A 56,839-nucleotide genomic window follows, 5' to 3' on the forward strand; every position below is an offset into this window, starting at 1 on the left:
ACCTGTCGCTGGATGCCCTGCATCTGACGAACAGTAGCGTCCAATGGCGGGACGACCTGAAAGGCATGAGCGGATCCTTCCTGATCGGAACGATGGATCTCGCCGGCCTTCGTAGTCCCAGCCCATGGATTAACCTGCAAGGAAGCCATGGGCCAACGCCCTTCACGCTTCAGGGGCATGTAGGTGATCTGTCGCTGCTGCGCTCCGAGGCAAAGCCATGGACGTTCAGTCTTGGGTCGACGCTCGGCACGGATGCAAAGCGGGACTGGCTGAACGTGGATGGCCAGATTCATGACGTTCCCCATCTGCGCGGTTTGGCATTGACCGCTCAGGGCGAGTGGCCAAACCTGCAGGACGCGCATCGCCTGTTCCCACATGCAAATCTGCCGGATGTGCGCGGTCTGGGGGGCGAGTTTTCGGTTCAGGGCGATGCCGGAGAACTGACGGATGCGGACTGGGCGGATAAGGGGCAGGCTCTGCTCCAGAGCCTTGTTCCAGGGCGGATGCACCTTCATGCCGCTGGGCTGACTGTCCGAGGCGCCACACTTAGCAACCTGCATCTTGATGCTGATGCGCCCACAGCGCCGCTTTCAGTCGCAGCAGATGTGGTATGGCGCGACATGGGCTGGCGTCTGGCGGGGAAGGCTGGAACGCTGGAACAGGCGGTTCATGCCTGGCGCGATCATGGACAGACCACAGTTCCCGTTGAGGCTGAACTGCGCTCGCTTCCGCTGTCTCTGACTGCGGCTGTCAGTGGGACTGAAAAGGCGCTGCCGGTTAACGCGCAGGATGAAGCCCGGGTTACGATGTCCGGAACGCTTGGTGCGGAGGCAAGCCATTTTGGCGTGCAAGGTGGTGCCCGGACCCTGCATCTGCCCAAGGCAGTGCTGCATGATGTGTCTCTTCAGGGGACGCTGGACAGCAAGGGCCTGAGCGAAGCAACGCTGAACGGATTTGCGTTCAAGAGCCACGAAGTGGATGTGGATGGCACGCTGCATCTTCTGACAGGGGACGATACAACGCCCCTGCTGAATGGCCATCTCCATGCCACGCAGCTTGATCTGGATGCCATCCGTGGTCTCTGGATTGCCCAGACCCAGGCAGAGCAGGACCGAAAATCTGTTCCTGTGTCTCCGCAATCTCCTGCCGTCCCGTTACCGACAGAGGCGGCAAAGACTGTCGCCACCCATCCTGTACAGACACAGGACCAATCTGCCGTGCCTGCTGCGCCGGAGGCGTCCGCTGGCCCGGAGGCTGTGGTGCCAGCATGGGTCAAGCGTTTGCGGGCGCAGGATCTTGATCTGCACCTGACGCTGGACCGGGTTGTCTTCTACAGCCACGATTACACCAATCTTGCGACCCATCTGACAGTGTCCGACGGCCATCTGCGTCTTGACCCGATTTCGGGGCAGGGACAGGGGCTGACCTTGTCCGGTCAGGTTGATCTTGATGCCTCGAAGCTGCCGGTCACGGCACATTTCACGTTCCAACCTCTGGTGCTGCCTGTCGGATTGCTGGAGGACAGCTTGAAGTTGCCTCTGCTGCTTCAGGGGCCGGTTCAGGTCGCAGGGGATGTCAGGGGGCAGGGTGAAACGCTGGAGACACTCCGTCAGTCCCTGACCGGCCATCTGGGAGTTTCCATGGTAGACGGAAAGGTGGACAGCCAGATTCTGGGACGGATTGCCGGGTCAGGGGCAGGTTCTCTGCTAGGCAGCGGTGCGCGCCCACTCCGCTGTCTCGGGCTGCACATGACGTTTGCGGAAGATGTCGCCACGTTGGACACAATCGGTCTGCAATCAGGGCGCTTTTCGACGCAGGGACATGGCGAGGTTCATCTCGGCTCACAGGAGATGACGCTGCATCTGGTTCCAAGCCTTGATTTCGAAAGTGCTGGAGCCTCAACGCCGGTGATCGTCACGGGAACCATTTCTGAGCCTCAGGCCCAGCAGGATCGGGATGGAAACGGGCGGTTCCAGCTGTCGATCGGGGATGGCCCGGTCGCGGATCCCTGTACATCCGCGCTGGCTGCCGCCCGCGAAGGGCAGGCGGGCCCACCTGTTTCCGAACAGCCTCATCATCATAACAAGGCAGGCGACATCCTGCGTGCATTGGGAGTCCTCCATTGAGCAGTCGCAAGCGTTTCTGGAAAAGCGTGACACTCGGGGAGCAGGACGGCTTGTTCGGCCCGGAACTGGACGGTCGTCCAATCCGGTTGCCGAAAGGCACCGTATTGGCTGTCCCTTCACGGTCATTGGGGCAGGCGCTGGTCGCCGAATGGAGTCGTATCCCGGACAATGAGGCATTCACGCCAGAGCAACTGCCTCTGACCCGCATCGCAGGCACCATGATCGAACGGATTCGTCCCGATCTGGTCGAGGCCCGGGAGACCCTGCTCCGCCATGGACTCGATGATGGTCTCTGCTATCGCAAAGAGAAGCCCGACTCGACCGTAGAGCGTGTTTTGGAATGGCTCGCCAAGGAAGGCATCCGACCAATTGTTACAGACGGTCTTATGCCGATCACGCAATCAGGTGATTACATTACGGGGCTGGAGCGCCTTCTGGCTCAACAGAATGAGGCCGAACTGGCGGTGCTGGGCGTCCTGACGCAGAGTTTTGGAAGTCTTCTTCTGGCTCTGGCTCTTGTTTCGGGGACGATCAGCAGAGAGGCGACCATCTCCGTTGCTAACGCCGATGAGCGCCGACAGCTTGAAGTCTGGGGCCGGGACGATGAACTGTTCCGCGTCATGATGACACGGGAGCAGGATACGACTGAGGCTCTGACATTTCTTGGTTTTGCACGAGAGGGCTGAATTTTCCGTGTGAGGCATGATGTTGCCATATTCGGGGCGCATCTGGCGCTGTGACAGAACGAGATGATTAGTGACTGGCTTCTGAGGGAAGTTATGACGCAATTTCCGATCTGTCCTGTAACGTCAGAGTCGAGGAAGATATGTCGGTATCCGTCAGTCGCCCCATGCGCCACATGGGTACACGCCTTGTAGCGAAGTGTTCCATGGGAGCATGGCTACTTCTGGCAGCAACGCCGATTATTGTTGTTGTCTGCGCTATTCACGGCTGAGGCGCCCGTCGCCTCGCAGTTTATTTGCCTGACATGTCCTCCTGAGTGTGAAGGCATGAAAAAAGCCCACTTCCACGGAGAAGCGGGCTCTCTCTAAAAACAGAAATAGCTGAAGACGCTCAGGCGTCTCCGTTGTCCGGTACCATGATGCTGACAGCAGCCGTGGCCGCAATTCCTTCTTCACGGCCCGTGAAGCCCAGACGCTCGGATGTCGTGGCCTTCACGGAAATGCGGCTGACATTGACCTGAAGCAGTTCTGCCAGACGCTCCTGCATGGCCTGGGCATGCGGGCCGATCTTGGGGCGCTCGCAGATCAGCGTAATGTCTGCGTTCACGAGGAAGCCACCACGGGCACGAATGCGCTCACCGGCATGGACGAGGAAACGGGCCGAATCCATGTCCTTCCACTCGTTGTCTGTCGGCGGGAAGTGGCGGCCAATGTCACCCTCAGCCAGTGCACCATAAATGGCATCACAAAGCGTGTGGATGCCGACATCGGCGTCCGAATGGCCAGCGAGGCCCTTTGTGTGCGGAATTTCAATCCCGCAGAGGATCAGCTTGCGGCCTTCCTCGAATGCGTGAACGTCGTAGCCAAGCCCGACGCGGGGCAGCAGGTTGCCGTCGATTACACCTTCAAGACGCATCAGATCCTCCGCAACTGTCAGTTTGATATTGTTGTCCGATCCCTGAACGATCGCGACCGGATGGCCACCCTGTTCAAGCAGGGCTGCATCGTCGGTGCGGGCATCGCGGTGGGTGCGATGCAGCTCGAGCAGGGTCGGGAAATGGAAGCCCTGCGGCGTCTGTGCGCGCCACAGGTTTTCGCGCGGGACCGTATCGATGATGATGCCGTCCCGGACTTTTTTGATGGTATCGCTGACCGCAACGGCGGGAATCACGCCCGCATGGGTTTTCAGCGCCTCAATGACATTCTGAACTACTTCCGGTGGTACGCAGGGGCGCGCACCATCATGAACCAGCACAAGATCCGGCGGCTCTGGCAGGTTGGCGAGCGTTTCCAGCCCGTTCCGCACGCTGTCGTGACGTTCTGCACCGCCCGCAACGGGTGGCAGAACATTCAGTCCAGCAAGGCTTTCGGCCAGCAGGGGATCGTCTCCGACTGGCAGAAGAACATCTACATGCGGCAGGAGAGCTTCTGCAGCGCGGCGGATGACGGGTTTGCCCCGTAGCATCCGGAACTGCTTGCTGGAACCTTCACCCTCGGGTGAAGCGGCGGCAAATCGCCGACCACGACCGGCGGCGAGAAGAAGGGCGGCGATACGCATGGGCGCAGGAATGGGCCGCGGGGGGCTGAACGTCAAGCCCGCGCGTCAGGCCGCATCAGTGTAGAAGTCCCTCGCCATGGGGGCTGTCGAGGCTGAATGTGGGAATCTGCACGTCGAAACGTTGTCCGGAGACGGGTTCAAGCATGTGATACGTGCCCCGCATGAAGCCACCCGGCGTCGTGAGCATGGCGCCTGACGTGTAGTCGAACTGGTCTTTCGCGGGAATGATAGGCTGTTCTCCCACCACTCCATCGCCATGAACGTGTTCAATACGCCCAAGGCCATCCACGATTTCCCAACTGCGGGAAATGAGCTGGAAGGTCTCCTTCCGGCCATTTTCGATGCAAATATGGTAGGCCCACGCAAAGCGGTGGTCTTCCGGATGGGATTGGTCGTCCAGCCAGAACGTCCGAACCGTGACGGTCACGTCGTCTGTTATCTGGCTGAAACGGGGCGCATTATCCATGGCTTCGGCCAGCGCCGTTTCCGGGTCCGACAGGAGGTGAGGGTGGGATGACTTGTCAGGCATGAGGCCATTCTAATGTCATCCCGCATTTTTGTCAGGAAACTTATTTTGCAGCGTGAGCCGCGGCAGCACCGGCCGTGACGTCTGCAATCAGGTCGGCTGCGTCTTCAAGCCCGACGGACAGACGGATCACGCCATCCGTAATGCCCAGACGTGCGCGTTCTTCTTCACTGACGCGCATATGGGTCGTTGTGGCCGGATGGGTCGCGAGGCTGCGGGCATCACCAAGATTGTTGGAAATCGCAATCAGACCGAAAGCGTTGAGGCAGGCAAAGGCACCGGCTTTGCCGTTTTCGACCTCAAAGGCCACCAGAGAGCCACCGTTATTCATCTGCTTCTGAGCAAGGTCATGCTGCGGATGGTCGACACGACCCGGATAACGAACGTTTACGACGCCCGGAAGTGCTGCCAGCGCATCGGCAACGGCAGCCGCATTGCGCGCCATGGCTTCGGCCCGAAGCTTGAGAGTTTCGAGGCCCTTGAGAAGCACCCAGGCATTGAACGGAGACAGGGCGTTACCCGTGTTTCGGGTGAACGGCTGGAGCGTCTCCTTGATCCATGTGTCGTTGCCCAGAACGGCACCGCCCAGGACGCGTCCCTGACCGTCAATATGCTTCGTACAGGAGTACAGCACGACGTCTGCACCCAGCTTGAGCGGGGACTGACCGATCGGGGAAGCGAAGACGTTGTCCACCATCAGCAGGGCACCCGCCTTGTGGGCGAGGTCCGCAATACGCTGGATATCGAGAACATCCAGCATCGGGTTGGACGGGCTTTCGATCAGAACGGCGGCGGTTGGGCGCGAAAGTGCCTTTTCCCAGGCGTCGTAATCGTCGCCATCGACCAGTTCGGTCTCGATGCCGTAGCGCGGCAGAAGTACCGTGACGATCCAGTAGCAGGAGCCAAAGATCGCGCGGGACGCTACAACACGCTCCCCGGTTTTGACATGCGCCAGAAGGGCTGACGACACCGCGCCCATGCCTGTGGACGTGGCGATACAGGCTTCAGCGCCTTCCAGAAGGGCCAGACGCTCCTGAAGCGTGTCCACAGTTGGGTTGCCGAAACGCGAATACTGGAAATGCTCGACATCGCCTGTGAAAGTAGCAGCAGCTTGTTCAGCGCTATCATAAACGAAGCCGGATGTCAGAAAGAGCGCTTCGGACGTTTCACCGAATTCAGTGCGGTTGGGGGCGTCGTGCAGGAGACGCGTGGCTGTGCGCCAGTTTTCTGAAGACATAAGATCAGTCCCTCCAAAGGTTCTCACCGCTTAGGTGAAAAGCATGTGGCGGGCCGTGGAAGTCCTGGGGAAACCGTAGGTGGAAAACCGCAGGGCCTCTTTAGCGCAATTATTTATCCTCGCCGCAAGCCGGCCGCTCAAATCACGAGGGCCAAACGGTCTTTAAGGCCGCCTGACGGGCAGGACTATGAAACGAGGAGTGGTTTTGCGTCAACACCTCTCGGCGTGGATTGCAGAGGGGCGGAGGGGAGGATATAAGCGACGACATTGCGGGTGTAGTTCAATGGTAGAACGGCAGCTTCCCAAGCTGCATACGAGGGTTCGATTCCCTTCACCCGCTCCAGATTTCCCTGAAAAATTGTCAGTTCGGTCCGTTCATCTTGGGCATGGGCGGTGCACTCAGCGTGTCCTGATACTCGTTGCCATCCCAGATCCACTTGTCATTCTTGCCAACCAGAAGATCGTGCATGCCTTTATGGCGCGTCGGCAGAACGGAAATATCACCGTTCACTGAATCCAGAACCGTGTTCCAGCTATCGTTATGGCGCAGATAGACGGACGTGGTGCAGCCTGCAGACCCGCAGAGACGGGCTGACTGAAGCTGAACGAACAGGGCTTCGTCATTCTTGCCAGAAGAAAGGGGCGCAGAGCCGACCAGCACAACCGGGTGGTCGTGATGCTTGGCAGCATCTTCCAAATCATCGGAATTCAGCTTGCGGGCATCGATATCAAGCTGTGTGCCAGGATGGGCAGACAGAATGACGGGGGCTGCCCCCGCTGCCGCAGAAGAAGAATGCTGCGTATGGTGCTTTGCCCGATGATGCGTTGTCGCGGCGCTTACCGTGGCGGCAATCGCGAGGGAGGAGACTGCCAGCAGCGCCAGATGGCGAGGCCGGGTGCGGGAAAGAATCTGCTGGATCGTCATAATATGATTCTTAACACGGAATTACGCCGGACGATCCATGACAGATTCCCAGCTTTGAAAGATTCGAACGTTATTCGTGCCGAAGCGTGATGACCAGAACGTCCCGATAGGCTGGCTCGTTGGGGTTTTGGGGTGTGACAGCCGTGACGCCGTGATAAACGCGATGATCATCCACAATGGCGGCGTCGAGCGGTTTGGTCAGGGTGAAAGACCCCAGAAGGTCTTTCTGGTTGTCATGAATGGTCGTCACGCCCTGCTCTACATTGTGCCGTCCAATCATCAGAACCAGAACCCAGTCAACTCCATCGCGGTGCATCCCTTCCGGAGTTGGGCGCCCTTCGCTGTCAGGGTTGGCTTCGATGCGGAACTGGTGAACCTCCGTGTGCCAGGTCTCCGGCTTTTCCTGGGAAGGTGTCAGGGCATCGGCGAATCGGCTAATAGTCCGGATCGCGGCAAGCATTGCGGGGTGAGAAGCGATGTTGTCTTCAATTGCACCGAACCAGCGTTCGATCCCGCCATTCAGCAGATTGTGGTCCCGGCTCTGATAATGGGGCTGGTGCGTTTTGCGGGTAATGAGACCATTATTGACGGAAAACGTCGCATAACGTCGACGCCGGTAACGTCCCCCATCAGCCATGTAAAGATCAAGGCCAAGATCGTTCCAGCTTGAGGCAAACGTATCCCAGTCCGTCAGACCCTCATGTTCAAGAAGCGGACGCATCGTGTCCGCTTGCAGGAACTTGAAACCTTTTTCAGAAAGAATGGTTTCGACCCGCTGCACGGTCTGGTCGAAGGCTGAAGGCAGAGGTGTGTCGGTCATGTCTGCTCACTTGGTGATGCCATGCCCGACGCTCACATCTGTCGGGCAGTTCAGGCTCCGAGGTCTGGTTTGACGGGCGAGAGATGTTCCCGAACCGTCGTGGACGCTGTTTTTGCCAAGCCTACGATACCAGCCTGATGCTGGCGGTACAGTCCTTCATGGATCAGACGGGCAAAAAGACCGGAGAGCAAGCCACCGCCAAAGCTGCGGTTGGCATCCAGCATACCCCAGCCATTGTAATCACCCAGTGCCACGACAGCGCCGCGATCATTGTAAACGAACGGAGCAGGTGTCTGCCCGGCGATAACCTGTGGCAGTACACGACCGATATACTGGCCCTGCTGACGGGCTGCCTGTGCTGTAGGAGCGACAGGAGCCGCATCAATGCGGGCACAGTCCCCAATAGCAAAAATCTTGGGGTCTTCGGTGGTCTGGAGAGTCTGGGTCACGCCAAGCTGTCCTGCACGACCACGCTCAAGTCCATCGAACAGCGTTGTCGCATCAGAAGCGCGAACACCGGCTGCCCATATGCGGAGCGTTGCAGGAATCTGCTCGCCCGATTTTAGGTTGAAGCCGTTTTCATCCGCTCCAACGACCATCGCTCCCGTGCGAACGGAAATGCCCAGCTTTTCCAGTTGTGCCGCAGCCGCTTCGGAGACGGCTTCAGGAAAGGCCGGAAGAATACGCGGGCCGGTTTCGATCAGGACGGCATCCAGACCGTTTTTGCGAACCGATACACCCAGACCCGGTGCTTCATCGATGGCCTTGCAGAGTTCTGCGGCAAGCTGCACGCCTGTAGCGCCACCACCGACAATACCGAGGCTCAGCTTCTGACCGGCTGCGCGGGCCGTCTGGAGCGCCTTGCGGAACTCAGAATACAGTGTGTCCGCGTCATTGAGGTTGTCGATGAAACGGCAATGCTCGACAATTCCGGGAATACCAAAATCGTTGGCGCGCGATCCAAGGGCTACGACAAGATAATCGTATGGGAGAGTCGAGCCGTTCTCGAGCGTGACCGTCTGGGCTGTGCGATCAACGGCTGTGGGAACGCTCTGAACGAAGTTGAAACCGAATTTTGCGGCAGTTTCTGTAAAGGGAATGCAGTTGCCGTCGTGCTGCATCGTGCCGGCTGCAAATTCATGCAGGGATGGCTTCCAGTAGTGGACCGGGCTGCGATCAACGAGTGTCAGGGAAATGTTGCTGCGGCGACCAAGGGCCGTCGCGGCCTCCAGACCTCCGACTCCGCCACCGAGAACAACGACACGAGTTGCAGCAGACATGGACAGTTTCCTCTTACCGGGCGCCCGCCAATTGGGCCGATCACTGTGCTAACGGGAGCGGAAGGGCTGCACAAGCCCTGCTCCCGCTCTCGTGTTGAGCGTTTTAGCTGCGATAGGACCCGTTGATGTCGATGTAGCCATGCGTGAGGTCACAGGTCCACACGCGGGCCTGTCCGTCACCCAGTCCGAGATCGACGGTGATTTCGATGTCCTGACCCTTCATGTGGGCCACAACAGGGGCTTCGTCGTAGTTTTCGACAACGCCACCTTCACGCGCGATCCAGGTGCCGCCCATGGCGACAGAGAGGCGGTCCCGATCTGCGGGTTCGCCGCTTTTGCCTACAGCCATCACCACGCGGCCCCAATTTGCGTCTTCGCCAGCGATGGCCGTTTTGACCAGAGGCGAGTTGGCAATCGAAAGGGCGATGCGGTGGGCGGACACATCGGAATCAGCCCCTGTGACATCCACGCGGATCTGCTTCGTTGCGCCTTCGCCGTCACGGACGACGAGAATGGCAAGCTCCAGAAGCAGGTCGTTCAGGGCTTCGGTAAATTCGGCGAGAGCGGGATCATGCGGGCCGGTCACAGGTTCGTTGTCTGCAAGACCCGTGGCGAACAATACCAGCATGTCGGACGTGGACGTATCCGAATCGACCGTGATGGCGTTGAAGCTCTTGGCGCAACCGGCTGACAGCAGGGACTGGAGAATGTTCTGCGGAATTTTGGCGTCGGTCGCGACGTAAGCCAGCATCGTGGCCATGTCTGGGGCGACCATGCCGGAGCCCTTGGCGATGCCCTGAAGGCGAACGGGTGTTCCGTTGATGGTCACGTCACGGCGGGCAGCCTTCGGGAAGGTGTCCGTCGTCATAATGGCGCGGGCAGCCTGTTCCCAGTTGTTCTCGTCCAGTCCAGCCTGAGCGGCGGGAAGGGCGTCAATAATGCGCTGCTGGGGAAGTTTCTCGCCAATAACGCCTGTTGAGGCGAGGAACACATCCTGCGGTGGGCAATCGAACATGGCGCTGACAGCATCAGCACAGTCTTCGCACGCCTGAATGCCCGCACGTCCGGTGAAGACGTTGGCGTTTCCGGCATTGACCAGAAGAGCGCGGGCATAGGGGGTTGTCTGGGCCTGACGGCACCACAGGATGGGTGCGCCAGGGCAGGCGTTACGCGTGTAAACGCCTGCGACAACCGTGCCGGGGGCAAATTCCGCCAGCATCAGGTCCGTTCGGCCCTGATAGCGGACGCCCGCGGCAACGGCGGAAAGCCGTACGCCGGCAACCGTTGAAAGGTCCGGAAGGGGACGGGACAGCGGAGACACGGCGATCGGCTTTCCCATGGTCTTACTTCTTGGCTGGAGCTGCAGCCGGGGCATCAGCGACCGGCTTGCCCTGTGCGTCGAAGTGAACAACCTTCACCTGAGATTCAGCCTGCTGAACGATCTGGCGGACCTTATCACGGATCAGTTCCTGACGAACCTGATCGTGGATCTGGTCGAAGCTCGGGATCGGAGCGGTCCGTGTGCCCAGAACCTGGATCACATGGTAGCCGTACTGCGTGTGAACCGGTGTCTGGGAGATCGTGTTTGGCTTCATGGTGAAAGCGGCGTCAGAGAAAGCCGGCAGCATGTCACCCTTCTTGAACCAGCCAAGATCGCCACCGTTTGCACCAGCGGAACCCTTGTCCTTGGACAGCTGGCCAGCAAGCTTCGCGAAGTCAGCACCCTTGTTGAGCTGGGCAATGATGTCCTTGGCCTGTGCTTCCGTCTCCACGAGGATGTGGCGAGCGTGAACTTCCTGCTCAGGCTTCTGGTTGGCGTAGTGCGTCTGGTAGTAGTCGTGCAGAGCCGCATCGGTCACGAGCGGAGCGACCTTCTCTTCCAGATAGGCATTCTGCAGGGCGCTGTTGGCAGCGTTCTGCATGGCAGCCTTGACTTCCGGCTTGTTGGTCAGACCTTCCTTGCCAGCAGCGATCTGGATCGCCTTCTGATCGACGAGCTGGTTGACCAGCAGCGGGATCAGCATGGACGGCTGAAGCTGACGGGCCTGCGGCGGCAGGTTGCCAGCAGCCTGCTGAACATCACCGAGGGTAATCTTTTCGCCATTGACGGTTGCGATCACCATGTCCGGCTTCGGAGCGGGTGCAGCGGCCGGTGCTGGAGCAGCAGCCGGGGCAGCAGGAGCCGCGAAAGCGAGAGGAGCTGAAACCGACGTGCCAGCCAGAAGTGCTGCACAGGCGAGAGTGGAGCGGGAAAGCCGCATGAAAATACCTCGGACCATAAAGAAGGAGGAAAACGAATGGGCAGCACCATGACAAAGCGCGCTCAACCCTGCAAGAGCACGGCCCCTTACCATTCCGTCACACTCCGGAAATGGGCATTTTAGTGGACCTCCCGGGTGCCTCTCCATTGACCCGTGGGCACGCGGGTCCTATCTCCACGTGACGTGAAAATCGTGATTGCCCGGTTTGGGAGGTCTTTCCGCTGATGGAAAGAGCTTCTGATCGGGTGCTCGGCATCTCAAGGTTCAGCATGTTCGCACGCCTCGCACGCGCCCTCTTCGGTTCCGCCAATGATCGTTCGCTCAAGGCGTATCAGCGCCGTGTGCCCGAGATCAACGCTCTGGAGCCCACAGTTCAGGCGCTCAGTGACGAGCAGCTTCAGCATAAGACGGTAGAGTTCAAAGAACGTGTCGCCAAAGGCGAAACGCTGGATGCGATGCTGCCGGAAGCCTTTGCCGTCTGTCGTGAAGCGTCGAAGCGTGTGCTGGGTAAGCGCCATTTCGATGTGCAGTTGATTGGCGCAATGGTTCTGCATGATGGTCGGATTGCTGAAATGCGGACCGGTGAGGGCAAAACCCTTGTCGCGACGCTGGCCGTTTACCTGAACGCGCTGTCCGGCAAGGGCGTGCATGTCGTGACGGTGAACGACTATCTGGCCCGTCGTGATGCCGAGGAAATGTCGGTTCTTTACAGCTTCCTTGGTCTGACGACAGGCGTGATCATCCCCAATCTGGCGGATGAAGAGCGTCGCGAAGCCTATGCCGCAGACATTACCTATGGAACGAACAACGAGTTCGGCTTCGACTATCTGCGCGACAATATGAAATATTCGCTCGCCGATATGGTGCAGCGTCCGTTCAACCACGCCATCGTGGATGAGGTGGACAGCATCCTGATCGACGAAGCCCGGACCCCGCTGATCATTTCTGGTCCCGCCGACGACAGTTCAGAGCTTTACCGGACGGTTGATGCCGTTGTGGCCAAGCTGGTGCTGGAACCCGAAACCTTCGACAAGGATGAGAAGCAGCGCAGCGTGACGCTGACGGAAGCTGGCTCGCACCGGATTGAAGAGCTTCTGAATGAAGCCGGCGTTCTGCAGGAAGGCGGTCTGTACGATATTCACAACGTGGCTGTGGTGCATCACGTTCAGCAATCCCTGCGGGCCTATACGCTGTTCACGCGGGATGTTGATTACATCGTCCGTGACGGCAAGGTGATCATCATTGATGAATTCACCGGCCGTATGATGGATGGCCGCCGTTATTCTGATGGTCTGCATCAGGCGCTGGAAGCGAAAGAGCACGTTGAAATCCAGCAGGAAAACCAGACGCTCGCCTCCATCACGTTCCAGAACTACTTCCGTCTGTATCCGAAGCTGTCCGGCATGACCGGTACGGCTATGACCGAGGCTGATGAGTTTGCGGAAATCTACAATCTGACGGTTGTGGAAATCCCGACGAACCGTCAGGTGAAGCGGATTGATACGGATGATGAAGTTTATTTGACAGCGGGCGAGAAATTTAACGCCGTTGCCGATCTGATTCAGGAAATTACGGCCAAGGGTCAGCCGATTCTCGTGGGCACGACGTCCATTGAGAAGAGCGAGTATCTCTCCAGCATTCTGACTGGACGCGGCATCAAGCATAACGTGCTCAATGCGCGGCATCATGAGAAAGAAGCCAGCATCATTGCGCAGGCTGGTGCGCCGGGGGCCATCACGATCGCCACGAACATGGCCGGTCGTGGTACGGACATCAAACTTGGTGGCAACATCGAGATGCTCATCCATGCCTATACGGATGGTATCGAGGATGAAGCCGAGCGCGAGCGTATTGCCGAAGAAATCCGCAAGACGGTTGAAGTCAACCATGGCGCGGTTCATGAATCCGGTGGTCTGTATGTCATCGGGACGGAGCGTCATGAGAGCCGTCGTGTTGATAACCAGCTGCGTGGCCGTTCGGGCCGTCAGGGTGATCCGGGAAATTCCCGTTTCTTCCTGTCACTTGAAGACGATCTGATCCGCATTTTCTCTGGCGACCGTATGGGCGCTATGATGCAGAAGATGGGCCTGAAGGAAGGGGAGGCGATTGTTCACCCCTGGCTGAACAAGGCCGTCGAGAAGGCTCAGAAGCGCGTTGAAGCCCGCAACTTTGACATGCGCAAGAACACGCTGAAATATGACGACGTCATGAATGACCAGCGCAAGGAAGTCTATTCCCAGCGCAAGGAATACATGTCGTCGGAAGATCTGTCTGGCGTGATCGCGGAACTGCGTTTGCACACCATCGAGGATCTGGTTCATGCCCATATCCCCGAGAAGTCTTTTGCCGAAGCGTGGGATACGGCGGGCCTTTCCAAGAGCCTGACTGATATTCTGAACCTCGATCTTCCGATTGCCGAATGGGCAAAGGAAGATGGCATGGATGCAGAAGGCGTGATCGAGCGTGTGGAAGCCGAAGCCCAGAAGGCTCAGGCCGCCCGTACGGCGAACATGGGTCCTGAACTCATGCGCATGATCGAGAAGCAGGTTGTGCTCACGACGTTCGATGCTGTGTGGAAAGAGCATCTGCATGGACTGGACCAGCTTCGTCAGGGCATCGGCCTGCGTGCTTATGGTCAGCGTGATCCGCTGAATGAGTACAAGCAGGAAGCTTTCCAGATGTTCACGGCCATGCTGGATGACATGCGGATGCGCGTGACACAGACCATGTGCCGCATTCAGGCCGTGAGCGAGCCGCCGCCTTATCCGGCTGTGGATACATCCACTCAGCATGAGACATTCGAGGCTCCGCCTTCTCTTGAGCAGGCTTCACAGCCGGTCATGAGTTTTGCCGCGCCTCAGCCGCAGTTTGCAGCGCAAGGTTCAATAGAAGAGCCGGATGCAGCTACGTTTCAGCGGTGGTATGAAGAGACGCCGCGCAATGCGCTTTGCCCGTGTGGATCGGGCCAGAAGTTCAAACACTGTCATGGCAGGCTCGCCTGAGCCTCTGACACCCGTAGAGGAAGGAGCGACCGATGGCCGGTCATTCGCAATTTAAGAACATCATGCACCGCAAGGGCGCGCAGGACGCTAAACGCGCCAAGCAGTTCGCCAAGATCCTGCGCGAAATCACGGTTGCTGCACGGTCCGGTCTTCCCGATCCGGCATCGAACCCGCGCCTGCGTGCTGCTATTACGGCAGCACGTGAAGCAAACATGCCCAAGGACAACGTCGAGCGCGCCATCAAGAAGGCCTCCGGGGCTGCTGGCGGGGAAGACTATGTGGAAGTCCGTTACGAGGGTTACGGCCCGGCTGGCGTGGCGATCATTGTCGAAGGCCTGACGGACAACCGCAACCGTACGGCTGGCGAAGTCCGCGCTGCATTCTCCAAGCATGGCGGTTCGCTGGGTGAGTCGAACTCGGTGTCCTTCATGTTCCAGCGTCTGGGTGTCGTGACCTATCCGGTCGATGCTGCGTCTGAAGACGAGATGCTCGAAGCCGCCATTGAAGCTGGTGCTGACAATGCTGTGCTGACCGAGGAAGGTCACGAGATCACTTGCGAGATGGAAAATTTCTTCGCGGTTCGTGACGCCCTTGAAAGCCGCTTTGGCGAGCCGCAGTCCGCAAAGCTGGACTGGCGCCCGGAAAACAGCGTTTCGCTGGATGAGGAAAAGGCCCGGACGGTTCTGAAGCTGATCGACGTTCTGGAAGACAACGACGACGTTCAGGCTGTTTATGCCAACTTCGACCTTCCGGATGACGTGGCTCAGGCGCTCGCCGCTTGATCCGTCTGATGGGCATAGACCCCGGCCTGCGTTTCATGGGCTGGGGGATTATTGATGTGGATGGCAACCGCCTGAAGCATGTGGCTTCCGGTGTAATCGCAACGGATGGCAACGAATCGGTTCCCCTGCGGCTCTGTGAACTGCATGGGAAGCTCCAGAATCTGATCCGTGAGTATGCTCCCGCCGAAGCTGCGGTTGAGGAAACTTACGTGAACCGCAACGGCTCTTCGACGCTCAAGCTTGGTTATGCTCGTGGAGTGGCTCTTCTGACGCCTGCTTATGAAGGGCTGCCCGTCGCGGAATACGGGGCCATGATGGTCAAGAAATCCGTGGTCGGCACCGGGGCGGCGACGAAAGAGCAGGTCACGATGATGGTGAAGCGTCTGCTACCCGGCGTGGCTATTCATAAAGCAGATGCCTCCGATGCTCTGGCCGTGGCGATCTGCCACGCGCATCATCGAGCCAGTGCGGCGCATGTGGCTCTTGGGAAGCGAATGGCATGATCGGACAATTGACGGGTCTTGTCGGGCAGATTGAAGGCGAGCGCTGCATCGTGGACGTCAATGGCGTCGGGTATGTGGTGTCCGCCTCAACGCGCACGCTGGGAAATGTTCCGCATCCGCCTGAAGTGGCGCGTCTGCTGATTGAAACAGTCGTCCGGGAAGATGCGATCCTGCTGTACGGGTTCGGGACCGCTGACGAACGCGAGTGGTTCCGTCTGCTGACAACGGTTCAGGGCGTGGGCGCCAAGGTTGCGCTGGCCATTTTGTCGGCCAACTCGCCGGGTGAAATTCTGCTGGCCATCAATGCCGGAGACCGTGGGTCTTTGACGCGGGCTGCGGGTGTCGGGCCACGCCTTGCGGACCGTATTTTGAGCGAACTACGGAACAAGGTTGCCAAGATGCCGGGTGGCGGGGCTGCTGCACCAGTGCCGGGGATCGTGACCGGACCAAGCGTTGAAAATGATGCACTTCTGGCGCTGGCGGGTCTCGGCTTCCGACGGGCCGAAGCTTGGTCGGTGCTGAGTCGTGTTCTGGCTGAAAATGAGAATGCCAGCCTTGATCTGGCTATCCGTCTTTGCCTGAAGGAACTGGCCCGATGAGCGAATTTCGGGAAACGGACCCGGCTCGTCTGCCGGAAGACATTGCGGAAAGTGGCCTCAGGCCGGAGAGCCTTGCTGATTTTACGGGCCAGAAAGCCAGCCGGGAAAATCTTGCTATCTTCATCGAGGCCGCGAAGGCTCGTGGCGAAGCTCTGGATCATGTCCTGCTGCATGGCCCTCCGGGTCTGGGTAAGACAACGCTGGCACAGATTGTGTCCCGTGAGTTGGGTGTCGGTTTCCGGGCAACGTCTGGGCCGGTTATTCAGCGGGCAGGGGATCTGGCGGCGATCCTGACGAATCTCCAGCCACGCGATGTGCTGTTCATTGACGAAATCCATCGGCTTCAGCCTGCGATTGAGGAAATTCTTTATCCTGCGATGGAGGATTTCCAACTCGATCTGATTATCGGGGAAGGGCCGGCGGCTCGATCTGTCCGGATTGATCTCGCGCCGTTCACGCTTGTTGCCGCGACGACGCGTGCCGGTCTGCTGGCTACGCCTTTGCGGGATCGCTTCGGCATTCCTCTGCGACTTGTTTTTTATACACCGGATGAACTGCGGGCCATTGTGTCCCGTGGAGCAACCAAGCTTGGCGTGCATCTGAATGACGATGGTGCGGAAGAAATCGCACGTCGTTCCCGTGGAACGCCGCGTATTGCCGGGCGTCTTCTGCGCCGAGTGCGCGATTTTGCACTGGTGGCGAAGAAACCGATCATTGATCGCGCCACGGCGGATGCTGCGCTGTCCCGTCTTGAAGTTGATGAGCGCGGTCTGGATGCGATGGACCGGCGCTATCTGCTGCGGATTGCGGAACACCATCATGGCGGCCCGGTGGGCGTTGAGACGCTTGCAGCTGGTCTGGCGGAAGCGCGCGATACGCTGGAAGATGTCATTGAGCCTTATCTGATTCAGGAAGGCATGGTGCTTCGGACAGCGCGCGGTCGCATGCTGGGTGAAGCGGGTTGGCGCCATCTGGGGCTGAACCCGCCCGCGAGCCAGGTAGATCTCCTTTCTGCGCTCGATGATGATACGACGACCTGAAACCGGGCATATGAGCGGAGGATCTGATGGCAACGCATAAAATCCGGTTTCGGGTTTATTACGAAGACACGGATGCCGGGGGGATTGTCTATCATGCGCGCTATCTCGGTTTTGCCGAACGTGCACGCAGCGAGGCCATGCGGGATGCAGATGCGTCCGTTACGGAACTTCTGAATGATTTTGGTCTGGCCTTTGTCGTTCGGCAGGCCAGTATCCGGTATCGCTCTCCGTTGCGACTCGATGATGAAATGGAAATCGAGACTGCGCTGGAAGCCATGACGCCAACACGGCTGAAACTTCAGCAGACGGTGCGGAATTTCTCGAAGGGTAACGAAACCGCCGTTGTCATTGATGTGGAACTGGCGTGCCTTTCTGCAGAAACAATGAAACCTGCCAAAATTCCGCCTCGCTGGTGTGATGCTGTTCGAAAACTCGAGGCTGGAGAGGTCTGACCCACTTTCCTGTTTCCTCACGAAGTGCAATGGAGAGACCTGACCCGTAAGGGACAGGATCTGGACAGGAGAGAACAGTGGATCATGAGGTAAGTTCGAGTGCGCTTGGGGCGGTCGGTGCGGCCGGTCTGTCGCCTCTGGACCTGTTCCTGCACGCGTCCATCGTCGTAAAGCTGGTCATGATCGGGCTCGTCCTGTGCAGTGCAGGCGTGTGGGCGATCATCGCGGAAAAAATCATTCTGATGCGTCGCGTGAATCGTGAAGCGACGGAATTTGAAGACCGTTTCTGGTCCGGCGGTTCGCTGGACGACCTCTACGAATCCGATGGTGCCCGCCCGACGCACCCGATGGCCGCCGTGTTTGGGGCTGCCATGGGCGAATGGCGTCGTTCGGCACGCATTGTTGGGATCGATCTGGCGCGCGGTGGCGTGCGGGACCGTATCGACCGTGCCATCAATATTACCGTTTCCCGCGAGAATGATCGTCTGGGCCGTCGCCTGATCTTTCTGGCAACGATTGGTCCGGTAGCACCGTTCGTAGGTCTGTTCGGTACGGTCTGGGGTATCATGCATGCGTTCGGCTCGATCGCTGCCATGCACAATACCAATCTTTCCGTCGTGGCTCCGGGTATTTCCGAAGCCCTGTTCGCAACGGCTATCGGCCTTGTGACGGCTATTCCCGCCTACGTTGCCTATAACGTTCTCAGCAACTCCACGGACAAGTTTGCGGACCGTATGGAGGCTTTCGGAACCGAATTCGCCGCCATCCTGTCCCGTCAGTCCGAAGAGCGTGCGGACGAGACGACCAGCGGGAAGGCCTGATCCATGGGGATGTCCGCTGGAGGAGGAGGGCGCGCAGGGGGCCGTCGTCGGCGTCCGGCATCCGAGATCAACGTCACACCGCTGGTGGACGTCATGCTGGTGCTGCTCATCATTTTCATGGTGACGGCGCCGATGATGACCAGTGGCGTCAATGTTGATCTGCCCAAAACGGATGCCAGTCCGGTCAATGCGGATACGAAGCCGATCACGGTTTCGCTGCGCAATGACGGTTCGCTGTATCTGGGCGAAGATCCGATCACGCCGGAACAGCTTGTGGACCAGCTCAAGGTCCAGTCCCAGAATGATCCGAATCATCGGATCTTCGTTCGTGCCGATGCGCATATCGACTATGGCCGCGTGATGCAGGTCATGGGTCAGATCACGTCTGGTGGCTTTACGCATGTGGCGCTGCTTGCTCAGCAGCCTCAGAGCGGCCAGTAAAGGACTTCGCCAGTGGTGCGTCCACGTCGTTCGGACAGGCGTCGCTTTCGCAACGCGCTGCTGGGTTCGGTTGGTGTCCATGCGGCACTGATCCTGTACCTGGTGGTGCGGATCCCGTTCGAGAAACCTCCTGAGCCGCCGGAACCCCCGGCGGTGCAGATGGAATTCGAGGAGGCTGGTCCTCCCACTCATCCTATCAAGGCTGACCATCCGGCTCCCAAGCCGGCACCTGCGCCTGCGCCCGTGAAGAACGAGGCTCCTCCGTCCCCGACGCCTCCTCTGAAGGCGCCGACGGAAGAACCACCGCCGCCTCCACCGCCGCCGCAGCCGGTTCCGCCGGCGCCTGAGACCAAGCCTCAGCCTCTGCCGCCGACGAAGCTTCCGCCCAAGATCACGGAGCCGTCGCCAGAGCCTGTGCCTGCGTCACCGCCGAAGCCATCCCCGCCGACCAAGTCGACGATGGTGGCCCCGCCGAGCCCGCAGACGCAGAAGGCTGACAAGCTGCCGGATACGCCGAAGTTCTCGCATATGACCCAGCCGAATGCGTCCAAGAATACGCAGGCGGACAGTCATTCCCTTCTGGCAACGCTGGACAGCTTCCGGTCCGACCAGAAGCAGACGCATGCGCCCAAGGCGAAAGCCAATCCGCCGCAGGGTGGGGCGCCAGATGGCGGTGGTGTTCCGAACGGGGATATTACCAAATCCCTGTCCATGGCCGATCAGAAAGCGATCGGTGGCTCCGTGCGGCGTTGCTACACGGAAGACACGGAAGCGCGGAACTATGCGAGCTTTGTCGCGCATCTGATTGTGACGGTGGATGCAACGGGTGAGGCACGTCTTGTGAAGTATGCTCCAGATACAGCAGCGAAGATGGCGTCCGACCCATCCTATCGTGTGCTGGCGGAGCGTGCGCGCGATGCAGTGCTGAGCCCGACTTGTGCCCATCTGCCCATTCCTTCCAACCTGCTAGGCCAGACGCATCAGCTGCGTTTTGTCTTCAGGCCGTAACCTTAGAGGAATCATCATGACCTTCATTTCCGATTCCGAAGCTGATGCTCTGAGCGCGCTCCTGTCGCGCCGTTCTGTTCTTGGTGCCACGGCTGCGGCCGGTGGCCTTCTGGCAACGCCATTGTCCGCTTTTGCACAGGGTGCGGCTGCGGCTGGCCCGGGTGAGGCTGAAATTACCGTGGATCAGGCCCGTCAGGCGCCGATCCCCATCGTGATCCCGAGCTTCGGTGCCGGGATGGGCGAGCAGATTTCTGGCGTCATTTCTTCTGATCTGGAGAGCACGGGGCTCTTCAAGGTTATGAGTGGCGATGTGCCTCCGGGTTCCACGCCTGACTTCAGTGCCCTCAAGGCGCAGGGCGCACGTGCCGCTGTAGCTGGGCGCGCAGTCGGTTCTGGCAGTGTTCGCGTTGAGATGCGGCTGTGGAACGTTGTGGCTGGTGAGCAGCTTCAGGGCACGGCTTATACGGCGTCTCCGTCCAACTGGCGTCGTATCGCTCACATCATTGCTGATGTGATTTATGAGCGGATGCTGGGGGAAAAGGGGTATTTCGATACCCGTATCGCTTACATCGCTCGCACAGGCCCACGTCGTCATCAGATTACGCGTCTGGCGCTGATGGATCAGGATGGGTTCAACTCCCGTATGCTGACCGGTGGCCAGTGGCTGACGCTGACGCCGCGCTTCAACCCGGCACGCGATCAGGTCGCGTTCATGTCTTACGCGAACAATCGTCCGCGTGTGTATCTGTTCGACCTTGGCTCTGGCCGTCAGCAGATGCTGGGCGAGTTCGATGGCATTTCATTCGCGCCGCGTTTTTCGCCTGATGGAAGCCGGGTTGTTCTGTCTGCCACGCGTGGCGGTGGATCAGACATCTTCGTTGTCGATCTTGGATCTCGCAGCAAACATCAGATCACCAGCTCTGGTGGCGCGATTGATACCAGCCCGTGCTTCAGCCCGGATGGCAGCCAGATCGTCTTCAACTCCGATCGTGGTGGTAGCCCGCAGCTTTACATCATGGGTGCTTCAGGTGGCGGTGCGCGCCGGATCTCCTATGGGTCCGGTCAGTACGGCTCACCGGTCTGGTCGCCGCGTGGGGATCTGATTGCGTTTACCCGCATTGGTCACGGTGGCTTCTCGCTGGGTGTCATGAATCCGGACGGCACGGGTGAGCGTATCCTGACGCAGGGCTTCACGGTTGAGTCGCCGACGTTCTGTCCAAACGGTCGTGTGCTGGCTTTCTGCCGTCAGAGCGCTTCGGGTGCGGGTGGTGCGGGCTTTGCGTCGGGTATTGGGACTATCGACATCACGGGCTTCAATGAGCGCCCGATCCGGACGGCGACTGGCGCGTCCGATCCGGCCTGGTCTCCGCTGAACGGCTGAACAGGCTTCCTCCATGTCAGACAGGTTTCTGACATGGAGGTTTTTTCCTTGCGAATGTCTTGAGCAGAAGTTCGGCATGAAGAGCAGGTTTACAGATCTGATCAAGATGGATGACAGACCGTCAAATGGAGTCGATTGAGCCGAGATTGCTTCTCACGGGCAGGATGGTTCCATCGCATGTTCTGTAAATCAATGAAGCCAAACCAGCAGATGGGAAAATTCTGTCCCGCATATGGCGCTGGGCTGATGTGCGTCATCTGCATGGTGATAAAGAGCTTAAAGGATGTCCAGCAAAGCAACTGGCAGAATTCCGCCACATTCGTATTTAAGATCTGTGACATTTATGTTGCGTTTTCTGGTTTCGAATCAGAATCGTTCTCCGGCATCTGGGGTGTGCCTCACAGGATGCTTGACCCCGGATTTAAGTCATGAGTATGGGCGCTAGTGGCCAGTGTTTTTCAGGGGGCACGCTGGGAGTTGCAATGCGACTCTTGAGCGGTTCCGAATGAAAGGCGTGGGTCCGGAACAACGCGGCATTATGCCGCATTTCGGTTCCTGATACGGAACCGTTCTCAGGGTTGAGACACATGAAGTTCAAGGTGTTTGGTGCGCTTGGTCTGGCGCTCGTTCTCGCAGCCTGCTCCGATGGCAAAACCGATACGGGCAACAGCACCGGTGCTGGCGCAGCTACGCAGGAAGCTGGCCCGACGCCAGGCAGCGAAGCTGATCTGGTTGCCAATGTTGGTGATCGTATCTTCTATGAGCTGAATGTTTCCCAGCTCTCCGAAGAAGCCCGCGCCACGCTGGACAAGCAGGCTGCATGGCTCGCGAAGTATCCGCAGGTCAGCATCCAGATCGCTGGTAACTGCGATGACCGCGGCACGGAAGAGTACAACATTGCTCTGGGCCAGCGTCGTGCAAACGCTGCTCGTGACTATCTGGTCGCCAAGGGTGTGAGCGCTTCCCGCATCACGACGATCTCCTACGGTAAGGATCGTCCGACCGCTGATGGTGATGACGAAGCCTCATGGGCTCAGAACCGTAACGCGATCACCTCGGTTCGCTGAACCCGGGTCATCCGTCTGACGGACTGACAGTTTGAACGGCCGGGGGAGCTTATCCCCCGGCCGTTTCTGTTTTATGACTGTCTCTACTGCCGTGCTCGCCGGCGACTGCGAGAGAGCGCCCTGGCCGGGCGCTGAACTGTTTCAGGAGATCTTGCATGGCCCTGTCCCGTCCCCTCCGCGCACTGATGCTCGGAACGGCGTTTTCTGTGCTTTGCCCTGTCCTGCCGGCTCTGGCGCAGGACGCATCGGATGGCGGGGGGATTTCTTCCCGTGAGGCGATTGCTCTTCAGGATGAAATTGCCTCTTTGCGGCAGCAGCTTTCGCAGATCCAGAACAGTGGGCCTTTGCCTGCGCCGAGTTCTTCAGCATCACGAGGATCGTCTGGAGGCAGTGCAGACGGGAATATGGTTGCCCAGCTTCTTGAACGTGTTTCGGCTCTTGAAGAGCAGAACCGCCAGATGCGTGGAGAACTGGATCAGTTGACCAACGCGCAGAAGGAAACGCAGGCTAATCTGTCCAAACAGATTTCAGACATGCAGTTTGCGTCTCAGAACGGCGGGGGCGGGGCACCCGCGGCCGCAGCATCTGCTGCGCCGAGTGCAAAAGCAGCTGAATCTGACGCACCTTCTACTGGGGATGCCGCACCGAAGACCGCTCTTGAAGCTCTGAAGCTTGGGAACGCCGCACTGAAGGCTGGCAAATACGACGACGCTGAAACGAATGCACGCTTTGCCATCAAGACGGCCAAAAGCGCTTCCGGGAAAATGGATTCCCAGTTCCTTCTGGCCCAGTCTCTCGCGGGGCAGAAGCAGTATCGTGAATCGGCTGTTGCTTACTACGATGCCTATAACAAGGCTCCGAAATCCCCCAAGGCTCAGGACTCGCTGTTGGGTGTGGCAGCCTCTCTTCTGGCAATGGGTGACAAAAACTCTGCTTGTCAGGCCCTCGACAAGCTGAAGGACGAGTTTCCAACCCCAACGCCTCGAGTGAAGTCTGCCGCTGCGACGTTCCGTGGACGTGCTGCCTGTCACTGATCTGAACAGTCCCGTCGGGGCGGACGAGTTTTCCGCCTTGATGGAAAATGTCGGGCCTTGGTTGCCCGACGTTGCAGAGGCTCCTGTCGGACTGGCTGTTTCCGGTGGGAGCGATTCCCTTGCCTTGGCATGGCTGGCAAAGCGGTGGCGACATCATGTTGTGGCTTTTGTTGTAGATCATGCTTTACGCGTCGAATCTGCTGCTGAGGCACGCCTGACAGCCCGCCGCCTCCAGGTGATGGGCATTGACGCGCGTGTTTTAAAGTTGGCGCCTTTTCCTGAAGGGCGGCTTCAGGAGCGCGCGCGGGATGCGCGTTTTGAAGCTTTGGAAGAGGCCTGCGTTGAGGCTGGGTGTCTTGATCTGCTGGTTGCCCACCATCTGCATGATCAGGATGAGACAGTCTGGATGCGCCAGCATGCTGGCAGTGGTCCGAGCGGGTTGGCCGGCATGGAGGCTGTGGTTCTTCGGGGGCGAGTCAGAATTGTCCGGCCTTGCCTCCTACTGCCGCCGGAGCGGCTACGCGCGACATTGCGTGCGGCTGATCTTTCATGGATTGAAGACCCTTCCAATCAAAACAGGCGCTTTGAGCGTGTCCGCTGGCGACAGGATCTGTCACCGACTCAGAGAAAGCAGGCGCGGGAATGGCAGGTTGCGGCACAGGTGTTGCGGTGTTCCGAAGACAGGGAACTAGCACGTGTGTTGGCGGAAAGTGCAGTCTGGCATTCGGCCGGGTGGGTTCATCTGAAGCCTGACGGGATAAAGGATAGCACGATTGCAGCGTTGATCCGGCTGGTGTCCGGGCGGAGATATCGTCCGTCTCGGGAGCAGGTTCAGGCTCTTGTGTCGCGTGGGCAGGGGACGCTGGGAGGCGTCATGGTGCGTCCGGCAGGGCGTTTCGGAGACGGTGTCATGCTGGTTCGTGAGGAGCGGGCAGTCGAAGGCTTGGTCGCGGCAAAAGCCGGAGCGCTATGGGATGGTCGATGGCGCTGCGCTGCAGACGCTCTTCCTGCTGACGGCCTGATTGGCGCTCTGGGAGAGGGAGCCCTGAAGCTGGATGCCAGACGTCTGGGTCTGCCTGTTTCGGCTTTGAGAACGCTCCCGGCTCTGTGGCGGAATGGACAGGTTATCGGTTTGCCTGATGTCCTGGAGGGCATTGGGGCAGTCCCTTTTGTCTGGGCAGGAGGAGTGCCTGTGACGGGAGAAAGGGGTTCAATGACATGAAAAGCGCACCAAAATGCCCTGAAATGCGTTTTCCTTTCCCCTATGGGGTAGGAACACGGGCAGGACCGCCTATGTTATGAAGTCAACGCAGACTATGACGTCGGTCTGTTTGAGACGGTGAAGCCACGCTGCATCGGTTAGACAGTCTGAAGGACGACAGAGAACGAGATGAACAATTTAGGCCGTAACGTTCTGATCTGGGTGGTCATCATCATGGTCGGAATGGCAGTGCTGACCGCCTTCCAGCCGGGTGGAAGCCAGCACGCTGCCCAGCAGATCGCTTATTCCGACTTCATTCATGATGTGGATGAACACCAGGTTCGCTCGGTCGTGATCCAGGAACAGAATGTTTCCGGAACGCTGACGAACGGCACGTCTTTCGAGACGTATGCACCGATTGATCCGGGTCTTCCGGCGCGTCTGACGAGTGCGGGTGTGGAAGTCACCGCCAAGCCAATGGATAGCGGCGAAAGCCCGATCCTGCGCTATGTGGGGGCTTACCTGCCGGTTCTGCTGCTGGTTGGTCTGTGCTTCATGGTGTTTCGCCAGATGCAGGCTGGTGGTGGTCGTGCCATGGGCTTTGGCAAGTCCAAGGCCCGTCTGCTCACGGAAAAAACCGGTCGTGTGACGTTCGAGGATGTTGCGGGTATCGACGAAGCCAAGGCTGAGCTTGAGGAAATCGTAGAGTTCCTTAAAGACCCGCAGAAGTTCACGCGTCTGGGCGGCAAGATCCCCAAGGGTGCTCTGCTGGTTGGCCCTCCGGGCACGGGTAAGACGCTTTTGGCCCGCGCGATTGCTGGTGAAGCCAATGTTCCGTTCTTCACGATTTCCGGTTCGGATTTTGTGGAGATGTTCGTCGGTGTCGGTGCATCGCGTGTGCGTGACATGTTCGAGCAGGGCAAGAAGGCTGCACCGTGCATCATCTTCATTGATGAAATCGACGCGGTGGGTCGCCATCGTGGCGCTGGCCTCGGCGGTGGCAATGATGAGCGCGAGCAGACGCTGAACCAGATGCTGGTTGAGATGGATGGTTTTGAAAGCAACGAGGGCGTGATCCTCATTGCTGCGACAAACCGTCCGGACGTGCTTGATCCAGCTCTGTTGCGTCCAGGTCGCTTTGACCGTCAGGTTGTGGTGCCGAACCCCGATGTGGCGGGTCGTGAGAAGATCCTGCGTGTTCACATGAAAAAGGTGCCGCTGTCTTCTGATGTGGACCCGAAGGTCATTGCTCGCGGAACGCCGGGTTTCTCAGGTGCGGATCTGTCCAATCTTGTGAATGAAGCTGCCCTGATGTCGGCCCGTCAGGGACGTCGGACGGTTGGTATGGCTCAGTTCGAGGAAGCCAAGGACAAGGTGATGATGGGGGCGGAACGTCGCTCCATGGTCATGACCGAAGACGAAAAGCGCTCCACGGCTTATCATGAGTCCGGTCACGCCATCTGCGCCATCTTCACGCCGGGTAGCGATCCGATTCACAAGGCAACGATTGTGCCGCGTGGGCGTGCTCTGGGTCTGGTTATGACGTTGCCGGAGAAGGACAATATTTCCTACAGCCGGAAATGGTGCCTTGCCCGTCTGGTGATCGCCATGGGCGGTCGTGTGGCGGAAGAGATCATCTTTGGCCCGGAAGAGGTGAGTGCCGGTGCGTCTGGTGACATCAAGAGTGCCACTGATCTGGCACGTCGGATGGTGACCGAATGGGGCATGAGCGACAAGCTCGGTATGATCTCTTACGGCGATAACGGTCAGGAAGTGTTCCTGGGTCATTCTGTGACGCAGAACAAGAACCTGTCCGAGCAGACGGCTCGTGAGATCGACACGGAGATCAAGGCACTCATCGACACGGCTTATCAGCAGGCGCGCGAGCTGCTGCTGACGCATATTGATGATCTGCATCGCCTGACGGCAGCGCTTCTTGAGTATGAGACGCTGACTGGTGACGATGTTGGTCGCATTATGCGCGGGGAAGCCATCGAGCGCGCTTCGGATGATGAGCAGTTGCCCGATAATCGCCGTGCTTCTGTGCCAACAACGCGTCCAGGCGCGTTTGATCCGGCCCCGCAGGCAGGCTAATCAGACCGTTAACCGCACCATCAGGCGCGTCATTGAGGGGGCTTTCCCCTCGGTGTCGCGCCTTTTTCTTATCTATCGAGACATGCAGGATTTCATGACCATGGCCAGTAAGAGGGCACTGTTCGGTACGGACGGGATCAGGGGAACAGCCAATACCGCGCCGATGACGGTAGAAGTTGCCCAGAAACTCGGACAGGCAGCCGGGCTGTACTTCATGCGCAATCCAAGCCGTCGGCATAGTGTCGTGTTGGGCAAGGACACACGTCTGTCGGGTTACATGATTGAATGTGCGCTTGTGGCGGGTTTCCTGTCTGCGGGCATGGATGTCATTCTTGTTGGCCCGTTGCCGACACCTGCCATCGCTATGCTGACACGTTCCCTCCGGGCTGATCTCGGTGTCATGATCTCAGCCTCCCATAACCCTTTCACAGACAACGGTATCAAGCTGTTCGGGCCGGATGGCTTCAAGCTATCTGATGACGTTGAAGGTGAGATCGAGACGCTGATGGGTGAGGACCTGTCCGGACGTCTGGCGTCTCCGGAGCAGATCGGCAGGGCCTCGCGTCTGAATGATGCAGCGGGCCGTTACATTGAGAATGCCAAGGCCTCTTTCCCTCGCGGATTGCGGCTGGATGGCCTGAAGATCGTTCTCGATTGTGCGAATGGCTCGGCTTATCGTGTAGCGCCGACGGCTTTGTGGGAGCTTGGAGCGGAAGTCATCAAGATTGGATGTTCTCCAGACGGACTGAACATCAATGACGGTGTGGGTTCAACCCATCCAGAGAAGCTTTGTGCGGCCGTAAAGGAGCACAAGGCAGACTTCGGAATTGCTCTGGATGGTGATGCCGACCGCGTACTGATCGCCGATGAGAACGGTACCCTGGTTGATGGAGACCAGATCCTTGGTCTGATTGCGAAGTTCTGGAAGCAGCACGATCGCCTTCGTAGCACGACGGTTGTAGCAACGGTCATGTCCAACATGGGGCTTGAAAAAGCACTTTCAGAAGTAGGACTGGAACTCCAGCGGACCGCCGTTGGTGATCGCTATGTTGTTGAGCGGATGCGCGAAATTGGTGGAAATCTCGGTGGTGAGCAGTCCGGGCATATGGTGCTGTCCGATTATGCCACGACAGGCGATGGCCTGATTGCAGCATTGCAGGTTTTGGCTGTGTCGGTCGAAACCAAGAAGCCCGCCAGTGAAATCTGTAAGGTTTTCGAGCCTTTTCCCCAGCTTCTGAAAAATGTGCGTTATTCGGGTGTCAGCCCTTTAAGTAGTCCAGAACTGGCTGCCGCAAAATCCTGGGCTGAAGAACGCCTTGCCGGTCGGGGGCGTCTGGTTCTGCGCGCAAGTGGAACTGAGCCCTTGATCCGCGTCATGGCGGAAGCGGAAGAGGAAGCTCTTGTGGTAGAAGTCGTGGATCATGTTTGCGATGCGATCCGCGCCATTACGGGACATTAAACGATGATCGGTCGGGTTCTGACCGTTGCTGGGAGTGATTCGGGCGGGGGAGCCGGAATTCAGGCCGATCTCAAAACCATCATGGCGCTGGGTGGGTTTGGCATGAGTGCCATTACAGCTTTGACGGCTCAGAACACGTTAGGTGTGTTCGGTGTCGAGGCTGTCTCGCCTGCCTTTGTTCGTCAGCAGATGCAGGTTGTTCTGGATGATTTGGGAGCGGATTGCTGCAAAACAGGCATGTTGGCCAATGCTGCAATCGTTCATGCGGTAGCAGACGAACTGTCGCTTCGTTCAGAACTGCCGTTGGTTCTGGATCCTGTCATGGTGTCTACGAGCGGCTCGGTTCTTCTGGACGCGGAAGCAGTGGATGCAGTGATGAGGCGGCTACTTCCTCGCGCTCTGGTTGTGACACCCAATATTCCGGAAGCTGAAGTCATGACCGGACTGGTCATTACGGATCTGGAGGAAATGCGTGTTGCAGCGCATCAGTTGCAGAAGCAAGGTGCGCAGGCCGTTCTCCTGAAAGGAGGGCATCTGCGGAGCGATGACCTGAAGGATTTGCTGGTTTTTTCTGATGGAAGCGAAGTTGTTCTTCGTGGCGAGAGGCTAAAGACCCTCCATACGCATGGAACGGGATGTACTCTGGCCAGTGCAATTGCGACTGGGATTGCACAAGGTATGGATTTGGACGCTGCCGTTCGGCGGGGAAGCCAATATCTCAGATTGGCGCTGTCACATGCTCCCGGATTGGGGCAGGGGCACGGGCCGGTCGATCATGGGGTAACGATCCGGCCTGAATGGCACCAATCCTGAAAGTTGTTTTCAGGCGAATGTCGTGACGGGCTGAGGCGTACGGATCTGATGATCCGGTACTGCAGAGCCGGTTTCGGTCGCTGGTTCGTCACGCAGAATGTAGCCGCGCCCCCATACTGTTGCGATCAGGTTTTCTGCTCCGGCTTTCTGCAGTTTGCGGCGAAGTTTGCAGATGAAGACGTCAATGATCTTCATTTCCGGCTCGTCGATGCCGCCATAGAGGTGGTTCAGGAAGGCGTCTTTCGTCAATACTGACCCCTTACGGATGATCAGAAGTTCCAGAATGGCATATTCCTTGCCTGTAAGATGCAGGGCTGTTCCGTCAACGGTGACGTTCTTACCATTCAGATCGAGTTCCAGATTTCCAACTCGCAGACAGGGTTCAGCAAACCCGCGGGACCGACGCATGACTGCCTGAAGGCGGGCGATCAGTTCGCCTGGATCGTAGGGCTTGGCCATATAATCATCTGCACCCATTGAGAATGCACGGATTTTGGCCTGGGGGCGCAGCAGGGCAGAAAGAACGAGAATGGGGGTCGTGATCCGGGAGGAGCGTACCCGGCGAATGACGTCATATCCTTCAATGTCATTCAGCAGCAGTTCGAGAACCATCACATCGTAATCGTAATGACGAAGCATCTCGATGGCTTCTTCGCCGGAGGCTGTGTGATCTACGGTGAAAGCCGCGGTCCGCAGGATCTGGGACAGGGTCGCTGCGGCTTGAAGATCGCTCTCAACAAGAAGGATACGCATGTTTTCAACTCCAGGATTGGTGAAGCAATGGTTACTACCCAGGGTTGTTAATGTCGATAGATAGAAACGGAAAATCGTAAATTTTTCATTATTCCGTCATATGGCGGTTCGGCTTTAGCTTTTGTTAATCCTTTCGGCTTAGCGTTCTAAAGATGCCAGAAGCTACGGAAAAGCAGCAGAAACACCCGTCTCCAAGTTTCCTTGAGAAGCTTCTGGAGAAGATGGCTAATTTGCAACCTGACGGTGCAGTGGGAACCGTTCAGGACGTGACAGGGCTGTGTGTGACAATCCGTGGTCTGGAAGGACTCGTTTCAATCGGGGATCGAATCGTAATTCATGCACGTTCTGGAAGCGCCATACAGTCAGAGGTTGTAGGGTTTCATGATGCGCAAGCCAGAGTAATGGCGTTTGGAAGCCTTGAAGGTATTGGCCCCGGCTGTGAGGCAAGGATTCCTCTAAGTCGACAGTCCTGTGCCTCTCTTGGGGTGAATGAGAGCTGGTTGGGGCGTGTTATTGATCCGCTTGGTGTACCGATGGACGGCAAGGGACCCCTGATTCCTGCTCTGACTCAGCAGCCGGTACTCAGTTCGCCCCCAAATGCTGCGACCCGCGCCAGACTTGGAGACAGAATTGATCTGGGGGTCAGGGCGCTTGATGCATTTACAACCTGCCGACGCGGGCAAAGGTTAGGCCTGTTTGCAGGATCTGGTGTTGGTAAATCAACGCTGCTGTCTATGCTGGCCCGAGGCGCGGATTTTGATGTTGCGGTCATTGCACTCATGGGGGAGCGAGGCCGGGAAGTCCGGGAATTCATCGAAGACGACCTTGGTCCGGAAGGGCTTGCACGGAGCGTCGTTGTCATTGCGACATCGGACACGCCTCCCTTGATGCGCCGTGATGCAGCTGTTTCTGCCATGGCCATCGCCGAATATTTTCGTGATCAGGGCAAATCGGTTCTGCTTCTGATGGACAGCGTAACCCGCTATTGCATGGCTTTGCGCGAAATCGGTTTGTCAGCCGGAGAACCCCCCGCGACACGGGGTTACCCACCTTCTGTTTTTGCCGAATTACCGAAATTGCTGGAGCGGGCGGGGCCGGGCTATCCCGGGCAGGGCATGATTACGGCTCTGTTCACGGTCCTGGTGGAGGGGGATGACCATAACGAGCCGGTTGCTGATGCTGTGCGCGGCATTCTCGATGGTCATATCATTCTTGATCGGAAGATCGGAGAGCAGGGGCGGTATCCGGCAATCGACGTTCTTCGCTCCCTGTCTCGAGCTGTTCCCGGATGTAATTCGGCGGAAGAAAACCGATTAACCCGCCAGGCGCGGGCGATCATGGCAACCTATGAACGCATGGCCGATATGATCCGGCTGGGTGCTTACAAATCCGGGACAGAGAAAGACGTGGATGAGGCTATTCGCCTGATGCCTCAACTGGATGCGTTTCTGTCTCAGGGAAAAAATGAACGCTCAAGGTGCCTGGAGGCCTTTGAGCAGCTTGGAACCATCATGGCTTCCGCAGCCTGACCGCTATCGGAGAAAAGATAATGAGGCAGATGCCGCTTGAGGCTCTTCGTCGCCTGAGACGCCATGAACTGGCAGATGTGGAAAAGGCTTTTGGAGAGGCTGTTGCCCGCGAGGCAGCCGCAGAAACGCTTCTGGGACAGAAGCACCAGCACCTTCTGACGGAGCAAAAGCTGGCTTCTGATCCAGCGGCTGACGATGGAGCAGTGGAAGCATTCAGTCGTTGGCTCCCTGTCGGGCAGCAGGCCATTTCTGATGCTCAGGAAAAATGTCGGCAGGCTGCCATGGACAGGGACTGCATCCGGTCAGCTCTTCTGATGGCACAGGCAGCCCTGAAGGCCGTGGAAAAGCTGGAAGAGAAGCAGCGGGTCGAAATTCAGCAGCAGCATCTTCGTAAAGAACAGGCCGTTCTGGATGAGTTGGCGCTACGGCAGAGAACTTTAAATTGATCCGTCGCCCCGAAGCATATCAACCAGGTGGCCTGCAGTACCTATCAAAGCGCAGGCAACAGGGTGGGTTTCATCCCGGACAAAAGCCAGAATAAGGGTGGAATCACTTTGGAAAAGGTCGCTTTCCAGACTGATGACAGGAGCAGTCTTCCCTTCACTCTGAGCTGATTCGGCAGCGTGGGACAGAATACGGGCAACGGCTTTTTCAAGCGCAGGAAGCACGACTGTATGAGGCGCCGTATGATCGTCAGCATGGGCCGCAATCAGCTCGTTCCAGCCTTCTTTCGTGATGAACGCTGGTATTCCGTCGGGCGAGGTTTCGCGTTCGGCGCGTAGAATGGCTCCAGACTGGGCCAGGCCAAGAATATTGACGGATGGAAGTGTGGAGGGATCGAGCATCACGGACATGGCGCTGTTTTATCAGGGCTCTGTCTGGAAAAGAAGGCATACCCTTGCAAAGGATATGCCCGCAAATATCAGTGCGGTGGGTTTCCCATAGCCTGCATCAGGGCATTGACCTGATCTGGATGTGCTTTGAACAACGCAACATTGGATGGGTTGGGGGACGGCATTCCGGCGGGAACCTGACCGTTGCTAGCGGCCAGTGTCATACCGAAGGTTGTCATGCCAATAATGAATGTTTCAGGCGTGAAGCCGTGTGACCGTAAGACATCCGGGAAACCGGGCACCTGGCTTGCGCGGGCGATCATGTCCTGAAGTCCAAGACCCTGCGAATTCGGGGGTTGAATGTTGCGTCCCTGAAGCTCGCTGATTGCAGAAACCGCGCGGGGCATAAAGTCTGCCGGCAATACATAACGCATGGCGCGTTCCGCGTCCGCACGGAACTGCGGTGGGATCTGTGCGGACTGCTGACCTGATTGACCGTCGATCTGTGTCTGGCTTGGAGCGCCCTGAGCCAAGGCGGTCAGGGGCGTGATAACCCCCGTTGCCAAGGCAAAGACAGCAAGAAAGCTGCGTGGAAAAATCATGAAATCACCCATTCACCAGCACGCATGAGAGGCGTGCGTGTTCCGTCCTTGAGACCATCAAGATCAATCTTGTCCGACCCGATCATCCAGTCGATATGGATCAGGGAATCATTAACGCCGCGTTCCAGAAGCTGTTCCGGCGTCAGGCCCTCAATGTCCACCATGCACTTGGTATAAGCCTGCCCAAGAGCAATATGGCTGGACGCATTTTCGTCAAACAGGGTATTCTTGTAGAGAATGCCGCTGGCGGAAATTGGGGAGGAATGCGGCACGAGGGCCACTTCTCCAATGCGACGGGCACCTTCATCCGTGTCCAGAATACGATGCAGAACGTTCTCGCCCTTGCTGGCGTGAGCCTCGACAATGCGGCCGTCTTCGAAGCGGACGGAAATATCGTCAATCAGGGTGCCCTGATGGAAAAGAGGCTTGGTGCTGCACACCGTTCCATTGACGCGGGAGCGATGTGGTGTCGTGAAGATCTCTTCTGTGGGGATGTTCGGGTTGCACACGACACCATTCAGGGCTTCCTCCGAGCCGCCGGCCCAAGCATGACCGTCTGCCAGACCTACCGTCAGGTCCGTGCCGGGGCCGGAGAAGTGCAGCGCGTCAAAGCGCGTATCGTTCATGTATTTTGCGCGGGCATGGAGGCGGGCATTGTGAGCCTTCCAGTCTGCGACGGGGTCCGCAACATCTACGCGGGATGATTTGAAGATACCGTTCCATAGGGCGGTCAGCGCCTCATCCGCTGGCAGGTCGGGGAATACCTGAGCAGCCCAGGCGGGGGTGGCGCAGGCAATGATGTTCCAGTTTACAGCAAACTGGGTGATGATTTCCATGGCCGGACGATTGGCGGCTGAGTTGGCGCGATTGGCCCGAGAAATGCGCTCCGGGTCCTGTCCGGCGAGAAGGGTCGGGTTGGCGCCGGTGATGGCCATGCGGGCCGCGCCGTCCCGGAATGCCTGGGCGATCCCGTTGGCGAGCCAGGTGGGAGCCGTGTCGAAAGCATCGTCGGAAGCGTGGATGTAACGGGCCAGAGTAGATTCATCGTCAGCGTACAGTGTGGTGACGAGGGAAGCGCCAGCCTTGTAGGCGTGTTCCGTGACGCGGCGGACCAGTGGCACAGCATCGAGAGGAGCCGTGATGAGAAGCTGCTGCCCGGGCTTGATATTCAGGCCAACGCGGACGGCAACTTCACCGAGCCGGTCCAGAAGCTGTTCGTGCGAAAAGGGGGAAGGAACGGGCACGTCTTGCTCTTTCGCAATGGAAAATCTGTTTGTCATGGTGGGGGTTGGAGGAGGGAAGTGCAAGGGTGGCGCTAAGACTTGCACTTCCCTCCCTATGGACCCATTTTCACGGTTTATGGGACGAAACCGAGCATTTGAAAAACGGTTGGACCTGCCGGGCGCGTATGATGGTGTCTGCTGTGGGCTGTGTGGGAGACCCATTCCGTCGACGGCGCGGTCTTCACGTCATCATCTCATACCAAAGCTGAAGGGTGGCGCTCAGGCGGAGACAGTTCGACTGCATCAGGTTTGTCACAATGCTATTCACGCGCATTTTAGCGAAGTGGAACTGGCCGTTCGTCTGAATGAACCTGAAGCTCTGCGTCAGGAGGCGGTGCTTGCACCATTTCTGTCATGGATACGTCGGAAACCCGCTGATTTTCACGCTCCTACACGACGAGCAGCTTCCAAGCGAGGGCCGCGCCGTGGACGGATGGCCTGACGTCTCGTAGTCTTTAGGAATGCGTCCTGGACTTCATATTTTTGCTGACGATGGTCAGCCCGATCAGCGTCCTTTTGATGTCGCGGTGGTCATCCCCAGCCTGCTGAGACCCACCCTGAAAAATGCGTTGGACTCTGTATTTGCCCAGATTGGGCATCTGCGTGTTCAGATCCTGATTGGGGTGGATGTCGCTCCTCCAGACGGGGCGCAGGACATGCTGAAGCAGATCTCTCAGGGTAGACCGGAAGGATGGTCCCTGCAGGTTTTATGGCCGGGGTATTCTACATCCGAACGGCATGGTGGGTTCGGGAAGGCGTGGGACGGCGGCGTCTTGCGCAGTGTGCTGAGCCAACTCTCCAATGCACCCCGTATTGCCTATCTGGACGATGATAACTGGTGGGCTCCTGACCATCTTCACTCACTGCTTGATGCGATTGAAGGGCAGGACTGGGCATGGTCCGGGAGATGGTTCGTTCACCCCCGAACGCTGAAAGCCGTCTGTGAAGACCAATGGGAATCCATTGGGTTGGGTGGCGGTCTGTTTCGTGAGGCGTATGGGGGGTTTGTTGATCCGAACTGTCTGATGATTGATCGAACCCGGGTGCCGGAGGTTCTCGACCTCTGGAATCAGCCTTTGGCTGGAGATCAGACACGGATGACGGCTGATCGAAGTGTTTTCAATTTTCTCAAGTCCCGTCCGGGACGTCCCAGTGGAAACTATTCGGCGTTTTATGTTCTGACGGAAACGGACGGAATGCACCCGATACGGCTGCGCTGCATGGGGGATGCCTGGAACCGGGCCGGTCAGTAATCGACACGAGCCCGGCTCCGATCGCAATTACATGGAGCGAATGGTGTTGCGGCGTGGCGCACGGCGCTGGCGCTGCTGATCCTGTGGCTGCTCGCTCCGATTGGCGTCACGGGTAGCTTTTTCGCGGGCAGCGGCACGGAGTTCCGTTTCCAGCTCCTTGATGCGGCGCTGGACGCTCTCCTTGAGCGCCGGGGAAGTATGGGATTTCATGGACGCAAGCGTCTCCTTGAGGTCCCGAAGCTGCTTTTCCTTTTCGGCCTGATTGCGGCGGATAGGCTGGTTGTCGGACATTTGTCCGTGGAATGCGCGCATGTCTTGGTCTTTCAGCACGAAATGCCAGAAGCCTCCGCATTTGTCAGAAATGCAGAACGGTGCACGAAGACGCACCGGTTGGCCTCTGGGAGGTCATGATCGTGAGGGCGGATCAGTCCGCCCAGGCTTGGTTCAGGATCGGTTGCTCAGAATGATGGCCCGGAGGGCGTCAATCAGGCGTGTGCAGGCCTCGTCAGTTCCGATCGTGACGCGTAGCCAGTTCTGGATACGCGGGGTTGAAAGATGCCGCACCAAGATCGAGCGCTCGCGCAGGGCGGCAGCGACCGATCCGGCCGGATGCGCCGGATGACGCATGAGAACGAAGTTGGCACAGGATGGCAGGACTTGGAAGCCGAGATTTTCGAGTTCTGGAACAAGGGTTGCGCGGCTGGCCATGACCCTGCGTGTAATGTCGGCTAGCCAGTCCGTATCCCTGATGGCCGCGATCGCCCCTTCCTGCGCCGGGCGGGACAGGGGGTATGAGTTGAAGCTGTCCTTAACCCGGATCAGCCCTTCGATCAGTTCCGGAGAACCGATGGCAAAGCCAACCCGCAGCCCTGCCAGTGCGTAGGATTTGGACAGCGTTTGCACCACCAGAAGGTTGTCATAGCGCTTTGTGAGGGGGATGGCCGACTCGGCGCCGAAATCCACATAGGCCTCGTCGATGATGACGGTTCGGTCCGGATGGCGAAGAGCCAGTGTTTCGATCTGTTCGAGCGTGAGGGCCAGGCCCGTATTGGCATTGGGGTTCGCAACAACCACGCCGCCACATGGGCCGTCATAGGCGTCGATGTCGATCTCATAGTCGTCATTCAGCGGGAACTGTTTGAACGGCTGTTCGAACAGGCCGCAATAGACGGGGTAAAAGCCGTATGTGACGTCTGAGAAATAGAGAGGCGCGTCGTCGTGGAACAGGGCACGGAAGGCGTGAGCCAGAACTTCGTCTGAGCCGTTGCCGACGAAAACGCACTCTGCCGACACGTCAAAACGTTCGGCAATGCTCTCGCGCAGGGCCGTTGCTGTCGGGTCCGGGTACAGGCGCAGCGTGTCTGTCGCTGAGGCGCGGATCGCCTCCAGCACTTTCGGGCTGGGTCCGTAGGGGGACTCGTTGGTGTTGAGTTTAAGCAGATTCGTAAGTTTCGGCTGTTCGCCGGGAACGTAGGGATCGAGATCGTGGACGCGACGGTTCCAGAAACGGCTCATGCGCCTGTTCTTTCAGTGAAAAGACCTGTCAGATTCTGGCGTTCGGCCAGATCACGCGCAGAGACGCCGTCCACATCCCGATGATCGGGGTTGGCGCCCGCGTTGAGAAGAAGGCGCGCCATGTCTTCCCGGCCGAACATGATGGCAAACATGAGCGGGGTACGGCCTGAGAAATTGGCATGATCGACCTGCGCTCCGTGATCGATCAGGATTTTGGCGATGTCCGTCAGCCCCTTGAATGCAACGCCTGAAAGGGCTGTTGCGCCTTTGAGATCGGTGGCTTCCGTATTGGCATTTCGCTGAAGCAGCAGTCGGGCCGCTTCCATATGTCCGTTATAGGTGGACACGATCAGGGCCGTGTAACCGCGGCTGTCAGGTGTGTCGATGGCCATTCCCGCATCAAGGAACTGGGTCAGCAGGTCTGTGTCACCCTCACGGGCGGCGTCAATGAACAGGGCGGTAATCTGTTCGGGGGTGAAGTTGACGGTCTGTGCGTTCATGACGGTTTCCACCAGAGGGGACAATGTGGCCCTAGGTTAGCGGCTTGATGACGGAAGGGTAAGGGTCTCGCCATTTTCCAGCGCTTTGAAGCGTCTTGGACGATCCTGGGAAGCGATTTCCAGTCGTGCGGCAGGTTCCAGAATGGCCTCATCCGTGAGCTGAAAGGTTCCGAAATGGATAGCGATGGCCTGATCCGGCGTGAGGGTGTCGAATGCCATCACGGCTTCTTCCGGGTTCATATGAACACGGCGCATGAAATTGCGCGGTTCGTAGGCGCCAATGGGGAGGATGGCGAGGTCGATGGTGTTCCAGCGCCGATGGATGGCGTCGAAATGTGTGCCCCAGGCAGTATCGCCAGCGAAGAAGGCTTTTTTACCTTCGGCTTCGATCATAAAGCCGCCCCAAAGCGCCATGTTCTGGTCGAACGGTGTGCGGGCGCTCCCATGCAGGGCTGGGGTTGCCGTGATTCGCGCACCTTCAGCCTGTGTGCCTTCCCACCAGTCGAGTTCGACGATGCGGGGAAGTCCGGCCTTTTCCAGATGTCTACGATTGCCTGACAGGGAAATGCACACTGCGTCGTTCTTTAAGGCCATAACCCGCAGGGTTGGCAGATCCATATGATCGTAGTGGCAATGCGATATCAGGATCATGTCGATGGGTGGAAGGGCCTCCAGAGGAATGCCGGGTGGGCGGACGCGTTTGGGGCCGAAACTGCGGAAGGGGGAACAGCGTTCTGAAAACACCGGGTCCGTGATGATGCGTAATGGTTCACGCCCCTGTCGCCCGAACTGAAGAAGAACGGTGGCATGGCCGATGAAGGTTGCGAGGCATTCACCGGGCGCGGGAGCAGTCAGGGTGTGGGGTGTCTGAGGGGGCAGGGCATCGGGCCAGCGGGGACGCAGGCTGAGCTGCCATTTCAGGATATTTCGGAAGCGCTGACCCGGTGTTCGCACAGGGGCAGTGTTATCGGGGCGCCACGAAGGTGGGTTGAAATAACGTGTTCCGTCGAAGTGTAGCGGGTTGTCGTCGAGCACAAGAGCGTGTTTCACAATATGGTTTACCCATCAAGCATTGCGTCAGACGTGATATCGCGTCATGCCGTGGCTGCAGAAGGTGCGGGGGCATCATTGATCTTTCCCCCGCTCGTCACAAGCCGGAGACCCTATACCGATGAGTACCCTTCCTGAACTCGGTATCAATACCATCCGCACACTTTCCATGGACGGCGTCGAGCGCGCGAATTCCGGTCACCCCGGAACGGCAATGGCTCTCGCTCCTGCAATGTATGCGCTGTGGCAGCATGATCTGAACTACGATCCGGCTGATCCGCTATGGCCAGCCCGTGACCGTTTCGTCCTGTCCGTCGGGCATGCCTCCATGCTGCTGTACTCGACGCTGTTCCTGACAGGCGTTCGCGACATCCAGGACGGCAAGGTTGTCGAGAGCCCGGCTCTGACGATCGAGGATCTGAAGCAGTTCCGTCAGCTGAACTCCCGCACGCCGGGCCATCCGGAATACCGTTTCACGTCCGGTGTTGAAACCACAACCGGCCCTCTGGGCCAGGGCTGTGGCAACTCAGTCGGTATGGCGATTGCCGAGAAGTGGCTGGCTGAGACGTATAACCGTCCCGGTTTCAAGCTGTTCGACTATCACGTCACGGTGTTCTGTGGCGATGGCGACATGATGGAAGGCGTGGCTTCGGAAGCAGCTTCCACAGCTGGGCATCTTGGTCTTGGTAACCTGACCTGGGTTTACGATTCCAACCAGATCTCCATTGAAGGTTCGACGGACCTTGCTCTGACGGAAGACGTTGGTAAGCGCTTCGAGGCCTACAAGTGGCACGTTCAGACGCTGACGGACGGCAACGACGTCGATGCGATCCTGAAGGCGCTTCAGGAAGCCAAGAAGGTAACGGACCGTCCAAGCCTGATCGTTCTGAAAACGGTCATCGGTTATGGTGCTCCCAAGAAGGCCGGTACGGCTTCGGCTCATGGTGAACCGCTGGGTGCGGAAGAGATCAAGGGCGCGAAGGCCGCTTATGGCTGGCCGGAAGGGGCTGGTGACTTCTATGTGCCGGACGGTGTGAAGGAGCACTTCGCAGAAGGTCTTGGCAAGCGCGGTGCGGCTGCCAATGCCCAGTGGCGTGAACTGTTCTCGGCTTACAAGGAAGCGCATCCCAAGGAAGCTGCCGAGCTTGAAGCGATCTTCGAGCACCGTCTGCCAGAAGGCTGGGACAAGGACATCCCGGTTTTCGAAGCTGATGCAAAGGGCGTCGCCTCTCGTGCAAGCTCTGGCCAGGTGCTGAATGCCGTTGCCAAGAACCTGCCCTGGATGATCGGTGGCTCCGCTGACCTGACGCCATCCACGAAGACGGACATCAAGGGTGGTGGATCGTTCCAGCCGCCGCAGTGGGGTGGCACTTATGGTGGCCGCAACCTGCATTTCGGTGTGCGTGAGCATGCGATGGGTTCCATCTGCAACGGTATCGCTCTGTCCGGTATTCGGGCTTATGGCTCCGGCTTCCTGATCTTCTCTGATTACATGAAGGCTCCGATCCGTCTGTCGGCCATTATGGAACTGCCGGTGACGTACATCTTCACGCATGACTCCATCGGCGTCGGTGAAGATGGTCCGACCCATCAGCCGATCGAGCAGCTTGCTCAACTTCGCGCGACCCCAGGCATCATGACGATCCGTCCGTCCGACGCCAACGAGGTTGCAGAAGCCTGGCGCACGCTGATCCCGCTGACGCACAAGCCTGCTGTTCTGGCTCTGAGCCGCCAGAATCTGCCAACAATTGACCGCAGCAAGTACGCAGCGGCTTCCGGTCTGGCGAAGGGGGCATACGTTCTGGCCTCCTGTGACGGTAAGCCGGATGTGATTCTGATGGCGTCGGGTTCTGAAGTATCGCTGGTTGTCGAAGCTTATGAAAAGCTTACGGCAGAAGGTGTGAAGGCTCGCGTGGTATCGTTCCCAAGTTTCGATCTTTTCGAAGAGCAGCCTCAGGAATACCGCGACTCTGTCCTGCCGCCTGACGTGATTGGCCGTGTGGCCGTTGAGCAGGCAGCAGCCTTTGGCTGGGACCGTTACGTCGGTCTCGGCGGCGCGATCATCGCCATGAATACGTTTGGTGCATCGGCTCCGGCCTCTGCACTTCTGACCAAGTTCGGGTTTACGCCAGAAGCAGTCTTTGACGCCGCAAAGCGTCAGGCTGCCCGTAGCAAGTAAGGAGAGAGCCTGTGGCAGACACAATCTCTAATACCGGCCTAGATAAAGTGGGCAGTGTCCTGCGGGATCTGGAAAAGCATGGCCAGTCCCCCTGGCTGGACTTTATCCAGCGCAGCTTTACGGAAGATGGCAGCCTCAAGAAGCTCGTCGAGGAAGACGGGCTTCGTGGGGTGACCTCCAACCCGGCCATTTTCGAGAAGGCCATCGGTAAGGGGACGGAATACGATCCCCAGATCCGCAAGCTTCTTGAAGGGGAAGGTCTCTCTGCTGGAGACCTTTACGAACACCTCGCGATTGATGACATTCGCGCTGCCTGCGGTGTTCTCTATCCGGTGTTCGAAAAGACCAAGGGCCTGGACGGTTACGTCAGCCTCGAAGTCTCTCCGTATCTCGCATTTGATGCTGCGGGTACCATCACGGAGGCCCGTCGCCTGTGGAAGGCTGTCGGTCGCAAGAACCTGATGGTCAAGATTCCGGGCACGGCAGAAGGCACGGGTGCGATCCGCGAAGCGATTGCGGACGGCATCAACATCAACGTGACGCTGCTGTTCTCTCTGGAAGCCTACAAGGCCGTTCTGGAAGCGTATATTTCCGGTCTTGAAGCCCGCGCAGCCCGTGGGGAAGACATTTCCCACATCTCCAGCGTGGCCTCCTTCTTCGTCAGCCGTATCGACGCGAAGATTGATGGCGAGATCGACCGCCGTGTTGCCGCTGGCGACAAGGATGCGGAAGCGCTCAAGGCTCTGCGTGGCAAGGTTGCCATTGCGAACGCCAAGATCGCTTACCAGTATTATCTGGACGTCAAGAAGAGCCCACGTTGGCAGGCACTCGCTGCCAAGGGTGCCAACCCGCAGCGTCTGCTCTGGGCCAGCACCGGTACAAAAGACAAGGCTTACTCTGACGTCCTGTACGTCGAAGAGCTGATTGGTCCGGAGACGGTCAACACCATTCCACCCGCAACGTTCGATGCGTTCCGCGATCACGGCAAGCTCCGTGAGAGCCTGACGGAAAACGTTGAAGAAGCCCGTCACGTTCTTGCTGAGGCCGAGCGTCTTGGTCTGGATCTGGCCGGTGTGACGGCGAAGCTGGTGAAGGATGGCTGTGCTTCCTTCTCTGAATCCTTCGATACCCTTCTTGGTGCGGTCGCTGAAAAGCGGGAGTCCGTGCTGGGAAAACGGTTGCTCCACGTCACAGCTGACCTTCCCTCTGATATCCGCGACGATGTTGCGGAATCCGAGAAGGCGTGGAGCAAGGAAGGTCTGGTCCGTCGCATCTGGGCGAAGGACGCCTCTGTCTGGACGAATGGTCCGGAAGCCGGTTGGCTGAACTGGCTGACCATCGTTCAGGACCGTCTGTGGCACATCGAAGAGCTGGAGCTTCTGGCCCGCGATGTCCGCAGCCGTGGTTTTACGGATATTCTTCTGCTGGGTATGGGCGGTTCGAGCCTTGGTCCGGAAGTACTGGCCGAGACGTTCGGTCAGCAGGAAGGATGGCCGAAACTGCATGTCCTCGACAGCACGGACCCTCAGCAGGTCCGGACATACGAGAAGGCGGTTAACCTCAAGAAGACCCTGTTTATCGTGGCCAGCAAGTCTGGCGGCACGCTGGAGCCGAACATTCTGTTCGCGCATTTCTGGACGGTCGCCGGTCAGGCTCTGGGCAAGGCTCCAGGCGATAACTTCATCGCCATTACGGATCCTGAGTCCCATATGCAGAAGGTCGCAGAAGAAAACGGCTTCTGGCGTATTTTCTACGGTGATCCGAAGATTGGTGGCCGGTTCTCCGTGCTGTCCAACTTCGGTCTGGTGCCTGCCGCTGTCAGTGGTCTGGACGTTCGCAAGTTCCTGACGATCACGAACCTGATGGTCGAGAGCTGTGGCCCAAGCGCACCAGCCCATGTCAATCCGGGTGTGACGCTGGGTCTGATCCTTGGTCATTCGGCCAAGTGCTTTGGTCGTGACAAGGTGACGATCCTGGCCTCCAAGGGCATCGCGTCCTTCGGGGCATGGCTCGAGCAGCTCATTGCCGAAAGTACCGGCAAGAAGGGCACGGGTCTCGTTCCGATCGACGAGGAAGAACTCGGTACGCCTGACGTCTACGGCAAGGACCGCGTTTTCGTGGACCTGCTGCTTGAAGGTGACACGCCTGACAGTCGTCTGGGTGCGCTGCGCGAAGCGGGAGCTCCGGTCGTGACGGTCCGTCTGTCGGACAAGAATGAGATTGGGCAGGCTTTCTTTGTCTTTGAATTCGCCACGGCTGTTGCCGGTGCGGTTCTGGGCATTGATCCGTTCGATCAGCCAGATGTCGAGTTCAGCAAGGTGGAAACGCGCAAGCTGACCACAGCTTATGCTGAAACCGGCTCTCTCCCGGCTGAGGCACCGTTTGCCGTTGATGGAAACTTCTCCTTCTACGCGGATGAGAAGAATGCTGCGGCTCTTGGAGCAGGCGATACGGTCTCCATTCTGAAGAAGCACTTCGAGCGTGTTGGACCGGGCGATTACGTGGGCCTTCTGGCTTACATCGAGCGTAACCGGGAGACACGTGATTGGGCGCAGGACGTCCGTATGGATCTGCGGAACGCACTCAAGGTTGCTACGGCAGCCGAGTTTGGTCCCCGGTTCCTTCACTCGACGGGACAGGCCTACAAGGGTGGACCGGACAGTGGTGTTTTCCTTCAGGTGACTGCGAAGGACGCGGCTGATGTTCCGGTTCCGGGACATGGCTTCAGCTTTGGTGTCGTCAAGGCGGCACAGGCTCGCGGTGATTTTGAGGTTCTTTCAGCCCGTGGGCGTCGTGCCCTGCGGGTGCATATCGATGGATCGCTGGAAGAGGGCCTGAAGACCCTTGCTGCGGCCATTCATAAAGCGATTGCAGGAGCATAAGGCATGCGTATCGGTATCATTGGTCTGGGTCGTATGGGCGGAAATATTGCCGTCCGCCTGACCCGTCATGGACATGATGTTGTTGTGCATGACCGCACGGCGTCCGTTACGGACTCCATCGTGCAGCGCGCCGAAGGTGGACGCGCTACGGGTGTGGACAGTGTCGAGGCCCTTGTGAAGGGCCTCGAAGGGGACACGCATCGTGTCGTCTGGGTCATGCTGCCTGCTGGCAAGATTACCGAAGCCTGCGTGCAACAGCTTGGCACGCTACTGGGCAAGGGTGACGTCATCATCGACGGTGGCAACAGCTACTACAAGGATGACGTCCGACGTGCAGAAGAACTGTCTGCAAAGGGTATTTCCTACGTTGATGTCGGGACGTCCGGCGGCGTGTGGGGCCTCGAACGCGGGTACTGCATGATGTATGGCGGGCCTAAGGAGGCTGCGGATTATATCGATCCAATTCTGGCGGCTCTGGCTCCAGGCAAGGGCGATGTTCCCGTCACGCCGAACCGCGATGCTCCGGGTCTCGATCCGCGGGCTGAGCAGGGCTATCTGCACTGTGGTCCGTCCGGTTCAGGTCACTTTGTGAAGATGATTCACAACGGCATCGAATACGGCATGATGCAGGCCTTCGCGGAAGGCTTTGATATCATGAAGAGCAAAAACTCTCCTGTTCTGGCCGAAGGCGATCGCTTCGATCTGAACATGGCGGATATTGCCGAAGTCTGGCGTCGCGGCAGTGTCGTGTCGTCCTGGCTGCTGGATCTGACGGCAGAAGCCCTCGCTAAGTCGGGTGAACTTTCCGAGTTCTCCGGTGAAGTGGCTGACTCTGGTGAAGGTCGCTGGACGATCGAAGCCGCCATTGAGGAAGACGTGCCGGCGCCTGTCATGACGGCGGCTCTCTTCACCCGTTTCCGTTCGCGGTCGGGCAACAACTTCGCTGAGAAGATCCTCTCGGCGCAACGTTTCGGCTTTGGCGGTCACGTCGAGCCGAAATAAGCCCTTCTGACGGATGGGCAAGGGGGAGTGAGCGCAGTATGCTCATTCCCCCATTCAATATGGCCGACCGACAGGGGCTTGCATGTCCATTGATCTCGATACCATTCACGCGGAACTTCCTCCAATGCCGGATACGATCCGGATGGTTGTTTCCGATATGGATGGAACGCTCCTGACACCGGAAAAGACAATCGCTCCCTCTACGATGGCGATGGCAAAGGAGCTTCAGAAGCGCGGTATTCCGCTCTGTCTGGCAAGTGCGCGGCCACCGGCTGCGATGACAAAATACATTTCACAACTCGGCTTGAGCGGTCAAAACGCTGGTTTCAACGGTGGCATCATTTTTGCACCGGATGGAACACCAACGGTCAGCCGTGTCCTTTCCCGCGATGTTCTCTCCGTGGTGCATGACATGCTGCATGTTCACGGGATCGAGACCTGGCTGCTGCGTCAGTCTTACTGGATGGTCAGTGATGTCGCGACACCGTTTGTGGAGCATGAACGCCGCATCACCGGTCTGACGCCGCATCAGGTGCCGGATCTTCGTCATGAATTCGACGGGATTGGCAAGGTTATGGGCGTTAGCAACGACTACGATCTGCTTCAGCGTGTCGAAACTGAACTGGCGGCCATGCTCCGGGGTGAGGCAAGTGTGCGGCGTTCTTCAGAAATGCTGCTCGACATTACGCCTGCGCTTGCCAACAAGGGCGAAGCCGTGCGTGAACTGGCCCGCGCCCATGGCGTGGAGCCGCATGAAGTGGCCTGCTTGGGGGATGCCCATAATGACCTGCCGATGTTCTCCGTCGCAGGGTTGGGTATTGCGATGGGGCAGGCTGAAGAAGATGTAAGAGCCGCTGCCCAGGTTTTTACAGACACCAATGAACGCGATGGCTGGGCCAAAGCTGTCGAGCGTTACATTCTGCCAAGGGTCCGCAACACATGACGAGCGATATCCGTACAGCAACGCTGGAAACACTGCCTGATTCAGAAGCAGTCGCCCTTCGAATGGCGGATCTTCTGGTAGAAGGTGTTCTCGCCAAGACGGACGGGAAATTCCGTGTTGCCTTATCTGGTGGATCAACGCCCAAGCGCCTGTTTGAACTCCTGGCCGAGCCGGAACTGGCAAAGCGTATTCCCTGGGAGCGTGTCGAGATCTTCTACGGAGATGAGCGGCATGTTCCCGAGGGCCACCCGGACAGCAATCATGCGGTTGGACAGTCTGTGCTGATCAGTCGCGTGCCGGTTCCGGCAGGCAATGTCCATCCAATGCCGACAGGTTCAACTGTCAAAGCCGATGCAAAGACCTACCAGAAGACGCTTGAGACGGCCTATGGCGCGACCAGACTTGATCCGGCTCGTCCGCTGTTTGATCTCGTGATGCTGGGTCTGGGAACAGATGGTCATACCGCCTCGCTGTTTCCAGGTGAGCCTGTGCTGCAGGAAAAGACGGCATGGGTAGGAACGGCGGCTCCGAAGACTGCACCGCATGAACGCATTACACTGACATATCCGGCGATCGCTTCCAGCGCTCTGGTGGTTTTCCTTGTGACTGGGGCCTCCAAGGTTGAGATGCTGAAGCGTCTGCGGGACGGGGATAAGAGCCTCCCGTCCGCGAATGTGACCAGTGAAGGTCGTATTGTCATTCTGGCTGACCGTGCCGCAACGGGAGACGCGGCATGAGTTCGGATATGGAAATCCACAAGCGTACCGCAGCCCGGCAAGCAGCAGATATGGTCAAAAGCGGGATGGTTGTCGGCCTAGGAACGGGCAGCACTGCGACTTACATGATCGAGCGACTGGGTGAGCGGATCACGGAAGGTCTTCACATTGTGGGGATTCCAACGTCCGAAGACAGTGCCCGCAAGGCGAAGAAAGCCGGTATTCCACTGACGGATTTTGCGGCTCATCGTCGGCTCGATATTGCCATTGATGGGGCGGATGAAGTCCAGCGTGGGCCGTTGCATCTGATCAAAGGCCTTGGCGGAGCACTTCTGCGGGAAAAGATTGTTGCACAGGCTGCGAAGAAATTCGTCGTCATCGTGGATGGCAGCAAGCCGGTTGATCACCTTGGCGAGCGTGTCCCAATTCCCGTGGAAGTGATTTCTTTTGGTTGGGAATGCACGGCAGAACGGTTGTCAGCCTGCGGTGCCAAGGGCGTCAAGCCGCGGACCGACCGTGACGGAAACCTGTTTGTCAGTGACAACGGCAACATGATTCTGGATTGCACGTTCGGTCCGATCGAGGACCCGGAAGAACTGGCGCGCCAGATAGACGCGATCGTAGGCGTGGTGGAACACGGCATGTTCCTGAACATGGCGTCTGAAGTTCTGGTTGCGACAGAACAGGGAGTGGAGCGATGGGAACCATAGGGACTGTTCAGTCTGTTGGAGCCATGGGAGTCAGGCCGCGGTTTCTGGTGGTTATGGGGGTTTCCGGGACGGGCAAGACAACGATTGCCACCGGCCTTGCCACCCGTCTCGGCTGGCATTTTCAAGAAGGGGATTCCCTTCATCCCCAGAGTAATGTCGACAAGATGAGTGCCGGGCAGCCGCTGACGGACGAAGATCGCAAGCCGTGGCTTGAAGTCTGTCATGAATGGCTAAAGCACGAAGTTGCACTGCGGCATGGTGCCGTGCTGACGTGTTCTGCACTAAAGCGCGTGTATCGGGAACAGTTGCGTCGTGGCTTGCCGGTGGAGTTCGTGCATGTTCGCGTGAAGCCGGACACGCTTGAAGATCGTATGGCGCATCGCACCGGGCATTTCATGCCGCCCAGCCTCCTGCCAAGCCAACTGGCGACGCTGGAAGAGCCGGGAGATGATGAACCGGTCATTCATGTTTGCGGTGAAGACCATCCGGATGTTATTCTTGAACGGTTAATCCGCCAGTTTCGGGACGAAGAAAACCAGAAGGAAGTTCATGCGGCTACTGGTTGACGCAGATGCCTGCCCTGTAAAAGATGAAATCTACCGTGTGGCAGGCCGTTATGGCCTCCAGACGCTGGTTGTTGCCAATCGGTGGATCAATATTCCACAGTCTCCTTTGATCGAACGCGTTGTGGTGCCGGAAGGTCCCGACGTTGCGGATGACTGGATTGCGGAACAGGCGGTCGCGTTCGATATCGTCGTGACCAATGACGTGCCGCTTGCCGTCCGGTGTCTGGACAAGAGCGCGGCAGTTCTTCGACCGAATGGCGAAGAGATTGATGAACGCTCGGTTGGAATGGTCTCGGCCATGCGGGATCTGATGCATAATCTGCGCGAAACCGGCACTGTGAACACCTACAATCCCTCTTTCGGAAAAGCGGATCGAAGCCGGTTTCTTTCCGCTCTCGATACGCTCATCGTGCGACTCCGCAGGAAAGCTGTCCTTTCCAAAGTGGTCCCCAGTTCTTCATAAATGATCCACAGGGACGTCCCCGGAGATGTTCCATGAATCTGGGGATAAGAGTCCGTCGCTGAGGAAAAACCGCCCATGAATCCGTTGCGTCTTGCCCAGCTTGAAATGTTCTGTGCGGTCGTTGAAACGGGGACAGTGGTGGCAGCCTCACGCATGCTGAACTGTGTGGCATCCAACGTAACAGCGCGGCTGCGGGAACTGGAACAGCTGCTGGGGCAGGACCTGTTTACCCGCGAAAAGAACCGATTGTTTCTGACGCCGGAAGGACGATTGTTTCATCAGCGAGCGAAGGCGGTTGTGGATCAGGCTCGAGGCTTGACGGATCTGTTTTCCGAGGGATCGCCCAAGGGTGTTTTGACAGTCGGGGCACTGGATGTGGCGCTGAAGACCTATCTGCCGGACCGCGTTCCCCGGTTTCTGGCGTCAGCGCCTGGTGTGGAAATCAGGATGCTGATCCGCCCAACGGATACGCTTGAACGGATGCTGATGGATGGGGAAATCGATCTGGCTTTGACAGACGGGCCGATCGAACATCCGATGATGAGCAGTGCTTTTGCTTTTCGCGAGCGTCTGGCAATTGTTTTACCCAAAAACCAGGACATTTTACGCTCTGGTCAGGCGGTTTTCCTGTTCAACACGGACTGTCTGTACCGGCGGTATTTCGAGGCCTGGCTGGAGCAAGGGGGCGTTGGTGGAGGGCTTATTCATACCATCGAATCCTATGATGTCATTCTGGCCTGTGTGGAAGCTGGATTAGGGATTTCCTGCATTCCCCAAAGTGTCCTTTCAACGTTGCAGGCAAAGCGGTGTGAGCAAGTCAACGTGCTGTATCCAGAGGATCTGCAAGGCAGCGATATTTATGCCGTCTGGCGGGAGCCTGGTCTGGGACCGCTTGGTCAGATGTTTGTGAAGAGTCTGCAAGCTTTGGTCTGAAGCTCACATAAAGTGAATGATAAGCTGATGTATCATCACTTTTAATAATCACTGCTCTTTGTCAGTCTTCGGTCATCGACTGAACCGGTGGCGGTCTCATGCGTCTGACACAATACAGCGCAAGACGCGTCGCCCTGAATACAGGAGCAGTCAATGGCACCGAAATACGATCTTTTTATCAATAATGAATGGGTTGCTCCGGAAACCGGTGAATGGATTTCCGTTGAGAACCCTGCAACCAAAGAAACGGTAGGGCAGGCTGCCCGGGGTGGAGAAGCAGACCTCGACCGGGCGGTAGCGGCAGCCAAGACCGCATTCCCTGCATGGAGCCGTAAAACCGCGGCCGAGCGTGCGGACTACGTCCATGTTCTCAAGGATCTCGTGAAGCGGGACAAAGAGAAGCTGGCTGAAATCATCACGTCTGAAATGGGCAAGCCGCTCAAGGAGGCTCGTGTTGAAGTTGATTTTGCGATCGGGCTTTTAAGGTTTGCCGCCGAAAATACGTTGCGGCTTCAGGGCGAAATCATTCCCGGCAGCACGCCGGATGAGAAGATCCTGATTGACCGTGTTCCCTTGGGCGTCATTGGTGCCATCACGGCATGGAATTTCCCGCTGGCGCTTTGTGCGCGCAAGATTGGTCCTGCCATCGCCGCTGGCAACACGATCGTCGTGAAGCCCCACGAGTTGACACCTCTCGCATCGCTCCATTTGGCGAAGCTGGTTGAGGAAGCGAAAATTCCCAAGGGCGTGGTGAATATTGTCACGGGCGACGGGCCGGAAGTTGGTGTTCCACTAGTGGCACATCCGGACGTCAAGCTCATTACCATGACGGGTTCTACGCCTGCGGGTAAGAAGATCATGGCAGCGGCGGCGGAGACGCTGAAGGAAGTCCGACTGGAACTGGGCGGTAAGGCGCCTTTCCTCGTCATGGAAGATGCTGATCTGGAAAAAGCGGCCGAGGCCGCCGTGCAATCCCGTTTCATGAACACGGGGCAGGTCTGCACCTGCAATGAGCGGACTTACATTCATGAAGCGGTCTATGACGAGTTTGTTCAGAAGGTTCGTCAGAAGATCGCTGACCTGAAGGTCGGGCTACCGACAGATCCGGAAACGGATATGGGGCCAAAGGTCAGCGAAGATGAACTGAAGAAAGTTCATGAAATGGTGGAAAAGGCCGTCAGGCAGGGTGCAAAGCTGGAAACCGGCGGCAAGCGTCTGACGGGTGGCGTGTACGACAAAGGCTATTTCTATGCACCGACACTGCTGACGAATGTCTCGCAGGATATGGATATCGTCCATAACGAGGTCTTCGGCCCGGTCATGTCTCTCATCAAGGTGAAGGATTTTGATCAGGCGCTCGCCTGGGCCAATGATTGCCGTTACGGGCTGTCGGCCTATCTTTTCACGAAAGATCTGGGCCGCATTCTGCGCATGACCCGCGAACTGGAGTTCGGTGAGGTTTATGTGAACCGTCCGGGCGGTGAAGCGCCGCAGGGCTTCCACCATGGCTACAAGGAAAGTGGCCTTGGGGGCGAAGATGGACAGCACGGTCTGGAAGCCTATGTGCAGACCAAAACAATTTACCTCAACGCCTGAGGTTCAGCCGGGCAGCCTATGAGTGGCTGCCCTTTTTTCATGAAAGGATCGGAAACATGGTTAAAGTTGCTGCGCTGGCCACGGATGGCCTGGAAGAAATCGAGCTGACATCCCCGAAGGAAGCTTTGGAAAAAGCAGGTGCGACCGTCACGGTCATTTCCTTGAAAGCGGGTGAATTTCAGGCCGTTAATAAGGATATCTATCCGTCTAATAAAATCCGTGCGGATCTGGCGATTGCTGATGCCAAGGCTTCGGACTTCGATGCCCTTCTACTTCCGGGCGGCCTGGCGTCTCCGGATGCCCTGCGCATGAACAAAGATGTTGTGGCGTTTGTGAAGGAGTTCGTAAAAGCCAATAAGCCGATTGCTGCGATCTGCCATGGCGCGCAGACGCTGATTGAAGTTAATGAACTGCGCGGTCGAACCGTGACGTCATGGCCGGCGATCAAAACCGATTTTCAGAATGCTGGCGCGGACTGGGTGGACACGGAAGTCGTGACAGACGGACCGTATATATTTTCCCGTTGCCCGGATGATCTCCCGGCTTTTAACAGGGCAATCATCAAGCATTTCAAACTCAGCTAGAGACTGAAGCTACCAGGGTTGGACAAAAGAATCATGAATGGGGTGATCGTCCACCCTGCGTGTTGATGTAATTTGCCAATGATCCTTCACAAACCGAGACTTCAGGCGACTTCCCTTGAGCGACTGCCGTAATGCCTGTCTGGCTGTCAGGGTGCCTGATAGAGCTGGCGCCTTCAGTCTCTCAAGAGAGGCGAGATCTACCTGAATAAAACATCCCGTTTTGTGAGCCAGATCCTGCAGGCGCTCGTCCATGCGCTGAACGGGGAGCGACATGGGAAGGGCATCTCTCGTGCAGGCTGCTGATGCAACGGTTGGACAGGCAAGGATCAGGACGAAAAAAGCAAGAATTCGATAAGCCATGCTGCTTCCTTCAGAGAAACTGTTTCTGGAGAAGTAGCGGAAAGAAAGCCGATCATGGGAGGCTTTCATCATTCCAGACATGTTTTAATTGAAACAGGCCTTGTGTTCTGGCCAATCGAATTGAAGCGATCCGTATTTGAGCAGGCCGTAAGTGAGGGCAGGGGGAATGCTCCCTGTGGAGCCAAGAGTGTATCGGGCCTGATCGACAATGGAGACAGAACCTATCGAAAAGGTCGTTGGAACTGTCACCATCTGGCTGGACTGACGCCCGGCAGCGCTGTCGTAAAATTCATGGCTGACTGCATTGGGCGCGTCAGTGGGCAAATGTGATGTCCGGATATGCAGAACCGTTTCGTTGTTATCCCCAGTATCGACCATGGCCCATTCAGACAGTGTTCCCCGCTGAAGAGGGAGAAGCCACTGGCTTGCATATCCTGCTCTTATGGAGGCCGTCACAAGATCGGCCGTGCACTGGAATGGCGCATGCAGGCCATAGGTCATGGCGTCGCGCGTTATGGTGACGTGTCGAAGCTGGCTTAGTTGTTGCAGGCCGATAACGATTTCGTTGTCTCGGGAGATAGCGAAAAGCTGGTTCAGGAAAACGGTTTTGCCAATGACAAGTGAAGGCACAACAACGAAGTTTCCGGAGTATCGGGAGCCTGACCCGTCCGATATGGCATCGGAGTGACCGATGATCCGTAGTTTATGTGCACGAGAAAATTTTTCCGGGAGAAGACCTGTCAGTGTACCGGTGCCAATCAGCGCCGGAACAGTCTCTCCATCTAGGGTGACATTTGTAGACGCTGCTTTGACACCCTGCTGAGTGAAACTGGAACGGGCTGTATTGAAATTGACCGTATCCAGAAATGGCAACCGTACAACCTGGTTTGGAATGCTCTCAGCAGAGACGCTGAGTGTCATGGGTTGTGCATTGCTGAACTCAAGGCTGGGCATATGGTAATATGCACGGAGAGGCTTGAAATACTGACGTTCGATCTGTTCCTGTGAAAGTGCCCATGCGCGGATGTGGCCCTGCAAAAGCAGGTTTCCGCTCAGAGTCTGCTCAATCATGAAATCGAGCGGATTAACGGTTTTCTCCGGGTCACCAATCGGTCCCAGTTTGCTGGCCATGGTCTTCAGAATCAGATTGCTGGTGTCATAATCCCCGTGCAGGCGGGCAATGGCACTCAGGCAGAAGCCCAGCATAGTCTTATGGGAGAATGTTGGCTCTCTCTGGATCAGATGTGCCAGTTCCGTCTGGATAAACTGGAGGCGGGTTTCATCCCCGTGAGCCAGTGCTTCGAAAATTCCGTAATTGTCTTCGACGTGAAGAGTCGGGGGTGCACCTGGCACCTGTTCAACCATATCTGGTGTAAAGGCATCTATAGACGCGGCACGGGCGGCGGGCGTTATTCCAAGCATTATCGCAGTGATAAAGGCCGATATTGCGGAAACTCGTCCTCGCAGCCTTATGGCTGTACGGCTGGAAAGGATTGCACCATTCAAAGGCTTAAAATGAAATAATTTCATACAAAAAGACATAAACTGACAAAATTGAAACGTCATCCGTCTTTGTCGACAGGAGCTGGGTCAGAATAAAAAAGCGGTGTCTGATCCGCCGGCTGGTGAGGGGCTGATCGGACACCGCTTGTTCAGGGCGCGGAAAAGAGTGGGTTAAAAGGTCATATCAACAAGCTGGCGGCCCAGTGCCGGATCATCCGTGAAGAAGCCGTCGATGCCTAGGTCCAGATACCGGCGGACTTCTGCAATCATACCGGCTGGATTACGGGCTGCCGGACCTGCATCACTGCGAAGCTGGGCTGGAAGAAAATAGTTTTCCGGGCGGGCCGTGTAGGAATGAACGAGCAGTCCCGCCCGGTGAGCGTCATCAACGAGCGTACTGGGTTCGAGCCATGCCCCCTTGGTGTCGCGCGGGATCAGATCCGTGTTGGAGGGGCCGATGACGTCTGCGTAACGGCGGACGTCTTTAAGTCCAGCCGGTGTCATCAGATCACCAAAAGTGGTTGTTTTACCTGCCGCGGCGAGATCGGGCGGAGTTTGTTTGCGCTCACCCATCAGAAGCATCAGACGGGTCTGAGGATTGATCGCGAGGGCCTGATCGCGGATGCGTGCAAGATTGGCCGTCTCAAAAGACTGGATTTCGAGCGGTGCCTGACGGGTGTATTCGTGCGCCGCAATGGTCTTCAGGAAGATCGCTTCAGGGTCGTGGCCCAGACTGTGGAAATGCGTGGAGTGCTTGAGTTCCGGGATCAGACCGAAGGTCTTTCCGGTAGCCGCAGCCTGTGCAGCGACAATCTCAATGACTTCCTCAAAAGTCGGGATTTCGAAGCGGTCGTTGTAGCGGGTGTTATGGACACGTAGCGTTGCCAGACGCTCACGGGCACGCAGGGTCTTGAGTTCTGCGAGAGTGAAATCCGTGGTGAACCAGCCGGTCTGCTTCTGGCCGTCGATGGTAACGGTCTTCTTGCGGTCGGCGAATTCCGGATGATCCGCCACATCCGTGGTATCGGCAATGTTGCTTTCATGGCGGACGACCAGATGGCCGTCCTTAGTCATGACCAGATCGGGTTCGATGAAATCGGCGCCGTCCAGCATGGCCTTGGCATAAGCACCAAGAGTGTGTTCAGGACGAAGGGCGGACGCGCCACGATGGGCAAACACCAATGGCTTTGGAGCCAGGGAAGGAGCCGCCTTTGCGGAGCGGCTCAGGTGAAGGGCAGGGAGAGCTGCGGAAAGCAGGCCCAGAGTGCGGCGGCGCGTCAGCATGGAGCAGTCCTTACAGCGTGGCGTTCAGAGTCAGGAAGAAGCTGCGCGGGGCAACCGGGAAGGCACTGAACTGACCGGAGGTCTGGGTCGCGTTGATGGTAGACCACGCGCGGGTGTTGGTCAGGTTGGTGATGTTACCCTGAACGCGCAGAGCTGCAATGTGCGGAATGCCATGGAACGTGTAGCCAGCGTTCATGTCAAACTGCGCGAAAGGAGCTGCGTACATGTCGTTCGTGTAGGTCGCGTAGCGCTTGCCGGTCACGACGCCGATGAACTGGCCGTAAGCGTTGCCCCAGTTGGTGCTGAACACGAACTTCTCGGACCATGCCGGCATGCCGACCACGTTCTTGCCAGCCGTGCGGATTGTCGTCGTGCCGGTCTTGTAGTCGTCGTTATAGGTGGACTTGTTGTAGGACAGGCCGTTGTAGAGCGAGAAATGGTCGCCGAAGTGGGATGTGAAGGAGAAGTCCATACCATCGGTCGTGACGGAGCCGACGTTTGCCAGTGTGGTGGCGGAACCAATGATGGAGGACAGGGTCTGGGTGGTGGCGACGGCCAGCAGACGGTTCGAGAAGTGAACGTGGTAGTAGGAAACCTGGCCTTCGATGGACGTTAGCGGGCCAAGATGAATCTGGCGGTGTTCACGCAGACCGGTTTCGTAAGTCCATGAGGTTTCCGGCTTGCCGTTCTTTTTGAAGTCCTCGAAAGCAGCCTGGCTGGTAGCACCCCAGGGGGTGGCGTTGCCGTAACCTGCGTCCTGGAAGGAGCGCATGTTCTCCTGAATATTGGCGAACCACTGCTCGTTCGGCGTAATGTTCCAGACGGCACCGAAGGACGGCAGGAACGGGCGCTCGGCAGCAATCGTGCCACCCGGAGCCGTCACAGCGTAGGCCGGAGACAGCGAGCCGGGCTTTGCAGCAACAGGCAGAGTGCCGTTTGTGTAGACCAGTTCGGATTTGAAGCCGGCAGCCAGCGAGAAGTTCTTGGAAATCTGCCAGTTGTCCTGAAGATGCGTCACGAACGTATTGGTATAGAAATTGTTCGTGTACTGGTCGATCAGGGCGTTCTGCTGACGTTCATACGGTGTGGTTGGGTTGTTGGCGTCCAGCGGATACCAGCGACGGGCCTGCGTGTTGTTGTTGCGCTCATACCATCCGCCCACTTCGATGGAATGCTTGCCGAGGTGGTAGCGCAGCGTGGAGATCAGGCCGCCACGATTGTCCCAGTATTCCGTTGTACGGGTTGCGTAGCCAGAGCCACCGAAAACAGAGCTGAGATCCTGACCAGGGAAATAGGCTGCGAATAGCGTCGGCAGGCCCGCTGCGGTGATCGGACCTGCGACGACGCCTTCGCCCAGATCATGATGATAATAAATCGAGTTGTCCCAGTGCAGGTTGGCATTGAAATCATGCGTCCACTTGGCATAGGCGAGGAAATCCTCGCGCTGGGCAGCGGAGTAGTAGTTACGATAGTTCAGGCCCGCATTCTTGTACGCTGCCGAGTTGATATAGGATTTTGCGTAATTGAAGTTGGGATATGTGAACGGACGCACATATGTGCCGTAACCCTGCGGCAGGGTCACGCTGTCTTCGTTCGGCTCAACCTTCTGGGACCAGTCGAAGAATGCGGAGAAATGATCGTGCGCGCCGTGGTGAACGAACTTGGCATTGACCTGATAGCCGCCCTGATGACCGGCAAAGTCCCACGCGCGGGCATCCTGACGGGCGAAGGAAACGTAAGCTGAGTTGCCGTTGCCAAACTCACCCGTATCGAGACGCGCGAATGTGCGGAATGTGGACCAGCTTCCGAAAACCTGTTCGATCTGGGCGCCGCGCTTGTGAAGCGGGTCCTGCGTCGTGAATTCCATGGTGCCGCCGAGGTTCGACGTCGAGGCTGTGCCAAGACCACCAGCACCTGTGGCGATAGAGGCCGATCCGATGTTTTCGCTAATGGCGGCGCGCTGCGGAGACAGGCCGTTGTAGTTGCCGTAAGCCTGATCGCCGAGGGGGATACCATCCAGCGTGTAACCAAGCTGTTCCTTGGCAAAACCATGCACGTAAAGGGAAGAGTTCTGCTCGTTGTTGCCCCATGGGTCAGCGTTGTTGAACACAACACCTGGCAGGATCTGGAGGGCCTTGATGGGGTTAATACCTGGCAGGATGCGCTGCATCTGAACGCGTCCCAGTGTCTGCTCGGAACGGGTGCGCTTGGCGGTGATGACAAGCTGTTCGGAACCGCCCGCTACGTCTGCGGCTTTATGGGATGCTGCATGCTTCCGGCCTGTTTTGGCCGCATCAGCGGCATGAGCGGACGGCAGTGCCATGCACACGGCCAGCGGCGAACAGAACAGAAAGAGCAACCCTTTGTTGCACTTGGACTTTGAAAGCATGGCGGTTTTCCCGTAACGAGCCAGAATCGAAACGGGCGGAACCTAAGCGCAATACTTCGAGATGTGTGTGAACCTCATGTGAAGGTGGCGTGACAGTTTTATGACGCCGTTTGCCAGCCTAGGCCCACGATTGCGACGCGACGTCCAAACGGGGTCTCCTGCAATACTATGACTTCTCTTTCTTCAAGATAAGCGAGCTGACGGCGGGCACGACCCAGAGAATGGGTGCCATAGGCACGGGCCAATGCATCATCGTCCGGGCAGGTTTCCGAATCGAGCGCGGTGCGGGCCAACAACA

At 57.8% G+C, this 56,839-nt stretch carries 54 protein-coding genes, 1 tRNA gene and 1 riboswitch (2 of these 56 only partly in view); of the genes, 34 read left to right on the forward strand and 21 right to left on the reverse strand.

Translation table 11 applies throughout. The features are described 5' to 3' along the window. The 3 genes from HKD32_RS01540 to HKD32_RS15415 all read left to right on the forward strand — a co-directional run. Positions 1-2,126: the 3' portion of an AsmA family protein gene (locus HKD32_RS01540; protein WP_194257384.1), read on the forward strand. The gene continues 457 nt to the left of window position 1, outside the view; the window shows 2,126 of its 2,583 coding nt (coding positions 458-2,583); its start codon lies off the left edge, out of view; its stop codon occupies positions 2,124-2,126. Further along, on the forward strand, positions 2,123-2,812 hold the full coding sequence (locus tag HKD32_RS01545; protein WP_061932618.1) for an ATP12 family protein: 690 nt from the start codon (positions 2,123-2,125) through the stop codon (positions 2,810-2,812). The genes HKD32_RS01540 and HKD32_RS01545 overlap by 4 nt, the downstream gene beginning before the upstream one ends. 140 nt (positions 2,813-2,952) lie before the next feature. Continuing rightward, positions 2,953-3,081, forward strand: coding sequence for a hypothetical protein (locus HKD32_RS15415; RefSeq protein WP_015072348.1), 129 nt, complete (start codon positions 2,953-2,955; stop codon positions 3,079-3,081). 119 nt (positions 3,082-3,200) lie between these two features. Here HKD32_RS15415 and ispF read toward each other — a convergent pair whose 3' ends face one another. From ispF to metZ, 3 genes are read right to left on the reverse strand one after another with little or no spacing between them, the layout of a single operon-like run. Next, complete coding sequence (gene ispF / locus HKD32_RS01550) at positions 3,201-4,367, reverse strand: 2-C-methyl-D-erythritol 2,4-cyclodiphosphate synthase (protein WP_061932918.1); 1,167 nt, start codon at positions 4,365-4,367, stop codon at positions 3,201-3,203. A gap of 55 nt (positions 4,368-4,422) precedes the next feature. Beyond that, complete coding sequence (gene apaG, locus HKD32_RS01555) at positions 4,423-4,896, reverse strand: Co2+/Mg2+ efflux protein ApaG (protein ID WP_010501050.1); 474 nt, start codon at positions 4,894-4,896, stop codon at positions 4,423-4,425. Positions 4,897-4,936: 40 nt separating this feature from the next. Next, positions 4,937-6,130 carry an O-succinylhomoserine sulfhydrylase gene (metZ, locus tag HKD32_RS01560; RefSeq protein ID WP_061932616.1) on the reverse strand — a complete coding sequence of 398 codons (1,194 nt, stop codon included), beginning with the start codon at positions 6,128-6,130 and terminating at the stop codon, positions 4,937-4,939. 79 nt (positions 6,131-6,209) lie between these two features. After that, positions 6,210-6,289, reverse strand: a riboswitch (SAM riboswitch). A gap of 110 nt (positions 6,290-6,399) precedes the next feature. Here metZ and HKD32_RS01565 point away from each other — a divergent pair. After that, positions 6,400-6,473 (forward strand) — tRNA-Gly (locus HKD32_RS01565). A gap of 18 nt (positions 6,474-6,491) precedes the next feature. Here the strand turns inward: HKD32_RS01565 and HKD32_RS01570 are convergent. From HKD32_RS01570 to HKD32_RS01590, 5 genes are all read right to left on the reverse strand, one after another. Beyond that, entirely contained in the window at positions 6,492-7,055 is a 564-nt protein-coding gene (locus tag HKD32_RS01570) for a hypothetical protein (protein WP_194257385.1), read from the reverse strand. Positions 7,056-7,125: 70 nt separating this feature from the next. Continuing rightward, positions 7,126-7,875, reverse strand: coding sequence for a 2OG-Fe dioxygenase family protein (locus tag HKD32_RS01575; protein ID WP_194257386.1), 750 nt, complete (start codon positions 7,873-7,875; stop codon positions 7,126-7,128). Between the two features lie 50 nt (positions 7,876-7,925). Continuing rightward, positions 7,926-9,155, reverse strand: coding sequence for an NAD(P)/FAD-dependent oxidoreductase (locus tag HKD32_RS01580; RefSeq protein WP_062024439.1), 1,230 nt, complete (start codon positions 9,153-9,155; stop codon positions 7,926-7,928). Between the two features lie 103 nt (positions 9,156-9,258). Beyond that, on the reverse strand, positions 9,259-10,494 hold the full coding sequence (gene argJ / locus HKD32_RS01585; RefSeq protein ID WP_062024437.1) for a bifunctional glutamate N-acetyltransferase/amino-acid acetyltransferase ArgJ: 1,236 nt from the start codon (positions 10,492-10,494) through the stop codon (positions 9,259-9,261). A gap of 4 nt (positions 10,495-10,498) precedes the next feature. Continuing rightward, the gene (locus tag HKD32_RS01590; RefSeq protein WP_026017379.1) at positions 10,499-11,416 is read right to left on the reverse strand and encodes a peptidylprolyl isomerase; all 918 of its coding nucleotides are present in this window, start codon (positions 11,414-11,416) and stop codon (positions 10,499-10,501) included. A 269-nt stretch (positions 11,417-11,685) separates the two neighbouring features. Here HKD32_RS01590 and secA point away from each other — a divergent pair, with 269 nt between their 5' ends. The 16 genes from secA to thiD all read left to right on the forward strand — a co-directional run bounded on the left by secA (position 11,686) and on the right by thiD (position 29,113). Continuing rightward, positions 11,686-14,418: a preprotein translocase subunit SecA gene (gene secA / locus HKD32_RS01595; RefSeq protein ID WP_194257526.1), complete on the forward strand. Its 2,733-nt coding sequence runs from the start codon at positions 11,686-11,688 to the stop codon at positions 14,416-14,418. A 32-nt stretch (positions 14,419-14,450) separates the two neighbouring features. After that, a complete protein-coding gene (locus tag HKD32_RS01600) occupies positions 14,451-15,200 on the forward strand; it encodes a YebC/PmpR family DNA-binding transcriptional regulator (RefSeq protein ID WP_010501066.1) in 750 nt (249 codons plus the stop codon). Then, on the forward strand, positions 15,197-15,703 hold the full coding sequence (gene ruvC / locus HKD32_RS01605) for a crossover junction endodeoxyribonuclease RuvC (protein WP_194257387.1): 507 nt from the start codon (positions 15,197-15,199) through the stop codon (positions 15,701-15,703). The genes HKD32_RS01600 and ruvC overlap by 4 nt, the downstream gene beginning before the upstream one ends. Continuing rightward, the gene (gene ruvA, locus HKD32_RS01610; protein ID WP_194257388.1) at positions 15,700-16,302 is read left to right on the forward strand and encodes a Holliday junction branch migration protein RuvA; all 603 of its coding nucleotides are present in this window, start codon (positions 15,700-15,702) and stop codon (positions 16,300-16,302) included. Before ruvC ends, ruvA begins: the two co-directional genes overlap by 4 nt. After that, positions 16,299-17,342, forward strand: a complete 1,044-nt coding sequence (gene ruvB, locus HKD32_RS01615; RefSeq protein WP_061932604.1) for a Holliday junction branch migration DNA helicase RuvB — start codon at positions 16,299-16,301, stop codon at positions 17,340-17,342. Before ruvA ends, ruvB begins: the two co-directional genes overlap by 4 nt. 26 nt (positions 17,343-17,368) lie before the next feature. Beyond that, on the forward strand, positions 17,369-17,794 hold the full coding sequence (ybgC, locus tag HKD32_RS01620) for a tol-pal system-associated acyl-CoA thioesterase (protein ID WP_007282571.1): 426 nt from the start codon (positions 17,369-17,371) through the stop codon (positions 17,792-17,794). A 77-nt stretch (positions 17,795-17,871) separates the two neighbouring features. Further along, a complete protein-coding gene (gene tolQ, locus HKD32_RS01625; RefSeq protein ID WP_010501071.1) occupies positions 17,872-18,615 on the forward strand; it encodes a protein TolQ in 744 nt (247 codons plus the stop codon). A gap of 3 nt (positions 18,616-18,618) precedes the next feature. Then, positions 18,619-19,056 carry a protein TolR gene (gene tolR / locus HKD32_RS01630; RefSeq protein WP_010501072.1) on the forward strand — a complete coding sequence of 146 codons (438 nt, stop codon included), beginning with the start codon at positions 18,619-18,621 and terminating at the stop codon, positions 19,054-19,056. A 12-nt stretch (positions 19,057-19,068) separates the two neighbouring features. Then, positions 19,069-20,064, forward strand: coding sequence for a hypothetical protein (locus tag HKD32_RS01635; RefSeq protein WP_023944900.1), 996 nt, complete (start codon positions 19,069-19,071; stop codon positions 20,062-20,064). Positions 20,065-20,080: 16 nt separating this feature from the next. Next, complete coding sequence (gene tolB, locus HKD32_RS01640) at positions 20,081-21,445, forward strand: Tol-Pal system beta propeller repeat protein TolB (RefSeq protein WP_194257389.1); 1,365 nt, start codon at positions 20,081-20,083, stop codon at positions 21,443-21,445. Between the two features lie 587 nt (positions 21,446-22,032). Next, entirely contained in the window at positions 22,033-22,512 is a 480-nt protein-coding gene (gene pal, locus HKD32_RS01645; RefSeq protein WP_010501078.1) for a peptidoglycan-associated lipoprotein Pal, read from the forward strand. A 155-nt stretch (positions 22,513-22,667) separates the two neighbouring features. Next, complete coding sequence (locus tag HKD32_RS01650; protein ID WP_194257390.1) at positions 22,668-23,546, forward strand: tetratricopeptide repeat protein; 879 nt, start codon at positions 22,668-22,670, stop codon at positions 23,544-23,546. Continuing rightward, a complete protein-coding gene (gene tilS / locus HKD32_RS01655) occupies positions 23,524-24,768 on the forward strand; it encodes a tRNA lysidine(34) synthetase TilS (RefSeq protein WP_337905493.1) in 1,245 nt (414 codons plus the stop codon). The genes HKD32_RS01650 and tilS overlap by 23 nt, the downstream gene beginning before the upstream one ends. A gap of 168 nt (positions 24,769-24,936) precedes the next feature. Next, a complete protein-coding gene (gene ftsH, locus HKD32_RS01660) occupies positions 24,937-26,841 on the forward strand; it encodes an ATP-dependent zinc metalloprotease FtsH (RefSeq protein ID WP_194257391.1) in 1,905 nt (634 codons plus the stop codon). A 100-nt stretch (positions 26,842-26,941) separates the two neighbouring features. Beyond that, positions 26,942-28,300 carry a phosphoglucosamine mutase gene (gene glmM / locus HKD32_RS01665; RefSeq protein ID WP_026017381.1) on the forward strand — a complete coding sequence of 453 codons (1,359 nt, stop codon included), beginning with the start codon at positions 26,942-26,944 and terminating at the stop codon, positions 28,298-28,300. A gap of 3 nt (positions 28,301-28,303) precedes the next feature. Then, the gene (thiD, locus tag HKD32_RS01670; RefSeq protein ID WP_061932596.1) at positions 28,304-29,113 is read left to right on the forward strand and encodes a bifunctional hydroxymethylpyrimidine kinase/phosphomethylpyrimidine kinase; all 810 of its coding nucleotides are present in this window, start codon (positions 28,304-28,306) and stop codon (positions 29,111-29,113) included. A 9-nt stretch (positions 29,114-29,122) separates the two neighbouring features. Here the strand turns inward: thiD and HKD32_RS01675 are convergent, their stop codons facing one another. Continuing rightward, positions 29,123-29,866 carry a response regulator transcription factor gene (locus HKD32_RS01675; protein WP_010501092.1) on the reverse strand — a complete coding sequence of 248 codons (744 nt, stop codon included), beginning with the start codon at positions 29,864-29,866 and terminating at the stop codon, positions 29,123-29,125. A 152-nt stretch (positions 29,867-30,018) separates the two neighbouring features. Between HKD32_RS01675 and fliI the strand changes: the two genes are divergently transcribed. Both fliI and HKD32_RS01685 read left to right on the forward strand, forming a co-directional pair. Then, on the forward strand, positions 30,019-31,395 hold the full coding sequence (gene fliI, locus HKD32_RS01680) for a flagellar protein export ATPase FliI (RefSeq protein ID WP_061932594.1): 1,377 nt from the start codon (positions 30,019-30,021) through the stop codon (positions 31,393-31,395). 20 nt (positions 31,396-31,415) lie between these two features. Further along, on the forward strand, positions 31,416-31,841 hold the full coding sequence (locus HKD32_RS01685) for a flagellar export protein FliJ (RefSeq protein ID WP_023944910.1): 426 nt from the start codon (positions 31,416-31,418) through the stop codon (positions 31,839-31,841). Here HKD32_RS01685 and HKD32_RS01690 read toward each other — a convergent pair. The 3 genes from HKD32_RS01690 to HKD32_RS01700 all read right to left on the reverse strand — a co-directional run bounded on the left by HKD32_RS01690 (position 31,833) and on the right by HKD32_RS01700 (position 34,110). Continuing rightward, positions 31,833-32,249 (reverse strand): hypothetical protein, encoded by a 417-nt coding sequence (locus HKD32_RS01690; RefSeq protein WP_194257392.1) that lies wholly within the window; start codon positions 32,247-32,249, stop codon positions 31,833-31,835. The two genes, HKD32_RS01685 and HKD32_RS01690, sit on opposite strands and share 9 nt — an antisense overlap. A gap of 68 nt (positions 32,250-32,317) precedes the next feature. After that, positions 32,318-32,830 (reverse strand): hypothetical protein, encoded by a 513-nt coding sequence (locus HKD32_RS01695; RefSeq protein WP_228118688.1) that lies wholly within the window; start codon positions 32,828-32,830, stop codon positions 32,318-32,320. After that, positions 32,827-34,110: an aminopeptidase gene (locus tag HKD32_RS01700; protein WP_061932590.1), complete on the reverse strand. Its 1,284-nt coding sequence runs from the start codon at positions 34,108-34,110 to the stop codon at positions 32,827-32,829. Before HKD32_RS01700 ends, HKD32_RS01695 begins: the two co-directional genes overlap by 4 nt. Positions 34,111-34,574: 464 nt before the next feature. On the opposite strand from HKD32_RS01700, the gene HKD32_RS01705 reads away from it, so the two are divergent. Then, complete coding sequence (locus HKD32_RS01705) at positions 34,575-35,366, forward strand: glycosyltransferase family 2 protein (protein WP_061932580.1); 792 nt, start codon at positions 34,575-34,577, stop codon at positions 35,364-35,366. Between the two features lie 27 nt (positions 35,367-35,393). Here the strand turns inward: HKD32_RS01705 and HKD32_RS01710 are convergent, their stop codons facing one another. The 4 genes from HKD32_RS01710 to HKD32_RS01725 all read right to left on the reverse strand — a co-directional run bounded on the left by HKD32_RS01710 (position 35,394) and on the right by HKD32_RS01725 (position 38,431). Further along, positions 35,394-35,678 (reverse strand): hypothetical protein, encoded by a 285-nt coding sequence (locus HKD32_RS01710; protein WP_026017382.1) that lies wholly within the window; start codon positions 35,676-35,678, stop codon positions 35,394-35,396. 132 nt (positions 35,679-35,810) lie between these two features. Continuing rightward, entirely contained in the window at positions 35,811-36,881 is a 1,071-nt protein-coding gene (gene hisC, locus HKD32_RS01715; protein ID WP_061932578.1) for a histidinol-phosphate transaminase, read from the reverse strand. Next, positions 36,878-37,381, reverse strand: coding sequence for an ankyrin repeat domain-containing protein (locus HKD32_RS01720; protein WP_010501114.1), 504 nt, complete (start codon positions 37,379-37,381; stop codon positions 36,878-36,880). Before HKD32_RS01720 ends, hisC begins: the two co-directional genes overlap by 4 nt. 36 nt (positions 37,382-37,417) lie before the next feature. Further along, complete coding sequence (locus tag HKD32_RS01725; protein ID WP_337905494.1) at positions 37,418-38,431, reverse strand: MBL fold metallo-hydrolase; 1,014 nt, start codon at positions 38,429-38,431, stop codon at positions 37,418-37,420. A 121-nt stretch (positions 38,432-38,552) separates the two neighbouring features. Between HKD32_RS01725 and tkt the strand changes: the two genes are divergently transcribed. From tkt to HKD32_RS01780, 11 genes are all read left to right on the forward strand, one after another. After that, a complete protein-coding gene (gene tkt, locus HKD32_RS01730) occupies positions 38,553-40,610 on the forward strand; it encodes a transketolase (protein WP_194257393.1) in 2,058 nt (685 codons plus the stop codon). Positions 40,611-40,621: 11 nt separating this feature from the next. Then, complete coding sequence (locus HKD32_RS01735; protein ID WP_194257394.1) at positions 40,622-43,492, forward strand: bifunctional transaldolase/phosoglucose isomerase; 2,871 nt, start codon at positions 40,622-40,624, stop codon at positions 43,490-43,492. A 3-nt stretch (positions 43,493-43,495) separates the two neighbouring features. After that, complete coding sequence (gnd, locus tag HKD32_RS01740) at positions 43,496-44,494, forward strand: phosphogluconate dehydrogenase (NAD(+)-dependent, decarboxylating) (RefSeq protein ID WP_061932568.1); 999 nt, start codon at positions 43,496-43,498, stop codon at positions 44,492-44,494. A gap of 82 nt (positions 44,495-44,576) precedes the next feature. Further along, positions 44,577-45,437, forward strand: a complete 861-nt coding sequence (locus HKD32_RS01745) for a Cof-type HAD-IIB family hydrolase (RefSeq protein ID WP_061932566.1) — start codon at positions 44,577-44,579, stop codon at positions 45,435-45,437. Beyond that, a complete protein-coding gene (pgl, locus tag HKD32_RS01750) occupies positions 45,434-46,174 on the forward strand; it encodes a 6-phosphogluconolactonase (protein ID WP_061932564.1) in 741 nt (246 codons plus the stop codon). Before HKD32_RS01745 ends, pgl begins: the two co-directional genes overlap by 4 nt. After that, positions 46,171-46,863, forward strand: coding sequence for a ribose-5-phosphate isomerase RpiA (gene rpiA / locus HKD32_RS01755; RefSeq protein ID WP_194257395.1), 693 nt, complete (start codon positions 46,171-46,173; stop codon positions 46,861-46,863). Before pgl ends, rpiA begins: the two co-directional genes overlap by 4 nt. Then, on the forward strand, positions 46,851-47,429 hold the full coding sequence (locus HKD32_RS01760) for a gluconokinase (protein ID WP_061932562.1): 579 nt from the start codon (positions 46,851-46,853) through the stop codon (positions 47,427-47,429). Before rpiA ends, HKD32_RS01760 begins: the two co-directional genes overlap by 13 nt. Then, the gene (locus HKD32_RS01765) at positions 47,413-47,892 is read left to right on the forward strand and encodes a YaiI/YqxD family protein (RefSeq protein ID WP_061932559.1); all 480 of its coding nucleotides are present in this window, start codon (positions 47,413-47,415) and stop codon (positions 47,890-47,892) included. Before HKD32_RS01760 ends, HKD32_RS01765 begins: the two co-directional genes overlap by 17 nt. Positions 47,893-47,967: 75 nt before the next feature. After that, positions 47,968-48,825 (forward strand): LysR family transcriptional regulator, encoded by an 858-nt coding sequence (locus HKD32_RS01770; RefSeq protein WP_194257396.1) that lies wholly within the window; start codon positions 47,968-47,970, stop codon positions 48,823-48,825. Between the two features lie 153 nt (positions 48,826-48,978). After that, on the forward strand, positions 48,979-50,421 hold the full coding sequence (gene aldA / locus HKD32_RS01775) for an aldehyde dehydrogenase (RefSeq protein WP_194257397.1): 1,443 nt from the start codon (positions 48,979-48,981) through the stop codon (positions 50,419-50,421). Positions 50,422-50,477: 56 nt separating this feature from the next. Further along, positions 50,478-51,005: a type 1 glutamine amidotransferase domain-containing protein gene (locus tag HKD32_RS01780; RefSeq protein WP_194257398.1), complete on the forward strand. Its 528-nt coding sequence runs from the start codon at positions 50,478-50,480 to the stop codon at positions 51,003-51,005. 9 nt (positions 51,006-51,014) lie between these two features. On the opposite strand, the gene HKD32_RS01785 is transcribed toward HKD32_RS01780, so the two are convergent. The 5 genes from HKD32_RS01785 to HKD32_RS01805 all read right to left on the reverse strand — a co-directional run. After that, positions 51,015-51,365: a hypothetical protein gene (locus tag HKD32_RS01785; RefSeq protein WP_228118689.1), complete on the reverse strand. Its 351-nt coding sequence runs from the start codon at positions 51,363-51,365 to the stop codon at positions 51,015-51,017. Between the two features lie 84 nt (positions 51,366-51,449). Further along, positions 51,450-52,787, reverse strand: coding sequence for a retropepsin-like aspartic protease (locus tag HKD32_RS01790; protein WP_194257399.1), 1,338 nt, complete (start codon positions 52,785-52,787; stop codon positions 51,450-51,452). Positions 52,788-53,039: 252 nt separating this feature from the next. Then, positions 53,040-54,152 (reverse strand): glycerophosphodiester phosphodiesterase, encoded by a 1,113-nt coding sequence (locus tag HKD32_RS01795; protein ID WP_062024384.1) that lies wholly within the window; start codon positions 54,150-54,152, stop codon positions 53,040-53,042. A gap of 10 nt (positions 54,153-54,162) precedes the next feature. Then, positions 54,163-56,541, reverse strand: a complete 2,379-nt coding sequence (locus tag HKD32_RS01800) for a TonB-dependent receptor (protein ID WP_061932547.1) — start codon at positions 56,539-56,541, stop codon at positions 54,163-54,165. A gap of 98 nt (positions 56,542-56,639) precedes the next feature. Beyond that, positions 56,640-56,839 carry the 3' portion of an ATP-binding protein gene (locus tag HKD32_RS01805; RefSeq protein ID WP_194257400.1) on the reverse strand. The gene runs 1,243 nt beyond the window's last position, so only the last 200 of its 1,443 coding nucleotides appear in the window; its start codon lies off the right edge, out of view — the gene reads right to left on this strand; it ends in the stop codon at positions 56,640-56,642.

It is taken from the genome of Gluconobacter japonicus (assembly GCF_015244665.1).
Classification (GTDB): Bacteria; Pseudomonadota; Alphaproteobacteria; order Acetobacterales; family Acetobacteraceae; genus Gluconobacter; species Gluconobacter japonicus.

What these genes read in the sequence shown, in the direction of transcription:
- tkt (WP_194257393.1), top strand. Translation starts at nt 38,553, where the DNA reads ATGAGTACCCTTCCTGAACTCGGTATCAATACCATCCGCACACTTTCC.
- HKD32_RS01580 (WP_062024439.1), bottom strand. Translation starts at nt 9,155, where the DNA reads ATGTCTGCTGCAACTCGTGTCGTTGTTCTCGGTGGCGGAGTCGGAGGT.
- ruvA (WP_194257388.1), top strand. Translation starts at nt 15,700, where the DNA reads ATGATCGGACAATTGACGGGTCTTGTCGGGCAGATTGAAGGCGAGCGC.
- HKD32_RS01570 (WP_194257385.1), bottom strand. Translation starts at nt 7,055, where the DNA reads ATGACGATCCAGCAGATTCTTTCCCGCACCCGGCCTCGCCATCTGGCG.
- tolB (WP_194257389.1), top strand. Translation starts at nt 20,081, where the DNA reads ATGACCTTCATTTCCGATTCCGAAGCTGATGCTCTGAGCGCGCTCCTG.
- HKD32_RS01590 (WP_026017379.1), bottom strand. Translation starts at nt 11,416, where the DNA reads ATGCGGCTTTCCCGCTCCACTCTCGCCTGTGCAGCACTTCTGGCTGGC.
- HKD32_RS01745 (WP_061932566.1), top strand. Translation starts at nt 44,577, where the DNA reads ATGTCCATTGATCTCGATACCATTCACGCGGAACTTCCTCCAATGCCG.
- HKD32_RS01770 (WP_194257396.1), top strand. Translation starts at nt 47,968, where the DNA reads ATGAATCCGTTGCGTCTTGCCCAGCTTGAAATGTTCTGTGCGGTCGTT.
- secA (WP_194257526.1), top strand. Translation starts at nt 11,686, where the DNA reads ATGTTCGCACGCCTCGCACGCGCCCTCTTCGGTTCCGCCAATGATCGT.
- HKD32_RS01650 (WP_194257390.1), top strand. Translation starts at nt 22,668, where the DNA reads ATGGCCCTGTCCCGTCCCCTCCGCGCACTGATGCTCGGAACGGCGTTT.
- HKD32_RS01720 (WP_010501114.1), bottom strand. Translation starts at nt 37,381, where the DNA reads ATGAACGCACAGACCGTCAACTTCACCCCCGAACAGATTACCGCCCTG.
- HKD32_RS01790 (WP_194257399.1), bottom strand. Translation starts at nt 52,787, where the DNA reads ATGCTTGGAATAACGCCCGCCGCCCGTGCCGCGTCTATAGATGCCTTT.
- gnd (WP_061932568.1), top strand. Translation starts at nt 43,496, where the DNA reads ATGCGTATCGGTATCATTGGTCTGGGTCGTATGGGCGGAAATATTGCC.
- ftsH (WP_194257391.1), top strand. Translation starts at nt 24,937, where the DNA reads ATGAACAATTTAGGCCGTAACGTTCTGATCTGGGTGGTCATCATCATG.
- hisC (WP_061932578.1), bottom strand. Translation starts at nt 36,881, where the DNA reads ATGAGCCGTTTCTGGAACCGTCGCGTCCACGATCTCGATCCCTACGTT.
- HKD32_RS15415 (WP_015072348.1), top strand. Translation starts at nt 2,953, where the DNA reads ATGTCGGTATCCGTCAGTCGCCCCATGCGCCACATGGGTACACGCCTT.
- ybgC (WP_007282571.1), top strand. Translation starts at nt 17,369, where the DNA reads ATGGCAACGCATAAAATCCGGTTTCGGGTTTATTACGAAGACACGGAT.
- HKD32_RS01710 (WP_026017382.1), bottom strand. Translation starts at nt 35,678, where the DNA reads ATGCGCGCATTCCACGGACAAATGTCCGACAACCAGCCTATCCGCCGC.
- thiD (WP_061932596.1), top strand. Translation starts at nt 28,304, where the DNA reads ATGATCGGTCGGGTTCTGACCGTTGCTGGGAGTGATTCGGGCGGGGGA.
- pal (WP_010501078.1), top strand. Translation starts at nt 22,033, where the DNA reads ATGAAGTTCAAGGTGTTTGGTGCGCTTGGTCTGGCGCTCGTTCTCGCA.
- HKD32_RS01800 (WP_061932547.1), bottom strand. Translation starts at nt 56,541, where the DNA reads ATGCTTTCAAAGTCCAAGTGCAACAAAGGGTTGCTCTTTCTGTTCTGT.
- HKD32_RS01705 (WP_061932580.1), top strand. Translation starts at nt 34,575, where the DNA reads ATGCGTCCTGGACTTCATATTTTTGCTGACGATGGTCAGCCCGATCAG.
- aldA (WP_194257397.1), top strand. Translation starts at nt 48,979, where the DNA reads ATGGCACCGAAATACGATCTTTTTATCAATAATGAATGGGTTGCTCCG.
- HKD32_RS01695 (WP_228118688.1), bottom strand. Translation starts at nt 32,830, where the DNA reads ATGATTTTTCCACGCAGCTTTCTTGCTGTCTTTGCCTTGGCAACGGGG.
- rpiA (WP_194257395.1), top strand. Translation starts at nt 46,171, where the DNA reads ATGAGTTCGGATATGGAAATCCACAAGCGTACCGCAGCCCGGCAAGCA.
- ruvB (WP_061932604.1), top strand. Translation starts at nt 16,299, where the DNA reads ATGAGCGAATTTCGGGAAACGGACCCGGCTCGTCTGCCGGAAGACATT.
- HKD32_RS01575 (WP_194257386.1), bottom strand. Translation starts at nt 7,875, where the DNA reads ATGACCGACACACCTCTGCCTTCAGCCTTCGACCAGACCGTGCAGCGG.
- HKD32_RS01600 (WP_010501066.1), top strand. Translation starts at nt 14,451, where the DNA reads ATGGCCGGTCATTCGCAATTTAAGAACATCATGCACCGCAAGGGCGCG.
- ispF (WP_061932918.1), bottom strand. Translation starts at nt 4,367, where the DNA reads ATGCGTATCGCCGCCCTTCTTCTCGCCGCCGGTCGTGGTCGGCGATTT.
- fliI (WP_061932594.1), top strand. Translation starts at nt 30,019, where the DNA reads ATGCCAGAAGCTACGGAAAAGCAGCAGAAACACCCGTCTCCAAGTTTC.
- tolR (WP_010501072.1), top strand. Translation starts at nt 18,619, where the DNA reads ATGGGGATGTCCGCTGGAGGAGGAGGGCGCGCAGGGGGCCGTCGTCGG.
- glmM (WP_026017381.1), top strand. Translation starts at nt 26,942, where the DNA reads ATGGCCAGTAAGAGGGCACTGTTCGGTACGGACGGGATCAGGGGAACA.
- HKD32_RS01690 (WP_194257392.1), bottom strand. Translation starts at nt 32,249, where the DNA reads ATGTCCGTGATGCTCGATCCCTCCACACTTCCATCCGTCAATATTCTT.
- argJ (WP_062024437.1), bottom strand. Translation starts at nt 10,494, where the DNA reads ATGGGAAAGCCGATCGCCGTGTCTCCGCTGTCCCGTCCCCTTCCGGAC.
- HKD32_RS01685 (WP_023944910.1), top strand. Translation starts at nt 31,416, where the DNA reads ATGAGGCAGATGCCGCTTGAGGCTCTTCGTCGCCTGAGACGCCATGAA.
- HKD32_RS01795 (WP_062024384.1), bottom strand. Translation starts at nt 54,152, where the DNA reads ATGCTGACGCGCCGCCGCACTCTGGGCCTGCTTTCCGCAGCTCTCCCT.
- apaG (WP_010501050.1), bottom strand. Translation starts at nt 4,896, where the DNA reads ATGCCTGACAAGTCATCCCACCCTCACCTCCTGTCGGACCCGGAAACG.
- HKD32_RS01700 (WP_061932590.1), bottom strand. Translation starts at nt 34,110, where the DNA reads ATGACAAACAGATTTTCCATTGCGAAAGAGCAAGACGTGCCCGTTCCT.
- HKD32_RS01760 (WP_061932562.1), top strand. Translation starts at nt 46,851, where the DNA reads ATGGGAACCATAGGGACTGTTCAGTCTGTTGGAGCCATGGGAGTCAGG.
- HKD32_RS01780 (WP_194257398.1), top strand. Translation starts at nt 50,478, where the DNA reads ATGGTTAAAGTTGCTGCGCTGGCCACGGATGGCCTGGAAGAAATCGAG.
- HKD32_RS01765 (WP_061932559.1), top strand. Translation starts at nt 47,413, where the DNA reads ATGCGGCTACTGGTTGACGCAGATGCCTGCCCTGTAAAAGATGAAATC.
- metZ (WP_061932616.1), bottom strand. Translation starts at nt 6,130, where the DNA reads ATGTCTTCAGAAAACTGGCGCACAGCCACGCGTCTCCTGCACGACGCC.
- pgl (WP_061932564.1), top strand. Translation starts at nt 45,434, where the DNA reads ATGACGAGCGATATCCGTACAGCAACGCTGGAAACACTGCCTGATTCA.
- HKD32_RS01785 (WP_228118689.1), bottom strand. Translation starts at nt 51,365, where the DNA reads ATGGCTTATCGAATTCTTGCTTTTTTCGTCCTGATCCTTGCCTGTCCA.
- HKD32_RS01675 (WP_010501092.1), bottom strand. Translation starts at nt 29,866, where the DNA reads ATGCGTATCCTTCTTGTTGAGAGCGATCTTCAAGCCGCAGCGACCCTG.